Annotated in this window: 42 protein-coding genes and 2 pseudogenes (2 of these 44 running past the window's edge); 21 read left to right on the top strand and 23 right to left on the bottom strand. The window is 43.9% G+C overall.

The features are described from left to right. Positions 1-141 carry the end of a hypothetical protein gene (locus RAH45_RS06405; RefSeq protein WP_191689830.1) on the top strand. The gene continues 534 nt to the left of window position 1, outside the view, so 141 of the gene's 675 nt are visible here — the last part of the coding sequence; its start codon lies beyond the left edge, outside the window; the stop codon is at positions 139-141. A 288-nt stretch (positions 142-429) separates the two neighbouring features. Here RAH45_RS06405 and RAH45_RS06400 read toward each other — a convergent pair whose 3' ends face one another. The 9 genes from RAH45_RS06400 to yghU all read right to left on the bottom strand — a co-directional run bounded on the left by RAH45_RS06400 (position 430) and on the right by yghU (position 14,222). Next, positions 430-1,173: a M90 family metallopeptidase gene (locus tag RAH45_RS06400; RefSeq protein WP_191689832.1), complete on the bottom strand. Its 744-nt coding sequence runs from the start codon at positions 1,171-1,173 to the stop codon at positions 430-432. 96 nt (positions 1,174-1,269) lie between these two features. Next, the gene (gene rhuM / locus RAH45_RS06395) at positions 1,270-2,262 is read right to left on the bottom strand and encodes a virulence RhuM family protein/type II toxin-antitoxin system death-on-curing family toxin (protein ID WP_288726927.1); all 993 of its coding nucleotides are present in this window, start codon (positions 2,260-2,262) and stop codon (positions 1,270-1,272) included. Between the two features lie 109 nt (positions 2,263-2,371). Then, entirely contained in the window at positions 2,372-3,427 is a 1,056-nt protein-coding gene (locus RAH45_RS06390; protein WP_306495867.1) for a helix-turn-helix transcriptional regulator, read from the bottom strand. 174 nt (positions 3,428-3,601) lie between these two features. After that, the gene (locus tag RAH45_RS06385; RefSeq protein ID WP_306495866.1) at positions 3,602-5,683 is read right to left on the bottom strand and encodes a caprolactamase subunit alpha; all 2,082 of its coding nucleotides are present in this window, start codon (positions 5,681-5,683) and stop codon (positions 3,602-3,604) included. Between the two features lie 40 nt (positions 5,684-5,723). Next, positions 5,724-7,466, bottom strand: coding sequence for a caprolactamase subunit beta (locus RAH45_RS06380; RefSeq protein ID WP_306495864.1), 1,743 nt, complete (start codon positions 7,464-7,466; stop codon positions 5,724-5,726). Between the two features lie 598 nt (positions 7,467-8,064). Next, positions 8,065-9,309: a DUF819 family protein gene (locus tag RAH45_RS06375; RefSeq protein WP_289048851.1), complete on the bottom strand. Its 1,245-nt coding sequence runs from the start codon at positions 9,307-9,309 to the stop codon at positions 8,065-8,067. Between the two features lie 224 nt (positions 9,310-9,533). Further along, positions 9,534-11,198 carry a DEAD/DEAH box helicase CsdA gene (locus RAH45_RS06370; RefSeq protein WP_191689842.1) on the bottom strand — a complete coding sequence of 555 codons (1,665 nt, stop codon included), beginning with the start codon at positions 11,196-11,198 and terminating at the stop codon, positions 9,534-9,536. 618 nt (positions 11,199-11,816) lie between these two features. Continuing rightward, entirely contained in the window at positions 11,817-12,893 is a 1,077-nt protein-coding gene (locus RAH45_RS06365; RefSeq protein ID WP_306495862.1) for a DUF1176 domain-containing protein, read from the bottom strand. A gap of 447 nt (positions 12,894-13,340) precedes the next feature. Beyond that, complete coding sequence (gene yghU / locus RAH45_RS06360; protein ID WP_068405475.1) at positions 13,341-14,222, bottom strand: glutathione-dependent disulfide-bond oxidoreductase; 882 nt, start codon at positions 14,220-14,222, stop codon at positions 13,341-13,343. A gap of 332 nt (positions 14,223-14,554) precedes the next feature. On the opposite strand from yghU, the gene RAH45_RS06355 reads away from it, so the two are divergent. After that, the gene (locus RAH45_RS06355; protein WP_068405478.1) at positions 14,555-15,931 is read left to right on the top strand and encodes a DHA2 family efflux MFS transporter permease subunit; all 1,377 of its coding nucleotides are present in this window, start codon (positions 14,555-14,557) and stop codon (positions 15,929-15,931) included. A gap of 144 nt (positions 15,932-16,075) precedes the next feature. Here the strand turns inward: RAH45_RS06355 and bfr (RAH45_RS06350) are convergent, their stop codons facing one another. From bfr (RAH45_RS06350) to RAH45_RS06340, 3 genes are all read right to left on the bottom strand, one after another. Beyond that, positions 16,076-16,558 (bottom strand): bacterioferritin, encoded by a 483-nt coding sequence (gene bfr / locus RAH45_RS06350; RefSeq protein ID WP_306495861.1) that lies wholly within the window; start codon positions 16,556-16,558, stop codon positions 16,076-16,078. A 70-nt stretch (positions 16,559-16,628) separates the two neighbouring features. Further along, positions 16,629-17,117 (bottom strand): bacterioferritin, encoded by a 489-nt coding sequence (gene bfr / locus RAH45_RS06345; RefSeq protein ID WP_068405485.1) that lies wholly within the window; start codon positions 17,115-17,117, stop codon positions 16,629-16,631. Positions 17,118-17,587: 470 nt separating this feature from the next. Continuing rightward, positions 17,588-17,779, bottom strand: a complete 192-nt coding sequence (locus tag RAH45_RS06340; RefSeq protein ID WP_068405488.1) for a (2Fe-2S)-binding protein — start codon at positions 17,777-17,779, stop codon at positions 17,588-17,590. A gap of 286 nt (positions 17,780-18,065) precedes the next feature. Between RAH45_RS06340 and RAH45_RS06335 the strand changes: the two genes are divergently transcribed. Next, positions 18,066-18,389 carry an ArsR/SmtB family transcription factor gene (locus RAH45_RS06335; protein ID WP_144296175.1) on the top strand — a complete coding sequence of 108 codons (324 nt, stop codon included), beginning with the start codon at positions 18,066-18,068 and terminating at the stop codon, positions 18,387-18,389. A 138-nt stretch (positions 18,390-18,527) separates the two neighbouring features. Here RAH45_RS06335 and RAH45_RS06330 read toward each other — a convergent pair whose 3' ends face one another. The 5 genes and pseudogenes from RAH45_RS06330 to RAH45_RS06310 all read right to left on the bottom strand — a co-directional run bounded on the left by RAH45_RS06330 (position 18,528) and on the right by RAH45_RS06310 (position 23,945). Further along, complete coding sequence (locus tag RAH45_RS06330) at positions 18,528-19,250, bottom strand: sulfate/molybdate ABC transporter ATP-binding protein (RefSeq protein WP_306495859.1); 723 nt, start codon at positions 19,248-19,250, stop codon at positions 18,528-18,530. 69 nt (positions 19,251-19,319) lie between these two features. Next, entirely contained in the window at positions 19,320-20,330 is a 1,011-nt protein-coding gene (gene cysW / locus RAH45_RS06325; RefSeq protein WP_144296176.1) for a sulfate ABC transporter permease subunit CysW, read from the bottom strand. Continuing rightward, complete coding sequence (cysT, locus tag RAH45_RS06320) at positions 20,330-21,211, bottom strand: sulfate ABC transporter permease subunit CysT (protein WP_068405497.1); 882 nt, start codon at positions 21,209-21,211, stop codon at positions 20,330-20,332. The genes cysW and cysT overlap by 1 nt, the downstream gene beginning before the upstream one ends. Before the next feature lie 222 nt (positions 21,212-21,433). After that, positions 21,434-22,533, bottom strand: a pseudogene (locus RAH45_RS06315) (sulfate ABC transporter substrate-binding protein). Between the two features lie 236 nt (positions 22,534-22,769). Next, positions 22,770-23,945: a sulfate ABC transporter substrate-binding protein gene (locus RAH45_RS06310; RefSeq protein ID WP_306495857.1), complete on the bottom strand. Its 1,176-nt coding sequence runs from the start codon at positions 23,943-23,945 to the stop codon at positions 22,770-22,772. 383 nt (positions 23,946-24,328) lie between these two features. On the opposite strand from RAH45_RS06310, the gene RAH45_RS06305 reads away from it, so the two are divergent. Beyond that, the gene (locus RAH45_RS06305; protein ID WP_306495856.1) at positions 24,329-24,862 is read left to right on the top strand and encodes a hypothetical protein; all 534 of its coding nucleotides are present in this window, start codon (positions 24,329-24,331) and stop codon (positions 24,860-24,862) included. A 110-nt stretch (positions 24,863-24,972) separates the two neighbouring features. Here the strand turns inward: RAH45_RS06305 and sat are convergent, their stop codons facing one another. After that, positions 24,973-26,226 carry a sulfate adenylyltransferase gene (sat, locus tag RAH45_RS06300; protein WP_306495855.1) on the bottom strand — a complete coding sequence of 418 codons (1,254 nt, stop codon included), beginning with the start codon at positions 26,224-26,226 and terminating at the stop codon, positions 24,973-24,975. Between the two features lie 266 nt (positions 26,227-26,492). Here sat and RAH45_RS06295 point away from each other — a divergent pair, with 266 nt between their 5' ends. The 3 genes from RAH45_RS06295 (at position 26,493) to RAH45_RS06285 (ending at position 29,473) form a co-directional block, all read left to right on the top strand. Further along, positions 26,493-28,178: a nitrite/sulfite reductase gene (locus RAH45_RS06295; RefSeq protein ID WP_193030465.1), complete on the top strand. Its 1,686-nt coding sequence runs from the start codon at positions 26,493-26,495 to the stop codon at positions 28,176-28,178. After that, the gene (locus RAH45_RS06290; RefSeq protein WP_198327793.1) at positions 28,171-28,767 is read left to right on the top strand and encodes a DUF934 domain-containing protein; all 597 of its coding nucleotides are present in this window, start codon (positions 28,171-28,173) and stop codon (positions 28,765-28,767) included. Before RAH45_RS06295 ends, RAH45_RS06290 begins: the two co-directional genes overlap by 8 nt. A 67-nt stretch (positions 28,768-28,834) precedes the next feature. Further along, complete coding sequence (locus tag RAH45_RS06285) at positions 28,835-29,473, top strand: phosphoadenosine phosphosulfate reductase domain-containing protein (RefSeq protein WP_198327794.1); 639 nt, start codon at positions 28,835-28,837, stop codon at positions 29,471-29,473. A 96-nt stretch (positions 29,474-29,569) separates the two neighbouring features. On the opposite strand, the gene RAH45_RS06280 is transcribed toward RAH45_RS06285, so the two are convergent. Further along, entirely contained in the window at positions 29,570-30,313 is a 744-nt protein-coding gene (locus RAH45_RS06280) for an SDR family NAD(P)-dependent oxidoreductase (RefSeq protein ID WP_198327795.1), read from the bottom strand. Positions 30,314-30,817: 504 nt separating this feature from the next. Here RAH45_RS06280 and RAH45_RS13755 point away from each other — a divergent pair. The 4 genes from RAH45_RS13755 to cysG all read left to right on the top strand — a co-directional run bounded on the left by RAH45_RS13755 (position 30,818) and on the right by cysG (position 34,623). Beyond that, entirely contained in the window at positions 30,818-30,940 is a 123-nt protein-coding gene (locus RAH45_RS13755; RefSeq protein ID WP_373429188.1) for a transposase, read from the top strand. Between the two features lie 66 nt (positions 30,941-31,006). Continuing rightward, the gene (locus RAH45_RS06275) at positions 31,007-31,405 is read left to right on the top strand and encodes a hypothetical protein (RefSeq protein WP_306495853.1); all 399 of its coding nucleotides are present in this window, start codon (positions 31,007-31,009) and stop codon (positions 31,403-31,405) included. Positions 31,406-31,803: 398 nt separating this feature from the next. Next, entirely contained in the window at positions 31,804-32,754 is a 951-nt protein-coding gene (locus RAH45_RS06270) for a 1-acylglycerol-3-phosphate O-acyltransferase, YihG family (RefSeq protein WP_198327796.1), read from the top strand. 258 nt (positions 32,755-33,012) lie between these two features. Beyond that, positions 33,013-34,623 carry a siroheme synthase CysG gene (gene cysG, locus RAH45_RS06265; protein WP_306495852.1) on the top strand — a complete coding sequence of 537 codons (1,611 nt, stop codon included), beginning with the start codon at positions 33,013-33,015 and terminating at the stop codon, positions 34,621-34,623. A 331-nt stretch (positions 34,624-34,954) separates the two neighbouring features. On the opposite strand, the gene RAH45_RS06260 is transcribed toward cysG, so the two are convergent. After that, positions 34,955-35,320 (bottom strand): MerR family transcriptional regulator, encoded by a 366-nt coding sequence (locus tag RAH45_RS06260; RefSeq protein WP_306495850.1) that lies wholly within the window; start codon positions 35,318-35,320, stop codon positions 34,955-34,957. Between the two features lie 86 nt (positions 35,321-35,406). Here RAH45_RS06260 and RAH45_RS06255 point away from each other — a divergent pair, with 86 nt between their 5' ends. From RAH45_RS06255 to RAH45_RS06225, 7 genes and pseudogenes are all read left to right on the top strand, one after another. Next, the gene (locus RAH45_RS06255) at positions 35,407-36,285 is read left to right on the top strand and encodes an alpha/beta hydrolase family protein (RefSeq protein WP_306495848.1); all 879 of its coding nucleotides are present in this window, start codon (positions 35,407-35,409) and stop codon (positions 36,283-36,285) included. 61 nt (positions 36,286-36,346) lie between these two features. Continuing rightward, positions 36,347-36,655, top strand: coding sequence for a hypothetical protein (locus tag RAH45_RS06250; protein ID WP_306495846.1), 309 nt, complete (start codon positions 36,347-36,349; stop codon positions 36,653-36,655). Positions 36,656-36,729: 74 nt separating this feature from the next. Next, positions 36,730-37,254 carry a PaaI family thioesterase gene (locus RAH45_RS06245; protein ID WP_306495844.1) on the top strand — a complete coding sequence of 175 codons (525 nt, stop codon included), beginning with the start codon at positions 36,730-36,732 and terminating at the stop codon, positions 37,252-37,254. A gap of 1,043 nt (positions 37,255-38,297) precedes the next feature. Next, a pseudogene (locus RAH45_RS06240) lies at positions 38,298-39,055 on the top strand (IS5 family transposase). A 201-nt stretch (positions 39,056-39,256) separates the two neighbouring features. Then, a complete protein-coding gene (locus RAH45_RS06235; protein ID WP_198327798.1) occupies positions 39,257-40,060 on the top strand; it encodes an HAD-IIB family hydrolase in 804 nt (267 codons plus the stop codon). 440 nt (positions 40,061-40,500) lie between these two features. Beyond that, a complete protein-coding gene (locus RAH45_RS06230) occupies positions 40,501-41,712 on the top strand; it encodes a glycosyltransferase family protein (RefSeq protein WP_198327799.1) in 1,212 nt (403 codons plus the stop codon). Positions 41,713-42,081: 369 nt separating this feature from the next. Then, positions 42,082-42,285, top strand: a complete 204-nt coding sequence (locus tag RAH45_RS06225) for a CsbD family protein (protein WP_198327862.1) — start codon at positions 42,082-42,084, stop codon at positions 42,283-42,285. 144 nt (positions 42,286-42,429) lie between these two features. On the opposite strand, the gene RAH45_RS06220 is transcribed toward RAH45_RS06225, so the two are convergent. Further along, on the bottom strand, positions 42,430-43,434 hold the full coding sequence (locus tag RAH45_RS06220; protein ID WP_306495842.1) for a phosphatase PAP2 family protein: 1,005 nt from the start codon (positions 43,432-43,434) through the stop codon (positions 42,430-42,432). A 15-nt stretch (positions 43,435-43,449) separates the two neighbouring features. Then, the gene (locus RAH45_RS06215; protein ID WP_198327801.1) at positions 43,450-45,435 is read right to left on the bottom strand and encodes a protein-L-isoaspartate(D-aspartate) O-methyltransferase; all 1,986 of its coding nucleotides are present in this window, start codon (positions 45,433-45,435) and stop codon (positions 43,450-43,452) included. 682 nt (positions 45,436-46,117) lie between these two features. On the opposite strand from RAH45_RS06215, the gene RAH45_RS06210 reads away from it, so the two are divergent. The 3 genes from RAH45_RS06210 to RAH45_RS06200 all read left to right on the top strand — a co-directional run bounded on the left by RAH45_RS06210 (position 46,118) and on the right by RAH45_RS06200 (position 52,823). After that, positions 46,118-47,635, top strand: coding sequence for an exonuclease SbcCD subunit D C-terminal domain-containing protein (locus RAH45_RS06210; protein ID WP_198327802.1), 1,518 nt, complete (start codon positions 46,118-46,120; stop codon positions 47,633-47,635). Positions 47,636-47,714: 79 nt separating this feature from the next. Next, positions 47,715-51,725, top strand: coding sequence for an AAA family ATPase (locus RAH45_RS06205; RefSeq protein WP_306495840.1), 4,011 nt, complete (start codon positions 47,715-47,717; stop codon positions 51,723-51,725). 30 nt (positions 51,726-51,755) lie between these two features. Continuing rightward, entirely contained in the window at positions 51,756-52,823 is a 1,068-nt protein-coding gene (locus RAH45_RS06200; protein ID WP_306495838.1) for a WG repeat-containing protein, read from the top strand. A 126-nt stretch (positions 52,824-52,949) separates the two neighbouring features. On the opposite strand, the gene RAH45_RS06195 is transcribed toward RAH45_RS06200, so the two are convergent. Next, a protein-coding gene (locus RAH45_RS06195) for an NAD-glutamate dehydrogenase (RefSeq protein WP_306495836.1) crosses the window boundary here: on the bottom strand, positions 52,950-57,671 show its 3' portion. It continues 87 nt past the right edge of the window; only the last 4,722 of its 4,809 coding nucleotides appear in the window; its start codon lies beyond the right edge, outside the window — the gene reads right to left on this strand; the stop codon is at positions 52,950-52,952.

The following is a 57,671-nucleotide window of genomic DNA, read 5'->3' as shown; positions in this document are numbered from 1 at the left end:
AATTCTGAGTTTGTTGAGTTTTACCATAAAGGCTCAGAGCAATACTCTGGTATGGATTGGCGTATCCTACGCTTAGTGTTTGATGAGTACCAAGGCAAGCGCTATTTGGTCGCTATCGTCAATGAACAATGGACGGTTTAAGCAATTCTTATCTATAAAAACAATTGCTTACAGTCGTAAAAATCAATAACGGGCAGTGTGATTAAGTCAATACACTGCCCTTTTTATTTGCTTTTATTGCTATATATTCACTTTTGATTAGGGCGTGTCCTCAATTCAAGCGCTTGTATCTAAATGGGCTAAAAATGGCTAAATTTTATCAAACATCGTCAAATAGCTGACTAATATCTCGATATTATTTGCGCTATTTTCCTCGTTTGACGGCAATTTATCTCATTTTTATCACCATTTTTAAAATGAGGACACGCCCTAGAGCGGCGTTTGGCGAAAAAACTTCACCATTATGTCGTAAATATCAGGATAAGCCTCAATCAACTTTTGCGGCGTCTCAAAAAATACTTCACTGAGTACCGCGAAGAACTCCGCTGGATTGGTCGCGCCATAACGGTCGAGACCTGATTTATGATGGCTTTGAAAATCCTCAAAGTCTCGGCTCATAATCTTGGTCCAGTGCGCCGGATCCATATCAGGTTGCAGCGGCGGAAAGCCATTGGCACGACCATTTAGCATATCAAGCTTATGCACAAACTCATGAATGACCACGTTGTGACCATCGCGCTCGCCTGAGTGTTTGGCATCCTTCCATGACAGAATGACAGGCCCGCGCAGCCACGCTTCTCCGCTACGGTGCTGACTGCCCTCATGGACAATCCCCAACTCATCGACAGTGGTGATTTCGCTTTTATAAGAACCTGGATAAATAATAATGGCCGACCAGCCAGCGTACCACTCAAGGTTTAGGTTTAAAATAGGGAGGCAAGCTTGTAAGGCGATAGATTGCTTGACCGCGTCGGTAATCTCAAAACCCTGTGCGCCAGTAATCGACTTATCCGCCAAAAATAACGTCGCCAGCTCAAACAGACGTATTAGCTCATCCTCATCTAGCCTATCAAGTATCACAATACGCTTAGCCGCTTGCAGCCAGTCAGCATGGGTAAACTCGCTGTTGTCTAATATGCGCTGCTCACGCCAGTCTTTTATGATGCTAAACATAGTGAGTTTCCTTTAATTTTGGCGTTAGATTGTGCTTTTTATTATTGGTGTTATGCGTTTTAAGGGGTTAAATCGTGCTGACAATAAACCTGTTTATCAAGATTCTAACGACAACATATTCATAATCAATTTAATCAAGGTTTCTTTTTGGTTAGGGTCAGACTCGGCAACCAACAAGGTTAAAGCAGCAAGCCCGGTGTTATTGATGACCATGTCACCTTTATCATTGAGCAGTCGATTATTCCGATGCAGAAAATCTACAAACAGAAAAGCGCCGCTGCGTTTATTGCCATCGGTAAAAGGATGATTTTTGACCATAAAGTACAGCAGATGCGCCGCTTTACTCTCGATGGTCGGGTATGCAGGCGCGCCAAACACCGTCTGCTCTAAATTACCCAGCACACTGTCCAAGCCATCACCGCGAGGCTTGGCAAATAGCTCAGTCGCCTCACCTCTATCTATCAGCTGTGCTTTCAAATCCGTCAGCGCTGCCATTGCCTCAGTTGGACTGGGTAAGATACCGCCCTCTTGCCCTGCGGGATCGTCAAGCAAGCCTTCATCATAGCGCTGTAACCATAAGAATGTCTGTGTATAACGGCTGATAATCTCAACCAAGCCGCGACCTTCATCGGTTTTCAGCTCGGGACTTTGCGCGGTTTTTCGAATTAAATTTAACGCTTGTTGTAGCTCGCTTGAATTTTTATCAAAGCGCTCTTGATTGAGCGTGTAGCCTTGGACCAAGTATTCACGTAAGCGCTGCGTTGCCCAGCGTCTAAACTGCACACCTTGAGGGGACTTGATGCGATAGCCTACTGAGATAACCACATCTAAGTCATAAAACGTCACAGGGCGATCAGAATTTGCAATATGCATTTTTTGCATATTGCTTTTTTCAGCAATTTCTTCATCGTTTATGGCATTGGCAATATGACGCGAAATCACTGATTGATCACGACCAAACAGCTCAGACATTTGTGCTTGCGTAAGCCAGACAGTCTCTTGCTCAAAGCGAACGTCTACCTGTGCCTTTCCATCAGCGCTTTCATATATCTCTACTTTTGCCACGTCATCATTCATAACGTTAATCATCTCAGATCTCCCCCAATCCTAATCCCAATATAATAAATGCTTACGCTGTGCTTATTATTCTTAATAGGTAAATCATACAGCGACTGCATGATAGAGTACATAACAATGACTATTCTGTGCCTGTGCCGATGCTTGGAGTATCTCGTGGCGTATAACCGAAATGCTGCTTATAAATACGAGCAAAGTAACCTTGGTCGCTATAACCGACTCTATGCGCCACTTCATCGATGGTTACGTAGCTTTTGGTTTTTAAAATATGATTGGCTTGCTTTAAGCGCAGTTCTTTTACCCATTCCGAAAAACTATAGGGCAACTCAGCAAATAGCTTATGCAAGTATCTGACCGATATATGACAAGCAGCAGCGACCATCGCTGGGGTTAAAGTAGAGCTTTCTAGGTGCAGATGGACGTAATGCTCGATGCGCTTTAGGTGTACCGACTGTATGGATGAGCTGCTACTCATCACCACATCTTTCGGGGCGCTCAATGCCAATATAATAAGGTTAAGCAGCTGCTGCTCTAGGATTTTAATCTCTAAAGCCGCCAATCTATATTGTTGAATCAGCTCTAATATCTGTCTGATTTGAAAAACCAGCAACCTGCCAGCCCATTCATCAATAGACAGGCTACGGGCAAACTGCCGCTCTATGGTGCCCATTTGCGGGCTTAATAGCGCTAAAGGCACCTTAATCACATATAACGATACTTCTTGCAGGTGATAAAACTCATAAGGTAAGTTTGATAATTCAATAAAAAACTGACCCGGGTTTGAGGTTAATTGGCGGTTTTTTTGCGCAAAACGGACGCTACCGGTCACAGGAAAGGTGATTAAAATACTGTCGTCGCTACGGTTATTACTATTGCCGTGACTAGACTGATTGCTTGCTAAGCTGCGCTTATAATGGACGGTATTGGCATGATAATGCGATACCCCAATATCCAAAAGCTTGGCGTGTTGCAAGTAACCAGAAAACTGACTTGGCTGGCGAAAGCTGACATTGAGATCAAAATAGGTGTCATTGATGGTGCGCTTCCAATCAAACGCGTCTAATGTTTGTGCCGTGCTTATAGGAGGCGTTGAAGGTAACCATAAGGAAGGGTTAATTTTGCATTCATCCTTGAATACTCTGTGTGTAAAAATAGCTATCACAAAATTGATAGGCATTTAGGTATCATGCCAGCTAATAAAATGTCGTTCTCCTTTATATCATACCTGTATGACGACTGGATTTCTAAATATGATGCGTACTAAATACGATATCAAAAATAAAATCAGGCATTAAATGAGATTTAATGCCTGATGGGAAAACTAGAAAGCGATAACGATAAAAACAGCAAGCTAAGCGGCTTTGGTTAGCTTATAAGTGCCCGTCTCATGCAATTCTGCTTGCCAGCCTTTTTTAATCACAATCGTAGTGGTTGGCTCTTGAATAAGCGCCGGACCTGCAATCAATGCTCCTGCCCCAAACTCTTCACCATTATAAATAGGCGTATCAATCCATTCGTATTCTTGATCCATGATCATCTCACGGCTGCCAACTTGCGCTTGACTGATATCACCTTGTTGCTTAGCAAGCTCTGGTAGTTTGGGCTTACTGATTTTACCGATGACAGCGACTTCGATATTGACCAGCTCGACCTTATTGTCACGCTCATCATAAGTATAGAGCTCTTTATGACGGTGATGGAAGGCTTCCAAAATCGTTTGCACGCTATCGACATCAAGCTTGCCATTGGGTATCAGCACATTACACTCATGCACCTGCCCGACGTAGCGCATCTCCATGGTACGCTCGATGATGATATCATCTTCTGCAAAGCCATCTTCTAACAGCTTTTGTACGCCTAGGCTTTCTAGCTCGTGTAAGGTAGCATTAAGCGACTGTAGCTCTGAATCTGGCGCAATAATCATCATCTGCGTGGCCAGATAGTTATATTTAATATCAGAGATGATTTGACCAAAGGCGCAAAGACAAGAGGCAATCTTTGGTATCAAAATAGTACCAATTCCCATTTCTTCTGCTAAATCGACAATATGCATGCCACCTGCGCCGCCTGCACAAATAAGCGCAAAGTCGCGAGGGTCATAGCCTTTTTCAATGGTAATACGGCGAATACCATTTGCCATGTTTTGATTGACGATGGCACTGATACCAAAGGCGGCATGTGCCAAGTCAATTTTTAATGGATCGGCGATGTGTTTTTGCACCGCTTGCAGCGCTTTGTCTTTATCCAAAGTCACGCATCCGCCTAGCACGGCATCGGGCTCAAGGTAACCTAACACCAGATTAGCATCGGTCACCGTTGGTAACTCACCGCCTTTACCATAAGACGCAGGACCTGGGGTCGCGCCAGCACTTTGTGGACCGACCTCGAGCATCCCAAAGTTATTTACATGACCAATAGAGCCGCCGCCCGCGCCCAGCGTTTCAACATGAATCATCGGCACGCCAATACGATTGCGTAAAAAATCAATATCACGGTTTAGGCTCGTTCGACCAGATTTGGCCATCGTGATATCAAAAGACGTCCCGCCCATATCAACGGTGATAATGTTATCAATGCCAAAGGCGCTGGCAATATACAGTCCTACTTGCGGTGCTGATGCGGGTCCTGAATTGATGGCATTAACCGCGCGTTCACGCATGATGTTACCGACCGCAAGCCCGCCATTCGACTGAAAGTAACGGACCGGCTGCTCAGCGCCGAGTGCCTTAAAGTAATCATCAATCTTATGTACATAAGACGCCATAACCGGGCTTAAATAGGCGTTAACCAGTGTCGTTGAGGTACGCGTATATTCCTTAATCTGCGGATATACTTCACTACCGCAGCAGACAAACACCCCCGGCATATGCTGCTCAATCAACTCTTTGGCACGTTGTTCGTGCTCGGTATTACGGATAGACCACACAAAAGAGATGGCAACCGCTTGCACGTCTTGCTGTTTTAACACTTCAATCGCATCGAGGATATCTTGCTCATTTAACGGCTCGTGTTCGCTGCCGTCTGCCAAGATACGACCACGGATAGGAAAGCGGCGGTCACGCGTGGCAATCTGCGGCGCTGGCGGGTAACTGGCATCGTAGCGGTGCCCTTCTTCTTTGTGCCCTAAGCGTATCTCGATACTGTCTTCATGTCCTTTGGTACATAGCAAGCCTACTTTCACACCTGTCATCTGAATCAGCGCATTTAGGGCGACGGTCGTACCATTAATACACAAGTCACAGGTTTGAATGATGTCCTCGATAGGACGGTTAAATTTGTTGGCAATTTGCTGGAGACCATTGGCAATGGCTAGGGTGCCATCCTCTGGGGTTGATGGTGCTTTAAACAGATGAATATCACCGGTTTTTTCTGCCAAGACAAAATCTGTAAAAGTCCCGCCAGCATCAACGCCAATACGAAAATCGTTGTTCATAAGTCATCCTTAACTCAATCATGAAAGTTCAATGTGTGTTTTATGCGGTTATCTGGCGGCGTAAGTACTCAGTCTCAGCTTCATTGAGCGCCAGAGTTTCTGGGTCAAGTACCACGCCGTATTCAATCTTTGCCGCAGCAATTGAGATAATTCTTTCTTTTACATCCTTGATGACCGCTTGAATATCGCGATCAAATGAGCTGCCGTAGCCGCCGCCACCCGGATTGATATTGCGCGCGCGTTCACCCGGCGTGATTTCCGTAACAGTGTTTTTTCTATATAAGTCCGTTTGCCCGTCTTTATGTAGTATCTCTAGACGCCCAACTTTTAGCTCAGGTGAGATTTGTTCCGCGCCGCCAGCGCCCATAGTAGGATGCTGACGACCTTCGCCAAAGGCAATAACCGTCATCGTATGGTCTAATGGCTCAACTTCCCAAACCGTACCACAGCCGCCACTGTCTTCTGCCAAGCCATACTTATGAATTAAGATAGGATACTGGTACTCTAACAGCTCAATATCTCCCGAGCTTAACGCCCCAAAGCAGCTTAATGGTCCACAAGCATGCCAGCCATCCATTTGTTGTGTAGCACCTGCGCCTGAAATAATAGACGCCAAAATTATGGTGACGTATTGCTCGCCAGTTTTTGGGTCAATCCCAGCGATATTAATCCCTGAAGAATGCCCCCAAGAGGCGGTAACACGCTCAGGTGCCGCTGCTTCAAATGCCATACGTACCGCATCGGTTAAGGTTTCCATCGGCGTGGTCGTACAGTTGACGTGCGGCGCCGGTTCTTTGGCATTACATAAAGTGCCATGCTCACCCAAATCAACGGTCACACAGCGGTATAAGCCTTCGTTATACGGCGGCTCTACTTGGGCAAACATCATTAGCCCAAGCAATACTCCTGACATCGAGTTACCAGCATAAGAGTTGATAAAATAAGGGACTTGCGGCGGACTGGTGATTTTAATATGTACATCACTGTCTTTGATGACAATGTCGGCGCTGATGGTCATATCACCCAAGCCATGACCTGAGTCTTCTAATACCGCCTCGCCATGATAATCGCCATCTGGGATAGACGAGATTAACGAGCGCATATGATGGTCAGCCATGCTCTTTAGCTCTTCAATCGCTCCACGTACCGTCTCAATGCCATATTTGTCTAGCAGCGCAATCATATTACGCTCACCGACGGCACACGCGCCGTACTGGGCATTGAGATCGCCTTCTTGATTACGGCGTGAGCGCATATTGCTGTGCAGCAAATTAATGACATCATGGCGTTTGACGCCTTTTTCCCACAGCTTAATGGGCGGAATGCGTAAGCCTTCGGCATATATCTCTTTGGCATCAGGGTTATAGCCGGCTGGCACAGGGCCACCGATATCAGTGACATGACCTTTACAGACCGTCCAAAAGACCAGCTCACCTTTATAAAACACCGGCTTATACATACAGCAATCTAGGATATGGCTGCCCATCATCACAGGATCGTTATGATAAATCACATCGCCTTCATGAATGTCATCACCATAATATTCGGCGACGGCTTTCATGGCGGGCATCAGTGAGCCTAAATGAATGGGAATGTCTTGCCCTTGCAAAATCATCTCAGGCAGATGATCAAACAGCGCATTACTATAGTCATGAGCTAAGTTAAAGACACTCGAACGGGCGGTTTTTTCTAAGGTGGTTGTCATCTCACGCTGCGCCGTTTCTAGGGCGCCACGTACGACAGACAAGGTAATGGGATCTATAGAAGGGTGAGCGTTGCTCATGAAAGACTCCTTGTCGAGAAATTTGGGTCGGAAACAGCGCGTTTATATAGGCGAAATAAAAGAATATATCGGTCTATATGACCATTTATCCTTATCCTTCAGCGCGCGCTTTATCTGGCTTATCATCTATCCTAATGATCAAGCTTTTTCACTATAGCGAGGTTTTGGTCAAATAGATGGACTGTGTGTGCAGAGTTTTTGACTGTGAGTGTACAGATGTAACGATAAGCAGCCTGTTTTTACAGTTATCATAGTGCGATATAAAGCGTTTAGCATAAAAAAAGAGCAATGCCTCATATGTGCGGCACTGCTCTTTTTGTCTATTCTTACTAACTCCAATTGTATACGTTATTCAATACTAGGTACGAACCGCCTTTCTCCATAGTCCTATCTTTATATTAGCCAATACCAGCCCAGATAAGATAAGCACCATCGCTAGCATCTTCCACCATGTGACCACCTCTCCTGTAAACAACACTGAAGACGCCATCCCAAACACGGGCACCAGTTAAGGCAAATGGCATCACCTTAGAGGCGATATTTTGACTAAGCAGATGCGCCCACAATCCAAACTTCGCCACCATTTAGTTAAGTGCTATCACCCCACCACCAGCCGCATCATCTGGGTACTGATATAACCACCAAAAGTGCCCACGGCATAACCTAAAATACCCAAGAATACGCCAACTGGAGCCAGTGACGGATGAAATGCTGTAGCGACAATCGGTGCTGATGACGCGCCGCCGGTATTGGCATTCGAGCCAACTGCCAAAAAGAAGAATGGCGCACGAATCATTCTAGCAACCGCAAAAACAATCACAACGTGAATACTCATCCATAGTAGACCAATGAGTAGTAAGCGCCACTGCGAGACAATGCCCGCTAGATTGATTTGCATGCCGATAGCGGCGATTAAGACAAAGATAAACACCGTACCGATTTTGGAGGCGCCAACATGGTCAAGACGGCGGATTTTGGTAAAGGAAAACACCACCCCTATTAAGGTGATAATCACCACCATCCAAAAGAACGAGCTGGCAAAGCTATATTGTACTGCCCAACTATAAGGCGCAAAGAAGCCTGCTATCTGCCCGCCTGCGAAATGCGCCACCCCGACCATGGCAAAACACAAGCCAAACATCACCATCAAATCATTGATAGTAGCAGGACGCGCATGGTCTCGCTCATAGCTTTCCACCGCGGCAATCACTTTATCAATACTACTGCTATCCGCCCGTAAAAACTTATCTATCTTCGCGCTGTGCTTGGCCATAACCAAAATCGCCAATAGCCATAATGAAGCATTGGTGGTATCGACCAAAATCATCATGCCAAATAAATCATCACTGACGCCAAACAGCTCTTTCATCGCCGCTTGGTTTGCTGCCCCGCCAATCCAGCTACCCGCGACCGCTGAAAACCCGCGCCATAAGGTATCGTCGTTAAACATCTCAGGCGAAATCCATTTGGCAATACCTAAGCTAATCGGCCCACTAATAACAATGGCAATACTAGCCGCAAAAAACATCGCAATGGCTTTCCAGCCTAAACCTAATATTTTTGGCACATCCATCGACAAGGTCATCAATAGCAAACTGGCTGGCAACAGATAGGTGGCGGTAAAGCCATAAATCTGTGAACCAATACCATCAGCAAAGACACCCAAGCTATTTAGGGTTGCAGGAATAAAGCAGCACAATACAATACCCGGCAGTACGGCATAAAAGCGGCGCCAAAACTTACCAGGCAGCCCTTGGGTATAAAACACCAAACCAATAATGGCCATGATAATGCCAAAGGCTAACGGCAGATTACCAATGGCTAAATGAGAAATATCGGGCATCAGACAGCTCCGCAGCACACGATGATTAAAAGCCTGTCAGTATAGACAAGGCGAAAAAGACGCGCAAGCAACGATATAGCATTGTTGACTTTTTATTAGTGAAACATACAAGTATTTTGACGCACAAAAAAGCCAGATAACAAGTATCTGGCTTTTTAATATGACGCTATATGATTAATAATGACATTTATTTAAGCCATTATTAACCATTCATTATAACGTTATTACGAGTTTCTACCACGGTTGCCGCCTGTTGGACGACCTTGACCACGGCTGTCAGAGCGATTCGCTGGGCGACCTTGGCTGCCACTTGGACGACCGCGACCGGTTGCAGCGCGATCGCCGCGTGGTGCGCTGGTACCGTCACCACGGCTAGGCGCGCCTGTGCGTTTGCCTTGATAGGGTTTGCCACCTGAGCGCTCACTTGGCTTGCCTTGATAACCGCTGTCATTGCTGGCGCGTTGACCAGTCGGCGCGCTGTCGCTTGAGCGACCACGGCCTTGACCATTGCCGCCGCCGTTTGAACGACCTGCATAACCGCCTGCTGAACGACCACGACCTTGACCACCGCCGTTAGAGCGTCCGCGACCACGGCCACGACCATTACCTTTGTTTTCGCTCGGTACATAAGTCTTCTTAGGTTCCATACCTTCGATGACACAGACTTCCATTTTGCGATCTAAGTAACGATTGATAGCGTTTAGCTGTGGACGATCATCCATGCTACATAAGCTGATAGCAATACCAGTACGACCAGCACGGCCACAACGACCGATACGGTGGACGTAATCTTCGGTTTGACGTGGCAAGTCATAGTTAATAACGTGTGAGATCGCTGGTACATCAAGACCGCGAGCAGCAACGTCGGTCGCTACTAGGATTTTAACCTTGCCATTACGTAAGTCTTGTACGATACGGTTACGCTTGCTCTGCGGCAAATCGCCATGTAGGAAACTGGCTTTATGACCCGCTTCTTGCAGCTGTTTGGCCAATTTTTCTGTACTACGTTTGGTCGCTGCAAAGATAATGATTTGTTCCATATCTTTGTCACAAACAACTTTATCAAGCAAACGGTTTTTGTGATCAAAATCATCACAGTAGTATACTTTTTCTTCGATATGCGCCGATTCAACTTTGATTGAAACGCGCTCAGGATTTTTGGTGAAGCTCGCCGCAATCTTGCCAACAGGGCCATCCCAAGTCGCTGAACACATAATCGTTTGACGATTATCAGGTGCCGCTTTCAAGATATCGTTGATATCATCAGCAAAACCCATGTCTAGCATACGGTCAGCTTCGTCAAGTACCAACACTTCAAGGTTTGATAAATCAACGCGACCGGCTTTGATATGGTCAAGTAAACGACCAGGCGTCGCAACAATCACTTGAACGCCTTTTCTTAGCGCAGTAATCTGACCGTTGTACGGTGCGCCGCCGACTAATGGCACACAGAACAGACCGCGCATGTCTTTTGAATAGGTACGAACGCTGTCATGTACTTGCTGAGCAAGCTCACGCGTTGGCGTTAAGATAAGGGCTTTGGTTAATTTGTCAAAGCTAGTGGCACGGCTTAAACGGTCAAGTACTGGGATAACAAATGCCGCAGTTTTACCACTACCGGTTTGCGCTGACAATAATAAGTCGCGACCCGCTAGAGCAAAAGGAATGGCTTGTTCTTGAATAGGTGTTGGGTTGGTATAGCCAACGCGGTCAAGCGCGGTCAAAATTGGCTTGGCAATATCAAGGTCGCTAAAAGTGATTTTATTTTCTTCAGCAGCGTCAGTAGTAGCCGCTTGATTATTGGTATCAGCAGTTGCAGTGGTGTTTGGGGTATCAGTGCTGTCGATGATGCCGTTTTCAGCGGCGATAGCAGATAAGATGTCAGTCATAGTAATCCTTGGTAAGTATAAGCTGCTGTAAATTCAGCAAGCTTGATGCATACCACTGATAACCGTTCATCACGCCGCATTTATAAAATTATTGTCTCACCTTAAAAGGCTTAACAATCAAAAGCCAAGCCATAAAGCTTGTCAATATTATAAAGGCGTTCGTGCTGTCTGACGTATTTTGGTGGTAGTGCCGAGTGTCTTATCCTTGTTTGCTAAAAGCGCATTATCAATGCTTTGTCCAAAGCAGATAAAGGCTGGCAACAACCAATCTAACCGATATAGCGGTCAGTAGATAAGATATGAGTCAAAAATAACGGATTTTTCACTATTAATAGAAAAGGTTATTTAAGTACACAAAATCATCGGCAACAATTACTTATGGTCATCCTAGACCCAAAATCGCAGGCGATGTTATCAATCTCATAATTCACGCTAGTCTATGCTAACGTGGCGACGCAGTATAGCACAACATAAGCGCAAACAGTACCTATTTTTCTGTTTATGATAAAAATAGGTCAGATCTCAAACAATTTAGGCTTAAAAACCGCTGCGCCAGTCTTTAATACAGCCGCTTGAACGCTTTTATCTTTAATGTAATAATTTCTAACATACGCGCTATTAACGTGACATTTTCACTTCCGTTACATAGGTTGGCAATTGCCAAGCGCCGCCCGCCTCTATCAGCCGGCACATACCTGTGGTGCTTTCATGACTTTTCTCAAACGCTCTGCCTGTCCAGATCCACTCACTTTTAGTTAGGCAGTCCCCAAGCCCGCGGCCTTTTTGCACCGAGGTTATTTTACCATCGCTATAATCGGTCGCGCTTGTCGTCACCAAGCTCGGCTTATAAGGCTTAGTGTCATTGAATACCCAAACACCCGTACCCGTGTTATAAGCGCTCGTCCAACAATCATGCTGGGCGAGCAGCTGCTTACTGTTTAAACGGCTGACGCGCCACGCTGTCTTATCCGCTAAGTTTGGACATTCAGTGTTGACATCTTTCATGGTGGTTTTCATCATCTCTGCCAACTGCGACGAGCGCATGGCAAATTTTTTCTTACTACTAGAGATGGCTTTAGGATTAGGAGTGACCAGTCGTAGTGAAGGAGCGGCTTGCGGCGATAAGATGCCACTATTAGATTTACTGGTGTTATTGCTAATAAAAGCGCTTGAGGTCCCTACCCGGCCTTGAGCTTCGTCGGCTTTGAGCATCACTGCACTGGCGCCTTTATCCGATAACTGCCAGCGCGTATTGCGAATCACTAGCTCAATTTTGCTTGATTTGGTCAAGGCATCAAGCAGCGCGCTCACCTGCGCTGAGGTTAGCTCGGCATGACCTGCGGCTACTGAGTAAGGCTTGGTTTCTCCATAATCTCTATCATTAATAAACAGTGAGATACGATGGCGATTACCAAGCTGCATCAGCGCTTTAGCAGAGCTTTCTTTAGCGCCGCCAAGCTTTACTTTGCCATCGACGGTAGCGTTTGCTCCTGCGCGGCGTACCAATAGTAAAGACACAGGTAAATCGCTATTATTCTCCGCTTGGTAACCTGCCAGCCGGCAAGTACGCGTATTGTCGCAAGCGACTTCCCAATCTTGATTACTAAAGCTTACAGGCGTGGCAGCCTGCGTCACGGAACTCAATAAAGCGGCGCTAAGGGCAGCAAATAACGGTAATATCATTTTTTTTGTCATGAATAAAGGCAACTTTTTTATTTTTATCAAAATGTTTTTTCTATGCGGGTTGTTTTTGCTAGGAGCATTGTCTGTTAGCAGACTACATGCGCTTGGCGATTGACGAGTGAATGGTAAAGGTAGAAAAACCATCTCGTTGAATAAAGGTAGTAGTATAGGCTGAGTTTTATTATTCTTCATAGTCATTACTCATTAATAGAAGAAGTATCAACACCTGCCCAAGAAGGCGGTGGCTGCTATCTTAACGTACTAATGTTTCTATCTGTTATGCTAATGTACCATTATGTAAAGACGAAAGTATAGTCAAAGAGCGATATACCGATAAATATATTTGGAATAACGGATATTAAAAAAGCAAAAGGTTAACAAACAATGGCTTATTAACCTTTTTATGAAAACTTATGTTTTGCTACGACTATTTAAATATAAACTGATAAAGTTAAATCTTTAAACAATAGGCTTTAATTCTAAATCTACGGCGCGTTTTACCGCTGGACGGTCGGCGATTTTTTGTGCCCAACGTTTGATGTTTTTGTAATCATCTACTTGTAAAAATTCTGCCGCATCATAAAGCTTGCCAAGCACCAGCTGACCGTACCACGCCCAGATAATCATATCAGCGATATTATAGTCCGCCTCATCATTACCGCACATATACTCGTGGTCTTTGAGGTGCCTATCTAGCACATCAAGCTGGCGTTTGGTCTCCATCGTATAGCGATTGATAGGATACTCTAGCGGTTCGGGCGCATAGGCGTAGAAATGCCCAAAACCGCCACCTAAAAACGGCGCACTACCCATCTGCCACATCAGCCAAGACAGACAATCTGCGCGCGCTTTACCTTGCTGCATCGGGATAAATTTGCCAAACTTTTCCGCTAAATATAATAAAATAGCCCCCGACTCAAAAAGCGCAATAGGCTCGCCAGCATTTTTATCATTTAAAGCATCAGTATAATCAACCAGCGCCGGAATTTTAGAATTGGGGTTGATAGCGACAAACCCTGAGCCAAATTGATCGCCCGCAGAGATATCTATTTTGTAGGCGTCGTACTCAGCGCCTTTAACATTCAGCTCGGCAAGCTCCTCTAACAAGATATTTACCTTGACGCCATTCGGGGTATTTAGTGAATACAGCTGTAAAGGTGCATCGCCGACCGGTAATTTTTGCTCATGGCGCGCGCCAGCTGTTGGGCGATTGATACTGGCGAACTTACCACCATTTTCGCTGTCGTTTTTCCATACTTTAGGCGGCGTATAGGCTTTGGTATGGTTGTTTTGAGTGTCATTATTTTCGTCATTGTTTGATTGATGATTGTCACTACTCATAATAATTCCTATTTTTTTTGTTGTATAAAACAGAGCCAAAGCGAGACTGAGGCGGCAAAAGATTTATATTAGTCTCACGTCGTCCTATATGATAATTCTACTATAGCAAATCTTTAGTTAAAGCCCTGTCTTGTAACCCATTTTTAAAAGTAACGAGCACGAGTATCAAAGCGTTTGAGAACACACTTCTTATGAATGAGCTTACACCGTTACTTTGCTACTCTTTAACTCATAGGCGGTTATTTTTATACTAGCCCAACTTAACAGCTTTTTAGAGATAGGCTTAACAACAGAAGTCAAAAGATGAGGTCAAAAGACATGGTGATGACAATATGGTAACCCTAACCCCAACGCAAGATAAATACCTACCCTATGTCTTGGCGGTGGCGCTATTTATGCAGATTTTAGATGCTACCATCTTAAACACCTCTTTGCCGCAAATGGCGCAAGCCCTTGGCGAGTCACCATTAAAAATGCAGTGGGCGGTTATTAGCTATGCGCTAACCTTGGCGATTTTTATTCCTATAAGCGGCTTTTTGGCTGATAAATATGGCACGCGGCGGGTGTTTTTATATGCTGTAATCATCTTTTGTATCGGCTCACTATTGTGTGCCGCCTCCCCAACGTTGAATTTATTGATTGGTTCGCGCGTCATCCAAGGTATTGGCGGCGCGATGATGACCCCTGTGGCGCGTCTCATATTGGTCAAATCTTATCCGCGTAATAAGCTATTAACCGTGATGAACTTTGCGGTGATACCCGCGTTAATCGCGCCCCTAGTTGGACCAGTATTGGGCGGTTATATCGTGCAATATACCAGCTGGCATTGGATATTTCTCATCAATATCCCGATGGGTATATTTGGTTTTATCATGGGTAAAAAGCTGGTACCTGCTTTGTTTGAGGACACCAAGCGTTTAGACTGGACGGGTTTTGCTTTATTTGCTGCCGCCGCTTGCGGATTTACTTTGGCGGTCGAGTTTGGCTCACAGACTGGGCGTGGGTTTTACGGTTTGCTACTCGCACTCGGCGCTAGTATCTTGATAGGCGCGTATGTGTGGCATGCCAAACGCCGTGCAGCGCCATTATTTCCACTAAGTTTATTTAATATTCGCACTTTTCGTATCGGTATTACTGGCAACTTATTCACCCGTTTAGGCATCAGCGCCGTGCCTTTTTTATTGCCGCTATTACTACAGGTGGTGTTTGAATACTCACCGTCGCAAGCGGGTTGGCTGCTTGCACCTATTGCCGTTGGTGCAATCGGTATCAAGCCTTGGGTCAGTAAAATTATTCAGCGTTTTAGCTACCGCAAGGTGTTGGTGGCCAATACCTTTTTGATAGGCCTGCTTATTATTGTCTTAGCGCAGTTTAATGATGCGGCAAATTGGATTTGGTTTATCCCTATTTTGACCGTCATGGGTGCCTGTAATTCCATGCAGTTTAGTGCCATGAATACCATTACTATCGGTGATTTAGAGGGCGCGCAGACCAGTAGCGGTAACAGCTTAATGGCGGTCAATCAGCAATTGGCGATTAGCTTTGGCATCGCTTTTGGGGCGGCGGTCTTGAATCTACTGCGGGAACGCTTCGAGCTTGATACCTTGGTCGCCTTTCAGACCACCTATTGGATACTGGGTATTTTAACTATCCTTTCAGGTTTATACTTTTTACGCCTCAAACCTGAAGACGGTCGTGGCTTATATTAAGTTATTGGTATTGAAAGATACTTATCTCTAAAAGCAACAAACATTAAAAAAGCATTAAATATAAAAACGCCAGCGTAACCTAAAATCAGTTAATCTAAAACTTATCTTAGGATACGCTGGCAAGTAACGGCAATTCTTATAACTTTAAGGCGTGTGGTCATCATCCATTTGTGACTGAATATAATTTTCAATGCCAACGTCTTTAATCAAGTCCTCTTGGGTTTCAAGCCAGTCTTGATACTCTTCATTGCCATCTTTTAGGATAACCAATAAATGACGCGAGACATAGTCATGCTTGCTCTCGCACAAGGTAATTGCATCAGTTATGATAGAGAGCTTCTGCTTTTCTAAGCGCAAGTTGCAGTCAATCATTTCAGGCACATCTTCTGCGATGAACATTTTGCCGTAATCTTGCAGGTTTGGCAGACCGCCTAACAATAAAATACGCGCAATAAGGTCATCCGACCATTTCATCTCTGCAATAGATTGCTTATAGAAATTTTCGTTTAATGCCTCTAAACCCCAATGACGGGCAATACGGGCGTGCAAAAAATACTGATTGATGGCGATTAATGACTGACCGAGCACTTGATTGAGTGCGCGAATAACTTCTTTATCCCCTTTCATGCTGTTCTCCCTGTCCTGCTTATTCGTTTATCAATTTAATATTCGTGAAAACTGCTTAATATATAAAATACTAAACAATATCAGGAGACACTTCCGCCATCTGGCTTTGTAAATAATTGGGCAGACCAACCATATCAATCAGGCGCAGCTGCTGCTCTAACCAATGGGCATGATCTTCTTCGGTGTCTTTGAGCTGCTCAACCAACATCTCACGCGTCACATAATCGTGCTCTGCTTCACAAAGCGCAATACCGTCTTTTAGATGCTGCTGTACTTGATATTCTAAGTCCAGGTCCAATTGCAGCATTTCAGGTACCGTTGCGCCAATATTAATCTCATTGACGCGCATCTTCGGCGTACCGCTTAACATCAAGATACGGCGGATAATCGCCTGCGCGTGCTGCGTTTCATCTTGCATCTCATGGTGGATACGGTCGTATAATTTACCGTAATGCCATTCTGCATACATCTCAGAATGAATGAAGTACTGATCACGAGCCGCAAGCTCGCCACCTAATAAAAAATTTAAATAATCAATGACCTTTTGGCTGCCTATCATGACTCATACTCCTATGTTTTTATTTGGCTACTAATACATTCACAATAATAAATATAGTTAAAGTACCATTCGTAAACTAATCAGTAAAGATTAAAACCCATCAAACGTCTTACAAAGTTAGATAGATATAGTAGCATAGGCACGCCGTAGCGCTTGTAACGATATGAACTAAGAATAAGATGCTAATTGAGAATTATAATTAACTCGCTTACACCGATAGCGTTTAGCGAGTAATCTTAATAGGTGATTTATGAAGGCAAACAGAGATAAAGGATAGCCGCACTCGCCTTTTGAGTTACTTATCGTCTTTCATGGTGATGGCTTTTAACCATAAATAACCATAAAAAGATGATTTGAACGCGGATAAAGGCGAATTGGCGGCTAAAACACTACAGATAGAGGGAAAGCAGAAACGGGATTTGAACGGATTGGCAATAGAAGTGGATACAAGCAAATGCTTAAACTGTTTCTTAAACTGCGTAGGCCAACGCATCAAGCTTGGCATGATGTTCGTCAAGAAAGTCGTTGACCATAGGTTCGCAGCAGCCACAGCACGTCGCTACATCAAGGGTGTCTTTTAACCCCTCTAATGTGTCAATGCCTGAAGCAATGGCAGCTTTGATTTGTTTGTCTTTGACGTCGTTACAGATACATACGTACATGTGCGGCTCCTACTATGAATATCTAGCTAATTATGCTTTATAATAACGATAATTATTACCATTTACAATAGTATTTAGTATATTTATCCGTCATATTAGGTACAGCTAAAAGATATATTACCCTAACTTTATCCATGTAACTGAATACAGTCTTAGGTGTAACCACAAAGTACCAAAGGTAGTAAAATGGCGACGAACTGTAAATCTGCTCATTTTTTAATCGTTTTTACCGTTAACTGCTGTTATATTGACCCCCTATTAACTAAATCTATATTGGAATTGTTCTATGTCTAATAATAATTCTACGATACAGCCGCTTGAGTTATTTAAAGTCTTGTCTGACCCAACGCGCTTAAAAATTTTTCAAATCTTATTTAATAAAGAGTCGCGCTGTGTTGGTGAATTGGTAGAAATACTCGATCAGCCGCAGCCGACCATCTCGCGTCACTTAAATCATTTGAAAAAACTGGGCATTTTAAGCTGTGTTCGTGATGGGACGTGGATGTGGTACGAGGTGTCTGATGATTTGCCAAAATGGTGCCAAGATATTTTAGAAATCACCTATAAGCAAATATCAACTAAAGACATCAATATGCCAAAGCCTGCTTAATGTCAAAAAAAGCAGATTGAGAAAGTCTAATGACAAATAATTGAGCACATAAAAAAGACCTATCATTGATAGGTCTTTTTTGTTTTTAAGCGTTGTTTTAAAATACGCCCTTAATATAAATACGCCTTTAAGCCTAAATTAGACTAGGTCTAAAAAATCACTGACAAAGGCGTTTGTTGGCTGGTGAATCAGCTCCTCTGACGTCCCTACCTGCTCGACGCGGCCCTGATTCATCACCACAATCTCATCCGATACCGCCCGCGCCTCTTCTTGGTCGTGGGTTACCATAATGCTCGTAATACCCAGCTCGTGGTGGATATTTTTTAGCCAAGTGCGCAGCTCTTTACGGACTTTGGCATCTAGCGCGCCAAACGGCTCATCGAGTAATAATAGTTTTGGCTTTACTGCCAAGGCTCGTGCCAGCGCGATACGCTGACGCTGACCACCTGATAATTGATGCGGATAAGCATTGGCAACTTGCGGCAACTGTACTAGGTCTAGCAATTCAGCAACGCGCTTATTGATATCCGCTTTACTTGGGCGCTCATTCTTCGGTAGCAAGGTTAAGCCAAAGCCGACATTATCGGCGATGTTTTTGTGGCGAAATAACGCATAGTGCTGAAACATAAAACCAATATGGCGCTTTTGCACTGGTGTATTGGTGACATCGAGCTCATCAAATAATATCTGCCCAGAGTCCGCGTATTCTAAACCTGCAATGATACGCAGCAAAGTGGTTTTACCGCAGCCTGACGGACCAAGCAACGTCGTCAACTTGCCCGTTGGTACAGTGATATTGATATCATCTAAGGCGGTAAAGTTACCGAATTTTTTATTAACGTTGCGAATCTCGATACTCATAATGGGTTCTCTTATTATATTTTTGGCTTAGCAGATGCCTTTCTTGCTGATAGATTTATAAAATAGCGCTTATAAATTGCCTGTGCTTTTCGCTAAAGTGGCATCCGTATCTGACGCTTTCTTAGCACCTTTAGTGTTTGACGTATTGCTAGCATTGCCAGCGTTGTTAGCATTGTGAGCGTTGGCACTCACTGGCAATTCAGGCGCACTTGCTAGACGCTCAGACTTGGCGAATTTGCGCTCTTGCAGCTTGGTCATCACTTGTTGTATCAATAGCGTTACCAGCGCCAAGGCAGCCAGTAAGCTCGATAAGGCAAAGGCGGCGGTAAAGTTATAATCGTTATAAGCAATCTCAACCAATAGTGGCATGGTGTTGGTTTCGCCGCGGATATGGCCAGATACCACGCTTACCGCGCCAAACTCGCCCATCGCCCGCGCATTGGTCAAAATCAAACCATACAGCAGCGCCCACTTGATATTAGGCAGTGTCACATGCCAAAAGGTCTGCCAACCGCTAGCGCCCAAGGTTAATGCCGCTTGCTCTTCACTATCGCCTTGGGTCTGCATCAAGGGTATGAGCTCACGCGCCACAAACGGAAAGGTCACAAATAACGTCGCTAAAATAATCCCTGGTACGGCGTAAATCACCTGAAAGCCCATGCTCTCAAGCCAGCCACCGATGCTAGAGTTTAGACCAAATAGCAGCACAAACATCAAACCTGCCACCACCGGAGATACCGAAAATGGTAAATCAAGCAAGGTGGTTACCAGCTGTTTACCTTTAAATTGATAACGGGTCACAAGCCAAGCTATTGCAATACCCATCACCATATTAATCGGCAACACGATAGCGGCAGTAATTAAGGTTAGCTTAATTGCCTGCAAAGCTTCAGGGTCAACCAGGGAAGCTATATAAAGCTGCCAACCGTTTTTAAAGGCTTCATAGAACACTGCTAAAAGTGGCACCACCAACATCGCCACCATAAACAACACAGCAATAGCGATAAAAGTACGGCGTATCCACGGCGTGTCTTTGGTCGCTGGATTGCTTTGGTAGTCGTAGCTATTAGAAATTTGCATTAGCGGGCTCCTACGCGGCGCGACAGCTTCCACTGTACGATGTTAATGGTCAATAAAATCACAAACGAAATCAGTAGCATAAACAGTGCGACAGCGGATGCGCCTTGCACATCAAACTGCTCAAGCTTACTAATAATGATTAAAGGTAAAATCTCAGACTGCATCGGAATATTACCAGCAATAAAAATCACCGAGCCATACTCGCCAGTGGCACGGGCAAACATCATACCCGCGCCCATCAGTAAAGCCGGCAATAGCTCTGGCAAAATTACCTTACGAAAGGTCGTTAAACGATTGGCACCCAATACCGCCGCCGCTTCTTCGAATTCAACGGACAATTCTGCAAGCACTGGCTGCACCGCACGGACGATAAACGGAAAGCTGACGACCACTAAAGCGAGCCAAATACCGAGTGGCGTAAAGGCGACTTGGATGTCAAATTTGGCAAACCACTGGCCGATTAAACCATTGGGTGCATAAAGAGTCGCAAGCGAGATACCGGTAACCGCTGTCGGTAGTGCAAATGGCAAATCAACCAAGGCATTAATCAGCGACTTACCCCAAAATTCATAGCGCACCAGCACCCAAGCGACCAGCGTACCAAACACCATGTTGGTTAGCATCGCCAAAAACGACATCCATAAACTGAGTTTGATAGCAGCAGTGACTTGCGGCTGAGTAATGGTTTCCCAAAAACCCGTCCAGCCCATTTGTGTCGTGGTATAGGCCATCATGGCAAACGGTAGCACCACCAGTAACGATAAGCTAAAGACGGTGATGCCCATGCTTAGCCCAAACCCTGGTAGCACATTGCGTTGACGCAAGCGCGTCAGCCACCCTTTCTTGATGGGTTTGCTGGCAGGAGAAGTTGTTGCACTCATAGTGATGTCCTATTGCCTAACTGCTGGCGCTTATTTTCTGCTTGTAAGCACCACGTGCTATCAGATGTATTTAATGTATTTATTATGGGTCTGTGTAAGCGATAAAGGACATAGCGTGGGTAGCCATGTCCTTTAGGTGCTTGGACGTTATGGTAAAACTGACGGTTTAAATGCTATTTAAGAAAATTTCTAAATAGCACAATCAGTCAGCGTACTAGCGGCTTACTTTGGTGCATTAATGGCTAACTGATCGAACACGCCGCCATCGCTAAAGTAAGTGCTCATGATTTCATCCCACGTACCAAAGGCATCGTTTGGACGGAAAGTATCGATAGGTGGCAACTTATCGCTGTTTTTATCAAGCACACTCTTCACGCTTGGGCGAAGATATAAGTTAGCTGCCAATTGCTGTGCAGGCTCGCTCCATAAGTAATCAAGATAGGCTTTTGCCGCATCGGTGGTGCCCTTTTTGTCAGTCACGGTTTTCACAACAGCGACTGGGCTTTCAGACTTGATAGAGTATTTTGGATAAACAATATCGACTTGCCCTGCACCAAAATCTTTGGCAGCCAAGTTGGCCTCATTTTCAAAGGTGACCAAGACATCACCGATACCGCGCTGAACAAACGTCGTCGTCGCTGCACGTCCGCCATTCTCATAGACTTTGACGTTTTTCAGCATGTCTTTGACGTAGTTTTTGGCCTTAGTTTCATCTTTATTAAAGGCATGCAAACCATAACCATAAGCGCCTAAAAAGGCATAACGACCATTACCCGTGACTTTTGGGTTGGCCATGACAATCTCAACGCCTTCTTTGGTCAAGTCTTGCCAATCATTAATGCCTTTTGGATTGTCTTTACGCACCAAAAATACGATGGTACTGGTGAAAGGTACGGCGTTGTCTGGGAATTTGCTTTCCCAATCAGCCTCAACCAAGCCTTTTGCTCAAGTAATTCGATATCAGAGCCTTGGTTCATGGTCGCCACATCGGCTTGTAAACCATTAGCCACCGACAGGGCTTGCTTACTTGAGCCGCCGTGCGATTGCTTGATTAAGATATTGCTGTTAGGATTCTCGCTTTTATAGTGCTCAACGAATAATGGGTTGTAGTCTTTATAAAAATCACGTGCCACATCATAAGAGACGTTTAGCAGTTCGATGTTTTGTCCTTCTGCGGCAGCTGGCGTGCCTTCTGCATTAGCAGTCGTTTCTGTCTTTTCGTTATTGCTACAGCCCGCAAGACCCAAGGTCAATGCAACGCCTGCAATGCTCAAGACGTTAAGTGTTTTACTTCTTTGTTGATAGCCTGCTGCGTCTTTCATAAATCCCTCAAAGGTGTCTGTTAGATGATATTCATTAAATGATGCAAGTATGCTAACAGCGCCAGCTTATTATGTTTAATGATGAATATGCGTATGTTATTGCCAAAATGGAATAATGAAGTAATGATGATTAAAATATAGCCTTATCAAACACTTAAACGAGAAATTTCTTAAATTGCCTTTACGCTTTTATTATTCGCTAATGAATATTGCTTATAACTATGCAAAACCCAGCTCTACTTCACTCTCGCCAGCTGATCAAAACGCCCGCCATCGACAAAGAACGTCGCCATGATGCTTTCCCAATCACCAAATACCGCCACAGGCTCAAAGGTTGCAATTTCAGGTAAGGTCTTGCTGTGTGCGGCAAGCACCTTGGTATTACTAGGGCGCATATACATCTGTGCCATCAGCTCTTGTGCGGGCGTCGACCATAGGCCTGTTAAATAGTCATTTGCCGCGGCGGTGGTGCCTTTTTTATCGGTTACGGTTTTCACCACAGCCACAGGGTTGGCAATCACAATCGAGTAACTTGGATACACGATATCGACTTTTCCCTTCGCGAACTGCTTAGCAGCCAGATACGCTTCGTTTTCGGTGGTGATTAAAACATCACCAAGACCGCGCTGGGTAAAGGTCGTGGTGGCAGCGCGCGCGCCATTGTCATAGGTGACGACGTTTGCCAGTAGTTTTTTGATAAAAGTATCGGTTTTGGCGGGGCTTTGCACCTTTTCTTTAAAATGATGTAAGCCGTAGCCATAAGCGCCCAAAAAGGCATAACGCGCCGTGCCACTGGTCTTGGGATTTGGCAATACTACGGCAATATCGTTACGCGCCAAATCTGACCAGTCTTTGATGCCTTTTGGGTTGCCCGCACGAACTAAGAGCACCATGGTACTGGTATAAGGCACGGCATTGTTTGGCAATGCCTGTTGCCAATCGCTAGCAACCAAGCCTTTTTCAACCAGCAAATTCATATCGCTTTCTTGGTTTAAAGTAACGACGTCCGCCTGCAAGCCATTGGCGACCGCCAGCGCTTGTTTGCTCGAGCCGCCGTGCGATTGGTTGATATTCACCTTGATATTTGGGTGTTTTTGCTGATAATTTGCATTAAACAACGGGTTGTAGTCTTTATAAAAGTCGCGTGAGACATCATAAGACACATTTAATAAATCAATATTTTTTGCCTCGTTTGCGGCGTCATTTTGGTTGGCTTCGGTAGGGTTGCAGCCTGTGATCAGTACCGCCGCTGCAAGCACACTACCAAGACCAAAACTGCTGGTAAGATTGACGGTAAAACTAAAGCGATTGGTGAGCACTTTGCCGATGCTTTTAGGTTGAATGGCGAAAGAAGCACGCGCATTGATATGCTTGTGAGGTGTTTTTTGGCCGCTCTTTTTATTTGGCTGCATATTTGCTCTCGATAGGAACGTTGTTCTCTAATAATAGGGATAAAAACCTTGCATTTCGAAATTCGGTTCTATGGATAATGAGCAATATGCTAACAGCCTGTGAGACAATTGCTTAGTGACAAATACGCTTATCGAGTGATTAACTTGGCATAAGTAATTTTATTAGTTATTCTAAAGTGCTTGTCTTTCCTCGGTATTTTTGCAGTTTTGTGATAAGCAGACACTTTTGAGTAAGTTACGGTATTACTTAGGCTCTAGACGAGCCTCTATAGAGTCGATATTATCCCTTAGCTTGTTGTATATCAGGCGATGCACTGATAAAACTTAGCCCATCCGCTTTCACTTATTTCCTGTTTACTAACCCCTTTATTAAAGGTAATGCAATGATCAAGTCTCCACCTCGTCATGCCCGTCAGTCACGCTTTTTTGTAGGTATTTTAACGACCTCTATCGCTTTATTGGCCTTAAGTGGCTGTAATAACGTAACGCCAAGCGTTAATAACCAAACGATTCAGCAACCAAACGCTGCTGTCACACCAGCGGTGCAGACGGTCGTTGGCGATTACGCCTCTGACGGTTATGCCAAGCGTGCCCAAGGCTATGATTGGGTGGGTGTGATGATAAGAGCTGACGGCGCAGACAATGGCGAGCAAATTGATATTAAGGTACGAGCGCGTGGTGATGTGAAAAAACCAACTTGTCACTTCGATGGTAAAGCGACATTAATGGGACAAGACGAGGCGCACGGTGTCATTTTTCAAACTAAGGTCAATGACAGTACCGCCTTTTTCCAGTTTAAAGATGATGCGTTGACCATTGATAGCCAAGATAAGTACGCGCTGAATTATTTTTGTTCGGGTGGAGCCTCATTCGTTGGCGAGTATCAAAAGCTTAAGGGTGATTTAGCGCTCAATTAATAGCTTTAATTGCCCATTTTAGATAATAAAATGAGATAAGAAAAAAGGTGCCAGATATTTATTCTGACACCTTTTTTATTGCGCATTATCTTTTTTAAATATTAAGGTTCTTATACTGCAGAAGCACCGACCAATTTCACCTCAGCACGTTCCTCTTTTGCGATACCGGCGTAGTAGTCACGCAAAATCTGTAGCACTTCTGGACGGCTAAAGTTATCTGGGATTTCCTCGTCTTCTGATAGCGCTTTACGTAGCTTGGTGCCTGATACTTTGACATGCTCAGATGCTTCATGCGGGCAGGTTTTATCAGAAGCCATGGCATTACAAGCATTACACCAAAATGTCCAGCCAATTTTTAGCGGCTGGGTAATCAAGTCGTCTTTACCAACATATTCAAAGATGGTTTGCGCATCAAACGCGCCATAATAATCACCAACGCCCGCATGGTCACGACCAACAATCAGATGACTACAGCCGTAGTTTTGACGGAATACCGCATGTAGCAATGCCTCACGTGGTCCTGCATAACGCATGTCGAGCGGATAACCGGCTTGAATAACGGTGTCTGCTCTAAAGTAATTATCAATCAAGGTCTTGATTGCTTCTTGGCGCACTTCAGCTGGGATGTCGCCCGGTTTTAGCGCGCCGAGTAGTGAATGAATCAATACGCCGTCACAAATCTCGATAGCAATCTTGGCAAGGTATTCGTGCGAGCGGTGCATCGGATTACGCGTTTGAAAGGCAGCAACGGTTTTCCAGCCTTTGGCGTCTAAAATTTCGCGAGTTTCAGCAGGCGTCTTATAAATCTCTGGGTATAAGGTTGGGAACTCACCTTCGCTTAGTACTTCAACACTACCTGCGATGTTTACCTCACCCTGGTTAAGTACTTGCTGTACGCCCGGATGCTCGCTATCGGTAGTGGTAAAGACTTGCTGACACTCATGGGCTTTATCAATGGTATAAGTTTCTTCTACCGTCAAGATACCCATAACCTCACCATCTTGCGCCACTAACGCGACTTTATCACCTTGGTTTAAGTTATCGGCAGTCGCTTTAGGCGCTGATAAGGTAATGGGAATCGGCCAAAACAAGCCAACATTGTCGCCGCTTTGCAGGCGCATATTATCCACGACGCCTTGCCAATCTGCCTGATTCATAAAACCATTTAACGGGGTAAAGCCACCAATCCCAAGCATAATCAAATCGCCGCGCTCACGAGAGCTTAAGGTAATCGTCGGCAACGTGCTGGCAAGATTTAATGCTTGCTTGCGCGCCTCACCTTTTAATAGTAATGGTTTTAGCTCGCTACTGCCGTGCGGCGGAACAAGTTTTGATGAGGAAAGATTGGGATTGGTAGATGTCATTTTTAAAACCTTAATAATGAAATTGAGAGATAGTTGGTCAGGAGAATGAGCGCTTAAATTTGATAAATATAGGCTACCTAACTTTGGTTATGAAAATTTATGCTGTGTTTGGATATGGATATGTCTTAAAGGAATTTATGTTTATGGGTTTAAGCTTATATGATGTGACTCTGAATTGTTTACCTTGCGATTGGCAATACAAGCGATCACACGCAAATCATTTTCGTCGCGGCTTTTTAAGTTAAAAACAAAATTGAGATTACGTCATGTATCAATATAATTACGCTGACCAAACCTTGGTAGAGGAACGAGTCGCCCAGTTTCGCGACCAAACCGAGCGGTTTTTGGCAGGTGAACTGCCAGAAGAGCAGTTTTTACCGCTGCGTTTACAAAACGGGCTGTATATCCAGCGCTATGCACCGATGCTACGTATCGCCGTGCCATATGGCTTGCTGGCAACCTATCAATTACGCAAATTGGCTGAGATTACCCGTAAATATGATAAAGGTTACGGCCACTTTACCACCCGTACCAATATGCAGCTGAACTGGCCAAAACTTGAAGAAGTGCCAGATATTTTGGCCGAATTGGCATCGGTGCAAATGCATTCTATCCAAACCTCGGGCAACTGTATCCGTAATACCACCACCGACCCTTATGCGGGTATTCATAAAGAAGAGATCGCCGATCCGCGTCCTTATTGCGAGATTATTCGCCAGTGGTCAACCTTTCATCCGGAATTTGCTTTTTTACCGCGTAAATTTAAAATTGCCGTCATCGGTACGGCAAAAGACCGCGCGGCAACGCAGGTGCATGATATCGGACTGCATTTAAAGAAAAATGACGCAGGCGAGCTTGGCTTTGAAGTGATAGTTGGTGGCGGTCTTGGGCGTACGCCCGTGATTGGCAAAACCATTAATACATTTTTACCACGCCAGCATCTGCTCAGCTATTTAGATGCGATTTTGCGTGTCTATAATCTGCATGGTCGCCGCGACAATAAATTCAAAGCGCGTATCAAGATATTGGTCGATAGCATGGGCGGCCCTGCGTTTGCCAAATTGGTCGATGCCGAATGGGAAGCCAATATCAAAGATGGGCCGTTGACCTTGACCGATGCCAACTTTGACAAGGCCAGCAGCTATTTTACTGAGCCTGATTATCTCAGCTTTGATGCGCTACAGGTACAGTCGGACTTGCAGCAGCAACTAGAGGCTGATAAAGACTTTGCCAATTGGTATCAGCAAAATACCGTGGCGCATAAAATCGCAGGCTACCGCGCGGTGGTCATTTCGTTAAAAGCGGGCTTGGTCGACGGACGCTACGTACCGTCAGGTGATATTACTGAGTCGCAAATGGACGCCCTCGCCGACCTCGCTGACGAACATAGCTTTGGCGAGCTGCGCGGTACTTATCAGCAAAATCTGGTCTTTGCCGATGTACAAACCAATCGCTTGTACGAATTATGGCAGCAGCTGGCGGCGCTACATTTGGCCCGTCCAAATATCAATACCCTAACCGATATGATCGTCTGCCCAGGCTGGGATTTTTGCTCGCTTGCCAATGCCACAACCCACAATATCGCTGAGCAAATCGAAAAGCAGTTTGATGATCTCGACTACCTTTATGACTTAGGTGAGATTCGCCTCAATATGTCTGGCTGTATGAATGCCTGCGCCCATCACCATACCGGCGATATCGGTATCCTTGGGGTCGATAAAAAAGGTGAATACTGGTATCAAATCAGCCTCGGCGGCAACTCTAGCAACGACGCCAAACTCGGTAAGATATTGGGCAAGGCTGTACCAACCGATGCCGTAGCAACAACGATACAAAAGATAATCGACGTCTACCTTGAGCAGCGCGTCAGTAATGACAATGATGTCGAAGGCTTTGGTGATTTAGTTGACCGTATTGGTATTGCTCCTTTTAAGGAGAAGGTCTATGGCTAATCATCATGTGTTCAATAACGATGGCACCGATATCAGTGAGACTGACACTTGGCTTGCGCTTAGCACCAATGAGCTGCCTGATGGTATTACCCTGACCGATATATCACTGCTAGAGCTGCTGCAAAAACAAGAAAAACTTGAAATCGTTTTACCGCTTGCTGATTTATTAGATGCTAAAGGCAATATTGCAGGCGGACTATTACAACAAGTACGTGAATTGTTAGCCAAGCATATTAGCCGTACCGGTGTCTGGGTGACATCAGATAGCGATACCGAAGTGCTGACGCGTATTCCAGAGTTTTTATTACAGCAAGATTTGATTGTGATTCACGTCCCCGCTTTCACTGACGGACGCGGTTTTAGTTACGCCCAAACCTTACGCCAAATGGGCTATCAAGGCGAGATTCGTATGGCTGGCAAGTTTGGTCGCGATCAAATCGCCTATCTGCTACGCGCAGGCGCAGACAGTTTTGTGATAAGCGCGCATGACCTGCAGTCTATCTCTGATATCAGCCAAGCATTTAATGCACTTGCCAGTAGTTATGACGGTCGTAACGCCGCCGACTTACCGATGTTTGCTGGTGCTTAATATTCATATTTACCACCCTATTTATTATCAATCATTTATATATTTTTTTACCCTTAAGGAATCCATCATGAGCCAATTACACCCAAACTTAGATATCGATCAAGCCAACCAAAAATTAAAAGGTAAATCACCAGAAGAAATCGTCGCATGGGCACTGACCCAAGCGAAAAACCCAATTATTACCACCAATTTCCGCCCATATGAGTCAGCGATTTTGCATTTGGTTGCTAAACAGCGCCCTGACATCACGGTATTGTGGGTAGATTCTGGCTATAACACCGATGCGACCTATCAATTTGCCAATAAAGTTATCCGTGATTTGAACTTAAACGTCATCACTTATATTCCTAAACAAACCGCTGCCTATCGTGACGCAACCATGAACGGTATCCCAGGCATTGATAATCCGCAACATGATGAATTCACTGATCAAGTAAAACTTGAGCCATTTCGCCGTGCGTTAGATGAGCTAAAACCTGATGTCTGGTTTAACGCCATTCGTAAAGATCAAACTGAATTCCGCCAAGGTCTTGATGTGCTTAGCTTATCAAAAGATGGCGTGTTAAAAGTAGCGCCGTTATTTGAAAAAACTGATGCTGATTTAGACGTGTATCTTGAAGAGCATAATCTACCAAATGAGTTTGATTACTTTGATCCGACGAAGGTTGAAGAGAGCCGTGAGTGCGGTTTGCACACGCAGTTATAATATTCCTGACTTAAGAAATCACTATGTTTGAATGTAAAAAGCCCTTTTAAATGAAAGGGCTTTTTTAATTTCGATAGCTTATAGCTTTTTAGAACGTTATTTACGACCGAGAACCCAGCCACCATCCATAAAGACGTTCGAGCCATGCATATAGTTTGAGTCATCAGACGCCAAAAATACCGCGAGCGCTGCAATCTCTTCGGGCTTGCCAGCACGCTTAGCTGGTATACGATTTAAGCGCTCATCATCAATACCATCGGTCATAGGCGTTTCGATAAAGCCCGGTGATAGAATATTTACTTTGATCCCTTGACTGCCAAAATCAAATGCCAATTGTTTGGTAAATCCTAACACCGCATGCTTGGAAGTCACATAAGCGGAACCGCCGGGTCCTGCCATTTGCGTCGCTTGCGAGCCAACATTGATGATAACTCCACGTCCTTGCTTGATAAAGTGCGGAATCACCGCTTTTGAGGCGAGGTATGGCGCTTTGACATTAATTGCCATCAATTTATCGTATAAGTCTTCTTCTAACTCGACGGCATTATCATAAGCGTCGTGGATGCCCGCACCATTATATAAAATGTCAATTTGACCATAAGCTTCTAAGGCTTTATCGACCACCGCTTCAATCTCTGCTTTTTTGGTCACATCGGCATGCACAAAGAGAGCGTCTTGACCTTTATCGGTTATGTCTTTGACAATACGTTTGCCGTCTTCTTCATCGCGACCCGTGACGACAACCTTTGCCCCTTCGTCGGCATACGCTTTTGCAGTCGCTTCGCCTAGTCCTGAGGTACCGCCAAATATAATAGCCACCCTGTCTTGTAATTTCATCATGTTCATCCTTGTTTTTTATATTGTAAATCTCTGTACACGACACAAAAAATGACTAAGGACAAGGCATAATAGTAATTTTTCTTACTAACCACACTATGCCAAACCTTAATCAGCTCATAAATATATTATCGCAAAACCTAACCATGAACAAGGCAAGATTGACGTGTTTAGCCTTAATTACTCTAGCGATAATACAAGTACAAAGTAGTAACCTCAAACAAATAGCAAGAGGATTTGTCAAAGGTAGGACAAATAGTAATTACAGACGGCTACAACGCTTCTTTGCACAAGTTGACATAGACCAAGACCAGTTAGCCAAATTCATCTATCAACTCTTTGACTTAGACGAAGTCATCATCAGCATAGACAGAACCAACTGGAAATTAGAACAACATCTTTTGCTCAGCGTTGTTCATCAAGGAATCGCTATTCCCTTATACTGACCCTACTTGATAAAAAAGGTAACAGCAATAGTAATGAGAGATGTGAGCTCATACAAAGTTCATCAACACCTTTGACAAAATACAGTATGTATTAGCCGATAGAGAGTTTGTTGGCAAAGAGTGGTTTCAATGGCTAAATAAAGAGCAAATAAAGTTTTGCATTCGCATCAAACACAACACCTAGTAGCCAATCATCAGGGTAAATTGGTACAAATAAAGACATTGTCATCTATCCCCTCATGAAACGTTTATGTTAGCCAGAGTTGTTCCCGTATATGGCGTTAAAGTTCGTCTATTTAAGCGTGATGCTGACAACGATTATGTCATCATAGCGACCAACAATTTAGATCATACGGATGCTATGGCTCTTTATAGCAGACGCATTGAAACCTTGTTTTCTTGTTTTAAAGGACGAGGGTTTAATCTTGAAGATACGCATCTTACACAGTTGGATCGTAAGTTAGTGGCGGTTTGTGCGCTAGCATTTTGTTGGTCATATCGCATTGGGATTAAAACTGTACAGCAGCACCCTAAAAGACGAAAGCTTAAGAAACATGGTCGACCCCAGCAAAGTTTGTTTGCTATTGGTTTGGATGTTTTGATTGATGGTTTGCGTGAGTATTTCTTTGCTGGCAATCGACGTGTTTGAGGTCCTAATAAGTTATTTGTCTCCTGACCTTTGAGACTTTGAGCATTTTGTCGTGTACAGAAATTGTAAATGAAACTTTTCCTATCTGATAACATCTGGGTTAGATTAACATAGTCACCTAACTGTGAATGTTAGGCTATGTTAGACATTTTTAATCAGCCAATAACTGGCACTTATCTAGCCTTTTAGTTGCATAAATAACGTTTTCTTAACGTTTTATCGGCTAACATTAAGGTATTCTATAGCTTCAAAGCTGGCGCAACATCACATTAAACGTTAAGCCAACCTTTTAAAGCTAAACTATGGACGAAGCTGCCCGTCGTTGCGGCTACCTGTGCGCCTATTTATCATCAAGCTCGATCATGGCTTTGCCACCCTCAACAATATGGATAGTTGTTATGCCCTTTATAAAAAAAATTGATTCATTCTATGAAAAACTGCACGATAAGCTGCCAGTCGTAGGCAGAGCGGCTTCTTTTCTGACGGGTACTGGCGTCCTCACTGCCAATAGTGCGTTGGTTGGTCTACCGGTCTGGACTATGGGCGCGGCGAAAGTATTGACTGGGTCAAAACTGACCGATGATGCCTTAATTGCAATTACCAAATATTGGATTAATACTAATAATGCCGTTATCGACCACGCATTACCTCATAAAGACTGGCGCATCAACCTGCCCGATGATCTAAGCGAAGATAAGCAGTATCTCTTGGTCAGTAACCATCAGTCGTGGGTCGATACCAGTATCGTGCAATATATCAGCCAAGACACCCTGCCTCTAACAAGGTTTTTCACCAAGTTTAATTTGATTTATATTCCCGTTATCGGTCAAGCCTTTTATTTCTTAGACTTCCCAATGATGCGCCGCCACTCTAAAGAAGCGATTGCCAAAAATCCTGCCCTCAAAGGTAAGGATATCGAAGAAGCAAAGCGCGCCTGTCGTCAATTAAAAAACAAACCTTTTGCGCTATTAAACTATTTAGAAGGCACGCGCTTTACTAAAGAAAAACATGATAAGCAAGGCTCACCTTATGAGCATTTATTAAAACCACGCGCTGGCGGGTTGTCGTTAGCGCTTAATGCGTTAGGCGATGAATTGGATTCTATTTTAGACATGACTATCGTCTATCCCGACGGTGCGCCTGACTATGATGATTTATGGAAAGGTAATATCCGTCGCTTGGGCGTCGATGTGACGCGCTTAACCATACCGGACGAGTTATTTGCGGCCATTATGGATGGTGGCTATGACCGTGATGAAGCCACTAAAAAAATGATGTTTGATTGGCTCGAGGACATTTGGCAACAAAAAGATGCGCGTATTACTAAGATGCTAAGTGAGTTTGAGTAGACTTTGGCAGTACGTTAAACTCTATCCATGTAAATATAAGATTTAGAATCCACATCAGCCACAAGCTTAAAAGTGAGCTTGTGGTTTTTTTCTGCCACGTTTCTACGTTTTTATTCCCCAGCTATTCCACATCTTAGCAAAAACCATCAGCAACATGACAAAAACGAATATGTTAATGCCAATTCACTGCATGAGACGTAGCGCGTGATACCGCATAATGATGGCATATTTTATATTGACTGAATCATTGGTGATGCTATGAACACCTTTCCGCTATTTTTTAAATTAGAAGACCGCAAAGTACTGATCGTTGGTGGCGGTGATGTCGCGCTACGTAAAGCTGACTTACTCAGGCGCGCTGGTGCTGCGATCACGATTCTTGCACCAACTATCAGTGCTGAAATACAAGCTTTGCTCAGCCATACTAAGGACAAAGCCAAGCACGAACTGATTTATGAAAACTACAATAAAGCTTATATGACTGGCGCACGCGTTATTATCGCCGCAACGGATGATGAAGCGCTCAATCATCAAATTCATGCTGATGCCAGCGAGCTGAATATTCCCGTCAACGTCGTTGATACGCCGCATTTATGCGACTTTATTTTCCCAGCCATCGTCGATCGTAATCCAATTGTGATTGGCATTTCATCCAATGGCAAAGCGCCGGTGCTGGCACGTTTACTGCGCGCACGTTTAGAGACGTTAATCCCGCAAGGTTATGGCAAATTGGCCAAGCTGGCTGGTGACTTTCGGGATGAGGTAAAAACCAAAATCCCAACGCTGACAGGACGTCGTCAGTTCTGGGAGCGCGCTTTTGAAGGTGAAGTCAGTCAGCTGATGTTTGCTGGTAATGAAAATGCAGCAGCGGCGCGACTGCAAGCCGATTTAGATAACACTGCATCTGCTATCAATAAAAAAAATACAGCAGATGATATATCTGTAGAGTCTCAATCTGTAAAAAATACAATGGGCGAAGTTTATATCGTCGGTGCAGGCCCCGGTGATCCAGAGCTGCTGACCTTTAAAGCCCTACGCCTCATGCAGCAAGCCGATATCGTCTATTATGATGCGTTAGTATCACCGCAAGTATTGGATTTATGCCGCCGCGATGCTGACAAAGTATTTGTCGGTAAAAAACGTAGCAACCATGCCGTCGCTCAGTTTGGCATCAATGAGCTGCTTGTCAATAGTGCAAAAGAAGGTCGCCGTGTGGTGCGTTTAAAAGGCGGTGATCCCTTTATCTTTGGCCGCGGCGGTGAAGAGATTGAAAGCTTGCGTGCGCATGGCGTCCCTTATCAAGTTGTGCCTGGTATCACTGCTGCTAATGCTGCTGCAAGTTATGCAGGTATTCCTTTGACGCACCGTGATCACTCGCAGTCGGTACGTTTTGTCACGGGGTTTTTGAAGGCTGGCACGCCAAACAGCAACTTTAAAAGCTTTTTAAATACCGACGAGACGGTGGTGTTTTATATGGGGCTGCATTCACTACCACGCTTGACGACAGGTTTGATTGATGCTGGACGTAGTAGCGATACCCCTATCGCCATTGTCTCTAATGCCAGTATGCCCAATCAGCAAGTTTTGACTGGTACGCTTGCCAATATCGTTGAGTTGCAAGAACAAAACCAGCTACCCACGCCTGCTCTGCTGATTATGGGAGATGTGGTTGGACTGCATCATGATCTGGCTTGGTATCATGTAGACAATGAGCAAAACAACGAAAATGCTGCTGATACTGATAACAATTGGTTGCGCGGTGGCAAGACAGCGGCGGCAAAAGCCCCTACTAGCCAGCAAGCACATGCGCTATCAATGGTCGCTAATTTGGCGACCGCTGATGATGTGGAGCAACTAGTAATTGGTTAAGTGCGATTAAGGTCAAGCAACTATCGAGATTGTAGAGAGCATCAAAAACCTCTATGACGTTGACATAATAATAGTTTGTTAAAGGTATACCTACGAGGAACCAATTAGGTGCTTTAACTAATTCGGTACCCTAGTGAGGACTTGAATCTTTGGCTGTGAGCTAATGGTATTAAGGTTTCAACTTGCTGAGATAGCCACAGTGTACTTCATGATGTACTTACCATAGATATTCTATCTATGATCGGTGCGCTAGTGAGGACTTGAAGAGACCATCCCAGATTCTGTGTAACTGACGTTTAGATTAAATACTTACACAAAATTTAGGAAGGTCTCAAAGCGCCAACTTATCCTTATATTCACACATACCTTTTAATGCATTATCGATTAACGTTTTCATCTTAGACAGTTCTGAAATTTTAATTTCTAGCTGTTTGTTTTTTTCTAGAAGCTTTTCACCCATTTGTGATTGCGTCAGGTTGTTTGAATACAATAGCTCTGTTAGCTCTCTAATCTCTTTTAAGGTGAAACCTAACTCCTTCGCCATAATAATCATATTGAGCTGTTCCACAATCCTGTTATCGTAATCTCTATAACCATTAGATTTTCTAGATGGTGACGAAATTAATCCTTCCCTTTCGTAAAAACGGATCGTATCTCTGCTTAGTCCTACGGCTTCGGTCAATTCTTTTATATTCATTATCGAGCACCCTCAATTAACGCTTGACTGTGGAGTAATGTCCATAGTTTATAGTAGGCGTTAATTAACAACAAGTAGGTTCTTTTATGGATATAAATATTCTGACGGACGACAACGTCGAGCTGCGTGCAACCCTCTATAAAGCGAATAACCCTAAGGCCGTTGTTCTAATAAATCCAGGAACCGCTACTAAAACTTCTTATTATTTGCCGTTTGCTAAATACTTAAGAGAGCATGGTTTTCATGTCATTCTTTGGAACTATAGAGGTTTTTGCGATTCTAAAACAAGTCATCTAAAGGAGTGTCATTATCAGTATTCTGATATCGGACGGTACGACATTCCAGCTGCCATCGATACAGCCAAGCGCCTGTTCAATGACTTACCCTTGTATTGCGTAGGGCATAGCGCTGGAGGTCAACAAGTTGGCCTTGCTCATAATGCTGATCAATTGGATGCTTTAATCGCAGTGGCTGTCTCAGCAGGATATTTTAGCTATATGCCGCTTCGCTATCGTCTTAAAGCCAATTTCTTTTTTCGTTTTTTAGCACCGCTTAGTAATAAAGTCTTTAATTATGTGCCGGCTAAAAGCTTCAAACTCATGGAAGATTTGCCAGCTGGTTTTACAGAGGAATGGGGTGCTTGGTGCCGAGAAAAAGAGCTGTTTTTCTCAGATAAATTCTATGGGAAAACCATTCCCCTTGGTACTTACAAAAATTTTAATGTGCCAACTTTCGTCTTCACTGCCGATGATGATGAAATCTGTACTGAACGCAACCTGCATAACTTTTGGAAAAATGTGACCAGCGATCGACCTATCACTTTTAAACGCTATAGCATTCGCAAGGGCTCAGACCAATCAGTTGGACATTTTGGTTACTTTAGAAGTAAAAACACTCATATTTGGCAAGATATTTTAAAGACGATCAACAAGGTACACCATGATAAATCGCTACAAATACTATAAAACTTTAATTTTCATTGTATTACTTAATGTGTTTTCGAGCATTTTACACTATGTTCATAATGTGATTCACTTTGACCACTATCCTGAACCTGATTGGCTATCTCCCCAGCTCGTAGATGCTTTCTGGTTCGTCATGACACCAATTGGTATCTATGGCCTGATCGTGGCTGTCAAAAGCCAGATGGCCAAGGGACGTTGGTGGCTTTATTTGTATGCATTAATGGGGTTGTTGTCGTTACTGCACTACAACATAGAGACTGATAATATCATGACTGTTACCATGCACAGTCTTATCTGGTTTCAAGCAATTTGTGCCTTTTGGTTAATCGCCTATGTAACGATGTACTTTAAAAATAAAAGTGGGCATTAAGAGTACTAATTGGTGAAACTTTAGCCTTTATAAAAATAGCCTAACCTCTTATTTATCGTTTTAAGGAATTGAAAATGAATGTCGAAGAAACAATAGCAACATGGGAAGCAGAAGAAACACGTATTAGAGAAAAGCTAGGTGACGCTGATGTCATTCCATTATCAGACTTAACTACTCGCAGTGGTATGGATATTTTTAATGCTATGTTTGCAGGAGAGCTGCCTCATCCTCCTATTGGTCTGACACTTGACTACACTCCTATTCATATGGAAAAGGGTATTGCGGTTTTTCAAGGACGTCCAAAGCGTCATCATTACAACCCATTGGGTACAGTCCACGGTGGCTGGTTTTGCACGCTTTTAGATTCTGCTGTTGGTTGTGCTGTCCATACCCTCTTACCAGCAGGAAAAACCTATACAACGTTAGAGATAAAAGTAAATATGGTGCGAGCTTTGACAGTGGCAACACCTTTAGTACGGGCTGAAGGCAAAGTCATTCATGCTGGTCGGAGAACAGCGACTGCTGAAGGCAAAATTGTAGGGCCTGATGGCAAATTATATGCCCATGCCACCACAACCTGCATCATTCTTGATGTTTAGATAAAATTTTTGGGTGGTGTTCTAAAAAGTATGCTGGCGATAGAAGCCAATAAAAAATCTATGCTAAGTTCTCTGATTCTATAGGGCTTTCAAGGCTTCAAAAACTGTTCAAGTTTTAATCAGCATACTTTTTGACACACCACCAAAAAATCTTTGACTTGCTTTTCTCTGCACACGACAAAAAAAATCATCCCCAACCGATTTTCATGGGTTTAGGGGTTAAAAAACTAGCTAACTGTCTTAGATGGTCTTAAAGCTTAGAAGTGTAAAGCACAATAAACTTTCTTATATTTATCAGGATCATCTTTATTAGCTACAAACCCTTTGCTAACCAACTTTACCGTTAAATGTTTCACCTTCATCATTAGTTATCATAACAATCAAGTTTTGATCCCCAAAACTTTGGAGTTCTTTAATCAGCTCTTTAATTGTCTTAGTTCTATCTTCCTATTGCACTATAATCTATTGTAAGTATGCCTATGACAAACCAATTTCACTGGTTCGGTTCCCTAGTGAGGACTTGAACATTAGGCTGTATGCTATTGGTGTTAGTAGCCAAAATTATTTATAGCAGCTCAGTGTACATAGAAGTGTAATTTTGAACATAAAATGGTGATACCTTCAGTATAAAGACGTTTAGAATTATCTAAGCCCCAAAAGTAGATTTCTCTTGATAAACTAGTGTTCACTAAATTGATTGTATGTTTGCGATATTAAATAGTAAGTGCCTTCATCTATTTTTATAACTTAATGACAAACGATAAAAAGAAGTAAAGGCTAATAAAAGAAGGATTTTAAGGTTATAGTTATATGAAAGCATGAGGGGTAATCTATGAGAGATAAAAGGCTCATCATACGGGCAGTAGCAGTCTTTATTTTAATTATTGGACTAACAATTATCGTTATAATTCAATTCAAATTAATGTCACTCAGCATGTTTTATAGTCTTTTTTAATTAGGGACTGTATAGAATTCACTAATTGAAAAAAATAAGCAGCGCCTTACCCTCTTGTTTACCACAGCAAAGAAAAAAGGCGTCACTTATGGCTCGCCCTAAGCTCACTAATGAGTACTGGCACAAGCTGTCTAATATATTGCGACAAATCAACATATATACCAAGCCCAATCTAAGACTCACCGTTGAAGCGATGTTATATCGCATACGATTGAGCTGTCCATGGCGTGACTTACTGTCCTGTTTTGGCAATTGGTCTAGCGTTTATCACCAATACCGCTATTGACGTAAAACAGGTAAGTGGCAAAAACTTATGGCAATCGTAACAGTAGACTATGATAGCGAATGGTTATTTATAGGTGGCAGTATGGTCAAAGCCCATCAGCATAGTACAGGTGCAGCCAGTTGTCGTGATGAAGCTATAGTAGGAGCGTGGCCGATCATAGCAGCAAGCTGCACTTAGTGGTTGATGTTTGCGGTAACCCTATCTATGTTCAGCTGACAGGCGAACAGGTACATGACTCTAAGGTAGTCAATATATTAATTAAAAGCACGACTAAGAAACAGACTCAGACGGTAGTAGCAGGCAGAGGCTATGATAGTAGCGACATTAGAGCGTGTGACTTTAAGCAGTGTGCTGAGTCGGTCATACCGGTTAAGTCTAACTTTAAAAGCAATAACGATACCTTGGATTGATATTTATATCGCTGCCGCTATTTGGTAGAAAATGCTTTTGCTAGGTTGAAGCATTTTAGAGGCATCGCCACTTGTTATGATAAGCTTAAAGACAGTTACGGGGCTGCGATCATACTAGCTTGTGTTTTTATTTGGTTGCCTTTGATTTGAATTCTATACTGCCCCCAATCTAAGTTGTAATAAACCCAAGTTATTAGTCCATAAAGTAATTGCTCAAGGGGTTGTTCTAAAGTGCTGGATGTCATGAGAGATCTCATGGCATTTTCGACTGCGTTTATTTCAATAAAAACCGCTAAGAAATGGTCTGAAACAAGTCGACCATGACAAATAATTGTTTTGTATCCTACTGCTATGAAAAATAGATATCTTGTATTTACCGATTTAGATGGAACACTACTCAATCACCAGGATTATAGTTTCGCTCCTGCAAAAGAGGCCTTAGCACTTTTAAAATATCGCTCAATTCCTCTCATTATCGCTACGAGCAAAACCTTTAGTGAAGTAGTAGTGCTTCAAAAAGAGTTAGGCATGCGGCAGCCTTTTATTGTTGAAAATGGTGCTGGGATATTTGTGCCCTCAGAGTCTGTACTTGCAAAAGAGGTGGCGTTTAAAGAGGAGTGGATAAAATTCTCTAAAGCGCACTCCTACATAGAACTGAGACTTTTTTTCACACACATGAAACAGAGCTACTCTATAAAAGGTTTTGGAGATATGAGTGTTGATGAAGTAATGCAGCATACAGGTTTGCCAAGAGAAGAGAGCCTAAATGCCATGAAACGCGACTTTAGTGAGCCTTTTTTGATGCAAGACGAAAGAGGGTTTGAGGCTCTTAAAAAAGAGGCAAATGAAGAGGGCTTTGATATAGTAAAAGGGGGAAGATTTTATCACCTTGTCTCACTCCTACAAGACAAAGCAAATGCCATGCTTACACTTGCTCACATGTATGAAGAGTATTACAACCAAAAGTGTACCAAGATAGCCCTTGGTGATAGTGCAAATGACTTTACTATGATAAAAAAAGCAGATATTGGTGTTTTAGTTCCCCTCTATGATGGCTCTTTTAGTGCCATAGGAAACGCAGATATAAAAAGAGCAGCCTATCCAGGACCAAAAGGTTGGAATAGCTCTATACTGGAGATATTTGATGGACTCTAAAGCGCTTGCAAGAGAGATATTTGTCGATGCACTTGAGGCGTCTTTGCTAAAAAAATTCGTCACAAAATATGGCTAGCTTAAAGAAAAGATTTTAGGTGTAGGTAGCAAGAAATATGGTACCCCCCTAAACATAAGGCTGTAGTGGCACAAATATGATAGATGTAGCGATAATAATAAAAGGTAACCGTGCAGGTTAGAGTGCCACGCTTCGCTTGCAATGACACTTGCTGTCACTGCGAGGTTTTGAAAAATAATGGCAGTCTATAGTCGATGCACCTAAAAAGTGTTATATCGCTACTAGGATGAATTTTACGCAGCCTCTGTCTGCGTAGGCACAGCACGCAAGTAAAATTTGTGCTAGTAGCGCGTTTAAATTTATATAACCGTCTTATTTTCAACTGATCATAGTTATATGAGATAACATCAAAAGGGAGAATAAGATGTCAGATTTTTTCCAAAACGGCGTTATAACAACACTACAAAATGTGGGAAATCGCTCCTTAGAAAGCATAGAAGAAGAGTTGTTGCACTTTTCAAAACGCAGAAACATGGTGCTTTTGCTTCCCGCTCTCTACTCAGAGTTTGAAACGCCAGCGATGCAGACTATTATTGATGAGCTTAAAAACGTGAAGTATCTCTATAAAATTATACTTGGACTCGATGGTGCAACTGAGGAGCAGTTTTTAGAAGTAAAGAAACGTATGAGCATTTTGGAGTGTAGTGTTGAGGTACTTTGGAATGATGGTCCAAACGTAAAAAAGATATATAAAGAGCTTACAGATGAGGGTTTTCCTGGTTTAGACACTCCAGGAAAAGGTCGTAATGTCTGGACGATGATAGGTTATGGTCTCACAGATCAAGATAACTATGCTTTTGCCCTGCATGATTGTGACATAGTAAACTACTCACGAGCGCTTGTTGCACGGCTTTTTTACCCCATAGTACACCCCGGACTTGATTTTGAGTTTAACAAAGGCTATTACTCTCGCGTTACAAACAAGCTCCACGGTCGTGTGACCCGTCTTTTTTATACACCACTCATAAAAGCCCTCAAGATCACTTTTGGCTCAAACCAGTACTTGGAGTATATGCAGAGTTTTCGTTATGCCCTCTCTGGAGAGTTCGCATTTATCCGCTCTCTTGGTCGTGGTATTGCGATTTCTCCTACTTGGGGGCTTGAGGTTTCAACACTCTCAGAAGTTTATAACAACACCTCAAACCGTCGTATCTGTCAAACAGAAATCATGGAGAGTTATGAGCATAAACATCAAGACTTAGGCTCAAAAAGTGAAGGTGGTGGCATTTACAAGATGGCAAACGATATAGCTAAAACTCTTTTTAGAATTTTAGCTCAAGAGGGAGTGGTTTTTTCAGAAGCCTCTTTTAAAACACTCCTTGCTTCATACTACCAGCAGTCGCGTATTGAAATTTCAAAGTACAATACACTCAGTAAGATAAATGCCCTTGAGTACAACCGCCAAAATGAGATAAGGGCAGTCGAAGCTTTTGAAGAGGCTATCAAAGAAGCTGCAGCTGAATTTTGTGAGGATCCAATGGGTGTGACATCCCTCTCTCCATGGATTACAGTGCGTTCCGTTTTACCTGGCTTTTCCGATAGATTTAGAGCGATGGTAAAAGAGGAGTCAAAATGATGGTTATAATCCCAGTTCGGAATAAGTGATTCATTAAGCTGCTGATAGTAACGGTCTAATTAAAATCATAACTTATACCGTCATAACAAATCAGCGGACTTAACAATAGTTCAGCAACACTTTAAACATTCGTTATACAGACAGCCCAATTGAGTCTCTCTATATTAGATATGTCAGCTTGAAGTTTAATAATTGCTGATAGCTTATTTATAAATAAAAAAAATAAAAGATGGATGAGCTTAGTCTTGGTATAGATGCGTTGACTCAACCACTCATAAATGGAAAAGGAAAACCATAATGGACAATCAAAATGTGAACGAAAAAAGTATGGATGAACAGTACAAAAACAATCAAAAAATGGATAATGATATGAATAACCAGACACTAAAAGGCGAATGGAACCAGCTCAAAGGTTCAGTAAAACAAAAATGGGCAGATTTAACAGATGACGATCTCACCCATATCGAAGGTGACCGCGATAAATTAGTCGGTCGTGTCCAAGAGCGTTATGGTCAATCAAAAGAAGATGCTGAACGTGATGTAGACAACTGGCGTAACCAAAATAACTATTGATTATAGTGTCTTTAATAGTTATACCCTTAAAACGCAACAAGCCCGTGGCTATGGTCACGGGCTTTTTTAGTCAATCTAATTAGGACTTGATCCTTTATCAGTGTGCTATTTGTGTCGATACTTCATAGTAGCTTACTACAATGGTTAAGATAACATTGGAAGTTGATAGATTTTTGCGTAAATCAACGTACTAATAAATACGCCTAACCCGCTCAGCCAGATTATGTATACATGAGAAGTTGACCACTCGACTTTCCATACGATCTTATCTTTAGCGCTTAACCACTCCGTAATACTAATGCCAAGCGTCAACCAAAACGCACCTACAAGATAGCCGCCCAGTACATCGCTTAAATAATGCTGGTTCAGTACCACTCTGCTCAAGCCGATCAATAGGATAAAAAGTATGGCTATGGTCGTTATACGAATTTTTTGCGCAAAATTTTGGTTAAATCGAATTAGCAGGTAAGCGATAAAGCCATATAACGCCATAGCAGTCGTCGCATGACCACTTGGAAATGAAAAAGTTTGTACGGCAAGCAAGCTATTATCAGGACGCTCGCGCTCCAATACATGTTTTAGCAAATAAGTCACGGTAGTACTGCTTAAAGTAGCAATCAATAACCCTACTATGATATAGCGTTGCTGCCTTACCCAGCAGCTCAGCGCAGCAAGCAGAACCACCAAAACATAGATAGGAGTAGACGCAAAGCTGGTTATCAGCACAAAAAAACCGACACTATCAGAATCTGGTCGCAAACTTATTCGCGCTGATAAAAAACGATCTATCATTACGACAGCCCCAACAGGATTTGGTAAGGCCACAGCGTTGATTAGCGTTATAAATAACACTAATATGCAGGCCATCATCACGCATAACAGTGTCAAAGGTAGACGATAGAAATGCTGTACATCAAACTGCTGAGACAGTATTCTATAAGACTTGGGATACTTGTCTTTAAATTGTATGAAACGTTGGTTTTGTGCAAAATCTCGATGAGTCCGCGCCACATAACGAGTCACTTGTGTAAAAAGACTCTGGCCATAGCGGATAGCCACGTACTGCCATAACAACAAAACAATGATGACCAGAAAAATCAGACCAGTTAAGACGAATAATGGCTGGTTTTCTGGTATAAATGATGTCATTGTTCACCCTAGTGCTTATAATCCAAACGAGAAGATATCGAGCTCACCTTCTTCCCTCTCTTTACTTAACGCCTCAACCGCGCGCGATTCATCAAACCAGATATACTCATCAAACTGCGCCGGCAAAGAGGCATAAAAATAATGACTTTGTCGCTCAGTCTGGGGTCTATAAATGACGCCGATCGCGCGCTCAAGTCGCTCTGGAAGTAGCTTTTTACGCACCTCATCATCTAAAGGATATCGCAGCGGTAAAAGTAAGTTATCAGCGGGCGCATCGTGAAAGAGGCGCTCATAACTGTCTGGTCGCGCGTGCTGAACTTTTTTTATCTCCATCGCACCATCCCAGTCAGAAGCTGCAGCCACCGTACCATGATCGGTGCCAAAGCCGATGTTGTAGACTTTGTCGCCAAATTTTTGCCGTGCCAATTGACCTATATTTAGCTCGCCGCGAGCGCTCATTTGGGTGGCTCGAGCATCGCCGATGTGGGAATTGTGCGCCCAAACGACCGCCTTTGATTCAGACCCTTTAAAGTCAAGCACCGCCTGTAAGGTGTCCATCATGTGCTGATCGCGCTGATTCCATGAGCTGTCTGTCGCGTAATACATGGTTCGGTAATAGCGTTCGGCATCGACGATCAGCCTAGCGTTTTGTTTGGCATCAAAAAACTGCTCTTCATTGGCGGCAGCGTACTCTAAACGCTTCTTGAGTAAATCTTGCAGGTTTTTGAGTACCTCGGTCTCGCAGTCCCTATGTTGCTGAGTAATCACAGCACGGCCGTATAAAGAAGGCTCATCCGCCCAAGGCATCAAACAGCCATAACGCTCGCGGGCAATGTCTGCCGTCTTAGGATCCACGTCTTGTAAATAGCTCAAGACGCTTTCGATAGAGCCGTATAAGCTGTATAAATCCAAACCATAAAACCCTACTTTTTGCTCAGTAGATTTGCCTTTATTATAGTCATGAAGCCAATGGGTAAATGTGAGCATAGACTGATTGGCCCACATCCAAGTCGGGAATCTAGAAAACGGTTTATGTTGACGCCGCGCATCTTGCTCTTGCCCACGAATATAACGATTGATGTGCGCCGCATCCGGCCAGTCCGCTTCAGCGGTAACAATGGTAAAGCCCTTTTTCTCGATAAGCGCTTTGGTGATTTTTGCCCGCATATCATAAAATTCAGCAGTGCCATGTGACGCCTCGCCCAGCAGCACCACACGGCTATCGCCGATACGCTCTAAAAGATTGTCTAGATTGACCTCATCGATACTGGCAAAAGACTCACTTGCTTGACCAATCAATTCAGGCAAAGTTGACGCCTTTGACGTGTCCTCGCTTTTTTCTTTACTGCTTTTATCGTGCCAACCTGCCGCGCCAATTAAGGGGACAAAACGAACGCCGCCTAAATCCTCTGTTTGATAGTCCTCTTGACTGACGCGCCGAAAGCGAAGCAGCTTTTGTGATTTTAAGGAGGCACCGACAGGAATGACCAATCGCCCACCAATCGCTAACTGCTCTTTAAGCGTCTGCGGAACCTCAGGCGCTCCTGCGGCAACGATGATGGCATCAAAAGGTGCTTTGTCCGCCCAGCCAAGCGTCCCATCGCCGTGTTTGACTTGAATATTGGTATACCCCAGCGCGTTGAGTTTGGCCTTCGCTGTATCGGCCAATGCCTTGTGGCGCTCAATCGTATAGACAGTATCGCAAATCTCCCCAAGCACGGCGGCGGCATAGCCTGATCCTGTCCCAACCTCAAGCACGCGGTCACCTGATTGCAGCTCAAGCGCGGCTGTCATTAAGGCCACAATATAAGGCTGCGAGATGGTCTGACTCTCTTCAATAGGTAAAGGGGCATCCCTATAAGCAGAATCGATAAGATCGGCAGGTATAAATTTTTCACGCGGCACGCTACCTAGTGCATCCAGTACCGTTTGATCATGTAGACCCCGCGCTACGAGCTGGTCATCTATCATCTGCTGTCTGCGAGCTTTAAAGTTATCCATGATGATTTCCTTGATTTTCATTTTGGAGGTTTCAATAATCTAAAAGTTGCAAGATTCTAGATATCGTCAGTCCTAAACAAAGTAGATAAAAAAATATCTAACTGAAGAAAATTCAATTTTAGCTGGAGGTTTTTAAAAATAACATCAATAATTTTTAACTTGCTTGTAATCTTTTTAAAATTAATACCCTGTATTTATTCTATAAACCTACAATTCGTTTATTAAAAAACACGTAGTTTGCCAATAGAGTTTAACAATTATTAAGCCAAATATTATTTAGGCTACGGCTAATGATTATCTAATTCAATGTGATTGTATCTATTCTGTGTAGGGTTAACGTAATATATTTATTTTGAATTACATATGTTTAAGGTATACCCCAACGGAACCAGTAATTTCACCCTTAAAACCTATTAACAGACCACTTAAAACAGACTGGTATAATGGAACTACTAATAATAGACCGCTAGACTTTTTTAACTCTTACTCTTATGACATCACCGATACCCATTTTCTTGCATTTGATGAGCATTTTACTGACCAAAGTTCAATTTACTCATCAATGCTGAATAAGTCTTTCCGTCTTTTTCACAGTGAATCAATCACAAGTTTATAAGCAAAGCAAACCACAGCAATTCTTGCTAGAATAATCGCAGTCTTTTAACCATTATTAAGTTCACTTATGCCTGCATTTGCTATTAAACCGCTTACTATTCTTCATACCTCCGACTGGCATTTGGGACGCAGACTTTATGGGCGCATGCGTTATGAGGAATTTGAAGCCTTTTTAAGTTGGCTACAAGAGACCATTAGCGCGCAAAAAGTGGACGTACTTATCGTAGCCGGTGATATCTTTGACACCATGACCCCAAGTAACAGAGCCCAAGCGCTGTATTATGAGTTTTTAGGTAAAGTATCAAAATTGTGCTGCGAGCATATAGTCATCGTCGCGGGCAACCACGACTCCCCGACTTTTTTAGATGCCCCCAGTAAAGTCTTAAAGTTTCTAAATGTCCATGTCATCGGTACTGCTTGTGACGATTTAAATGATGAAGTGTTGGTTTTAGACGCGATTGATGGCACACCGCATTGTATTATCGCCGCTGTACCCTATCTGCGCGACCGCGATGTGCGTGGTAGCCATGCTGGCGAGTCAGCGGATAGCAAAGATACCAATGTTATCAAGGGTATTCGAGCGCATTATGATGAAGTGGCTAGCATTGCCAAAGCAAGACAGGAGCATTTAAGCGACGCTCATCAGCGCCATATTCCTATTATTGCGACGGGACATTTATTCGCCGCAGGTAGTAAAACTACAGAAGATGATGGCGTGCGCGATCTTTATGTTGGCTCGCTCGGTCAAATCTCCGCTGATATGTTTGATGAGTGCTTTGATTATGTGGCACTGGGGCATTTACATGTGCCGCAACGCGTCGGCGGCTGTGAGCATATCCGCTATTCAGGCTCGCCTATCGCCATGGGTTTTGGCGAAGCAAAGCAGCAAAAACAAGTGTTATTGGTAGAGTTTGGCGAAGTAGAAAAATCTTTATCTGATGAAAGTACTATTCTTCAGCCTGCCAATACTACAAGTAAGGTTAAAAAAGTCGCGAAAAAAGCAGCCATTCAAACGCCTGAATTTATGGATGATTTATTTGCTTTTGTTGAGCAAGAAGAAAGCGCCGCAATTAACGTCGATGAAAAACCCTTTACTCAGTCAAAGGCGATGCAGCTTGATTCTACTTTTACAACGTCTGATTTAACTTCCCAACGACTGCATCATGATGAGTCACGGCAAATGCAGGTAATCTCGCTGCCGATTCCTTGCTTTCAAAAACTGGCGCAGATAACGGGCGATTTGACCGCCATCGCTGCTACGATAAAATCATTAAAGCCCTCAGAGTCTATTTGGCTAGAAGTGATTTATGACGGTGATGAAATCGTCAATGAGCTGCGTGAAGAAGTGAATGCCATGATCGAGGGTTTCACTTGCGAAGTGTTAAAAATCAAAAATACGCGCACCTACAATAAAGTCCTCAATCAGCAGCAATCTTCTGTAACCTTACAAGATTTAAATGAGCTTGATGTGTTTGATAAATGCTTAGAAATCAATGGCATTGCCGATACCCAAAAAGCCTCATTACGCAGCGCCTATCAGCAGATACTCCATAATATCTACCATGATGACGTTCAAGCTGAATAAATGAGCAATGAGCGCGGCATCAAAACATAAGTTCCAAAGCCCAATCACAACCATCCATTCAAACGACAAAGACCGACACATGCGCCTAATCGAACTGCGACTCAAAAACTTAAACTCTTTAAAGGGCGAATGGCATATCGATTTCGCTGATTCCGCGTTTATCAATGAAGGCATATTTGCCATTACTGGACAGACCGGCGCTGGCAAGACCACGATTTTGGATGCGATTTGTCTGGCGCTATATGGTGAGACGCCGCGGATCAATAACATCAGTAAAAGTAGCAACGAGGTCATGACGCGGCAAACGGCAGAGTGTTTCGCGGAAGTGGTCATTGATTTAAATGGCACGCAATATCGCTGCCGCTGGGGGCAGCGCCGCGCTTATGGCAAGGCGGATGGTAACTTGCAAGATGCCACCCATGAGATTGCTTTGGTAACGCCCAAAACTGACGATGACAGTAATGCCGATAGCAAAGATGACAAGCTTAAAGGCGATGAAATACTAGAAAGCAAACTCTCACGCACCAAAGAAAAAATTGTTGAGCTGACACGAATGGATTTTCAGCAGTTCACGCGTTCAATCTTACTGGCGCAGGGCAGTTTTTCCGCGTTTTTAAAGGCTAAGGCCGATGAGCGCGCCGATATCTTAGAAAAAATCACGGGTACAGATATCTACGCGACGATATCGACCCATGTTTTTGAAAAAAAACGCGCGGAAGAAGAAATTTTAAATAAACTACAGTTTGGCTTAGAGGGTTTAACTTTGTTAGACGCCGATGAAGAAGCGCTGATTAAGGAAAAATTAACCTTGCATCAAACCGCGCAAACCCAGCAGCAACAACAGTATCAACGTCTGCAAGCGCAAATCAATTGGCTCGATACGGTGGCAGAATTAGAAAAAAACGTCGATAATCATCAAAACGAGGTTACGGTTGCCAAGCAAGCGCAGGCAGATTTCGCTCCTGACGCTAAGCGTCTTAACGCCGCCAATAAAGCCTTGGAGATTGACAGCCAATACAGTCAACTTGCCTATAATCGTAATGACGTTAAACGTTTGCAAAATGATCAGCAGGCACTAAATCATCAGCTGCCGCAGCAACAAGAGCGCCTTGCGCACGCGGTGAATGCGCTAAAAGCAGCTGACACTGATACGCAGAGCGCCTATGACGAGCTGCAAATCACGTTACCAAAAATTGCTCACGCTCGTAAGCTCGATGGGGCAATCGCCCAGCAAATGCAGGTGTTAGACGATCAGCAGCAAAGAAAACAACGCCTGGCGACCAATACGCAAGGCTTACGCCAAGAGATAGAAAATCATACCGTCCAATTCAATCAGGACAAGGCCCAGTTAGCAACGATAGAAAAATATTTGATTAACGCCGCCGCTTTGCACGATATAGATACCGATGCGGCAAATTTTGATAGTCATGGCAGCCGCTTAAAAGCGCTGCTGCAAGATAATGCCGCTTTGGCAAACGAAAAAATTGCTCATCATCAGCAATCAATCCAATATCAAACCAATCTTGATCAATGTCAGCAGCAGCAAGATGCGACCAACGCTTTGATTGCCAAAGCGCGTGAAGCGCTAGCCACTTTGCAAAAACAGCAGGCAGCATTAACCCAAACGCAGTCATTGGCTGCTATACGTGATGAGCAAGAGCAGATTGAGCACACGCACAGCCAGATAGAGCAAGTGAGCTCTAAGGCACAGCAAATTGAAGCGCTTGCTAGCCAAATCAATAAGATAAACACTGCCCTGCCGACCATTAATGATACCTTGACCAAACTGGCGGCGAGCATTACTGACAACGAAGCGCTTATGGCAGACGCCAAAGACCGACGTCAAGATAAGCAAAAGCTGCTCGATTCATGGCAACAGGTTGCCAGTTTAGAGCGTTATATTACCCAACTAAAAGAGGGCGATCCTTGCCCGCTTTGCGGTGCGCGCGAGCATCCTTATGGCGCCCATCATCCTGTATTGAACAAAGAGCCATCCGAAGTGGCTCAAACGCAGCAGCAAATAAGCGAGCTGGATACGACGATAAATACGCTAGAACAAACCATCTCCAAGCAGCGTATTGAATATGCCACCACACAAAATCAGATTAAGCAGTTGCACGAGCAAAAAACCCCACTCTATGAGCAGATAAAAAAACTGGGCGCGGACAGCAATGACTTAATACAGCCGCTTTTGGCTAAAACCTATTCTAACGCCATGACTGAAAGCATGACTCAGCTTGGCCAAATTGGCATAGATATGGATTTGTTGAGTGAACAAATAGCTGACGACTCAACAGATTGCACACTGATAAAAGAGCGCTTAATAAAAGATGGTTTGTTATTGCTAGAGACGATTAAAGACCAACTCAGTAAGCGCAAGCAGTCTTTAAAAGACACGCTTACACAACATGAAGCACTAAGCGATGAGCTTGCTAAAACGAATAAAACCATTGAGACGTTTGAAAAGCAGCAGTATCAGCTTGCCACTGATATTCATGAGATTAAGAGCAATAGTCAAATAAGCACGCTGGCTTTGGATGCTATCGAGAAAAAAATCTCGACGAATTTTGCCGAATTAACGCAGCTTAAAGACGCTATATTGGCGATATTAAATAAATATCTTGCGGGCAAGTATGAGCTAGATGCCGTTACCAAACCTGCTGCTTTACAGCCGCTGCTAGCGAGTATTGACCAGCAAGTTATGCTAAATAAAGCTGACTATGAGGTTCACCTTGATACGCTGCGTCAGCAGCGTAGTAGTTTGGTGCAATTAAAGCAGCAGTTTACTGCTTATAAAAATGCCCAACAAAACCTAATCACTGCGCTTAGCAGCATTACCGTGCAAATCGAAACCAAGCAAGCCCAGTTGGATAAACAAAAGGTTGAGCTTGATGATTTGCTGCAAGCAATTATTGCGAAAACCGAGACACTGGCACAATTAACCACTGAGCGGCGTGATATTTTTGCAGACAATATTTTTGCAGATAACGTGCCGAACATTGGTGTTGATAATAGCAACATGAATATCAATCCTGATGCAGAAGAAGCAAGGTTACGCACTGTCCTTGAACAGGCGCATAGCGAACAAGCAGTAGCGCAGCGGCAGTTAGATAGTGCTGAGCTCACTCTCAAACAATTACAACGACAGCAGCAGTTGCTTGCCGAGCAATTAACGACCGCTAGCACTGCTCTGACGACGCAAGAAGATATTTTTAAAACCGCGCTCGCCAGCTCTGACTTTAGCGATGAAGCAGAATTCATGCGCGCGCGCCTGCCAGCTGCCGAGCGTCATCACTTAACCGAGCAGCAGCAGCAAATCAACGATACGCTCAAGCAAGCGCAATCCCTATTGACTCAAACCTTGCAAGCACTGGCGGAGAAAAAAGCCAACCCTTTAACCACTGAAGATAGAGAGTCGCTGGCTGAGCAGCAGCAATTGGCACAAAATGAATTGCAGCGCTTGATTGAAGCAATCGGCGCCATGAGCCAACAGCTCAAAGACAATGAAGAGAAAAAAGGCAACCAGCAGGCTCAGCGCCAAGCCATTGCTCATCAAAAAGACACCTTGCAAGTCTGGCGACAGCTCAATGAACTGATAGGCTCAAGCAGTGGCAAAAAGTATCGTACCTTTGCCCAAGGTCTGACCTTTGATATCATGGTGACCCATGCCAATGCCCAACTGCATAAAATGAGCGATCGCTATTTGCTGGCGCGTGACGACAATAGTCCGCTCGAGCTCAATGTCATTGACAACTATCAAGGTGGCGAGAGACGCAGCACTAAAAATCTCTCTGGCGGTGAAGGCTTTATTATCAGCCTAGCATTAGCGCTCGGACTGTCGCAGATGGCCAGTCATAATATTCGCGTCGATTCGTTATTTTTGGACGAAGGCTTTGGCACCCTTGATGAGGAATCACTGGATATCGCCCTCGATACCTTGACCAGCTTACAGCAAGAAGGCAAATTGATTGGCGTCATCTCGCACGTGCAGGCGCTAAAAGAGCGTATTTTGACCCAAATTCAAGTCACTAAGCTCTCAGGTGGCTTTAGTAAAATCACTGGACAAGGCTGTTATCATATTGCCAGTTAATGGCTAAAGTAATTTTAAGGTGGCACATTTATGCATACTCTATTTAAAATTATTTATATTAATGCGCGTTTGCTTACTGCTTTTATATTTACCATTACTGCTTTTACTTTAAGTTTGACGTCTGCGCAGGCGACGATTAATTGCGCCGGAACTTTACCCAGTAGCTACTTTGAGCGTATTGAAAATAATACGCCGTTTGCTGGCAAGTTGATCGAACAAGCTGACGGGTCGCAGCAGCTGCAAGACCTAAGTGGTCATGTTGTCATGGATAATTTGTCCGATGCTTATATCGTGATGGACAGCTATGTGCTTGCTAAGCAGGATAGTAAATACGGCGTTATCAATGCTGCTGGCAAGATTATTGTCCCTTTTGAATATGACGCTATTCAAACCGAGCCGGATATCGCAACCAGCTTTATTGTCAGCGTCAAATCATCAGATGCGACAACCAGACAAGGTATTATCAATCGTCATGGTGATTGGATTTTTCCACTAACTACGGCACCTATCGAGCATGCGCACTACGATTCTGATCATGACCAAGATTATTTTAAAATAACTAGCAATCAAGGGCGCACAGGACTGCTTGATGATAAAGGCTACTGGGCAATCATGCCAAAGTATAAGGCGATTCATCCGTTAAATGCTTGTACAGGTCAGCTTTTATATTTGCAAGTGAGCTTAAACGACGAGACAGCACTCATTGACCAACATAACCAAGTCATCATTCCGTTTGCCGCCCATCAACATATCGAAGCGTTTAATACTTCTGCTAAGCCGCCGCTATTTTTGCGCAGTACGTTAGTCGATGGTAGCACCGCTACAGGCATGAGCGAAGATATCCAAGACGAGATTGTTAGCGCGCAGATTATCGATGCCAATGGTAAGTTAATCCTCGCATCAGACACCCCCATCAGAAAGCTGCTATACCATCAGCTTTATACTTATAAGCAAGCGGGCAAGTTTGGCATTATGAATGATAAAGGTGATGTGATACTAACACCTCAATTTGCTAGCTATCGTGACGATGGTGAGAAAGTCTGGGTTGAAAAAGACGGCAAAATGCGCCGTTTAAATACCTTTATAACCTTAAATTAGCCTTTTTAGTTTTCTTTTTATTATTGAAAAACAAAAAATCACCGTTAACTCATAACGGTGATTTTTTTCTATAAACATATAGTCTGGATTTTCTGTAATTTGCTATCTGGCTTATTTTTTAGCTTATTACTTACTTACCAGCCCACTAAGCTCACTCATCAATACCGATAACGTTGATAAACTAATATCACTTTCATCATTGCTATCAATTTTTTGCATCTCAGCGGTGATGGAATCAAGCTGACTTTCATGACGAGATTTCCAGTCATTAAAGGCTTGTTTGGCATCAGGCTGCTTTAATAAAGTATCCATCAGCATACGCAGACTGCGCGAAACTTCGTTGACAAGGGCATGACGCGCACGGCGATCCCAGTGGTCTTGCTGCGGTAAGGTGGCGATATTGTCCATCATCCAATCTAGCTGTAAAACGTGATAGGCCTCAAAGTATAAAGTGGCAATCTCATCGACTGGGCGTTCATACTGCTCAGCCAACAGCGCGGCATCTAGCGCATCGACATGGTACGGCAACATCGCGAACATCGCCGCGTCATCCGCAGACAGCTCGTCTTCCGTTAAGCTTGTGATGTCTTCTTGCAAATACTCTGAGAATTGCTGCTCGATAAAACCGCCTGCTTTGGTCAATTTTTCCACACTGTCTTCAAAGCGCTCGATCATATCGGCAACTTGTAAATCCTGACCAAAGGCATTGATAAACCACACTACGCCATTTTCAAGCGCATCACGCAAACGTAGCTCAAGCTCAAGTAGCAAGGTGGCATCGACTTGATTGTCTAGTGACTCAAGTTTTTCCCAAGCTTTTGATACATGGAAGACATCACGAGCAATCGCATAGCCGCGCGCAATCGTAGCAAGCGTTTGCCCCGTTTCCTCAAATAAACGGAATAAGGCTTCGATACCCAAACGGTTGACGATGCTATTGGTCAAATAAGTACTGATGATTTCACGGTGCAGGCGATGTTCTTTCATCTCATCAAAGAAGTTTGCTGCCAGCTCATCAGGGAAGTATTGGCGCAGCTCATTAACGAAATACGGCGCATCAGGCAAATCTGACGCCAACAAATTATCGTACACCCACATTTTGCCGTAAGCCATCACAACTGCCAGCTCTGGATTGGTGAGACCTGTGCCCGCTTTTTGACGCTTGGCAATCTCTTCATCCGATGGCAGATATTCAATGGCGCGATCAAGACGTCCTTCGCTTTCTAACATTTGAATAAAGCGTTGATGGTCACTTAAATTTGCCGCCGCGCGTAGATGGCTGAGCTCAAGCGCCTGTGGTTGTAGATAGTTTTGGCGCAGTACCAATTCAGCGACCGTATCGGTCATAGACTCTAACAGCTCATTACGCTGCTTGAGCGTCATGTCGCCTTGCTCAACCACTTTACCCAGTAAAATCTTAATATTGACTTCATGATCCGAGCAGTTGACGCCGCCTGAGTTGTCAATGGCATCGGTATAAATGCGCCCGCCCGTTTGTGCGTATTCGATACGCCCTTGCTGGGTAAAGCCTAAGTTACCGCCTTCGCCAACGACCGCCGCCCGCAGCTCACCACCGTTGACGCGCACGGCATCATTGGCGCGGTCACCAACATCGGCATGACTTTCATTGGCGCTTTTCACGTAAGTTCCGATACCGCCATTCCAAATCAAATCAACTGGCGATTTTAGCAGCGCGCTGATTAACTCGTTGGGTGCAAGGCTATCTTCACTGATATCAAATAATGCTTTCATCTCAGGGCTAATAACAATGGTTTTATCTTGACGTGAGAACACGCCACCACCTTGGCTGATGAGCGATTTTTCATAGTCGTCCCACGTTGAACGCGGCAGATTAAATAAACGCTCACGCTCGGTATAAGACGCGGCGGTATCTGGGTTTGGATCGATAAAGATATGTAGATGGTTAAAGGCTGCGACCAACTTAGTATGTGTGGATCTGAGCATGCCGTTACCAAAAACGTCGCCACTCATATCGCCAATACCAACAACGGTGAAATCATCACGGTTTTGAATGTCCATACCGCGCATACGGAAGTGGCGCTTGACCGACTCCCAACCACCGCGAGCGGTGATACCCATCGCTTTATGGTCATAACCGACCGAGCCGCCTGAAGCAAAGGCATCATCGAGCCAAAAGTTATACTCGCTTGATAAGGCATTGGCGATATCTGAGAAGGTAGCGGTACCTTTATCAGCAGCAACGACTAAGTACGGGTCATCTTCGTCGTGACGCACCGTATTGGCTGGCGGGACAATTTTGCCATCGACAATATTGTCGGTCACATCCAGCATACCGCGCAGGAACGCTTGATAACAGGCGATGCCCTCTGCTTGGAAAGCTTCACGGCCATCAGCCATGGTTTTGGTCTTGACGATAAAACCGCCTTTGGAGCCAACCGGGACAATGACCGCGTTTTTGACCATTTGCGCTTTGACTAGACCAAGTACTTCGGTACGGAAATCTTCCATACGGTCCGACCAGCGCAGCCCGCCGCGAGCGACTTTACCGCCGCGTAAATGCACCGCTTCAACGCGCGGTGAATAAACAAATATCTCAAACATAGGCTTAGGTTTGGGTAAGTTTGGAATATCTGCCGCCAAAAACTTAAACGATAAACGGTCTTTACGTTGACCATCTGCTTCTCTTTGATAGAAGTTGGTACGCACCATGGCATTAATCAAATCTAAATACCAACGCAGGATACGATCTTCATCTAAACTACTGACACCAGCCAAGGCGCTGTTGATTTGCTCTCGAGTTTGACTGGTTTTGCTGGCGCGCTCCTCTTCACTGTATTTAGGATTCATGCGCGCATCGAATAGCTCGCTTAAGGCAATGCTAATGGCACTATTTTTTACCACGGTTTGCTGAATATAAGCACTAGAGAACGGCGCTTTTGCTTGCATCATATAACGCGATAAGGCACGCAGTACCACCACATCGTACGTATCGAGTTTGGTGGTTAATACCAGCTCATTAAAGGAATCACTCTCAACGCGCCCTGCCCATATTTGCTTAAGGCTATCTTCAAACTGCGCGCGTACCACTTGCATATCGATGGTGTCAACATGTTCCAATACCAGCTCATACTCTTGCATCCAAATCGGCTGCTCTGGTAAATCGAACTCATAGGTTTGGGCAGAAATGACCGATACGCCAAAGTTTTCTAGTACCGGCAAGACTTTTGAGAGAATCACAGGGTTTTGGCGACCATATAGTTTTAGGTGCAGCTGATTGCTGGCGCCGCCCGTTGACTTATATAAATGCCAAATCATTGGCTGCTCGTCATTTAAACTCGCCAGACGTTTGGTATCTTCGACCGCCGTCCGCGCATCAAAGCGTTCTTGATAGGCTGCTGGAATATAGCTTAAGAAGCGGCGCATTAAGGCATTTGCTTGCTGCTCGCCGACATTATCGAGCAGCATTTTTTGATAATTATCGCGCCATGATTGCATGAGAGCCGACAGCTTATCCTGTAGCGCCGCCGTATCCACGTCATTCACTTGACCCGGTATCGTACGCACATGGACGTGGACGCGGGCGTGTTCTGATTCGTTAAATTCCGTGGTAAAGCCAGATGACGTACCGCCGTAAGCGTCTTTTAAGACGTTTTGTACTTTAATACGCAGCTCGGTATTGAATTTATCACGTGGAATATAGACCAAGCAGGATACAAAGCGCTGATAATGATCGACTCGGCTAAATAAGCGCAAGCTTTTTTTATCTTGCAATTGGCTAATACCAGAGACGATAGGATATAACTCTTCAACGCTGGCTTGAAACAAATCATCGCGCGGTAAAGAGTTAATCACATGCATCATTTTATGATACGCATGACCATCACGTGGTAAATCCGCCATCGCCATGATTTTATTGGCTTTTTCACGTAGCAGCGGAATCTGTTGTACGCTTAGCTGATAGGCTTGCGCGGTAAATAGACCGATAAAGCGATATTCGCCAATCAGCTTGCCATGGTCATCAAACTTATGAATGCCTAAAAAATCCATGTATACCGGGCGATGAACGGGTGACACACGGCTTGATTTAGACAACATCAATACGCGTGGCTCGGTTAATAACTTTTTTAGATTATGAGGCAACTCATCAAAGCTTTTTGAGAGCGTATCCTCACTTCCGCCGCGCAACAGGCCAAGCCCACTATTACCAATGGCAAATAAGTCTAAATTGTCATCATTTTCTAAGCGGTACTCGCGATAGCCTAAAAAGATAAAATGCTCGTCTAATACCCAATCCAAAAACGCTTGAATTTCTTGCGGCGAATAATACACTTCGGGTAGATTTTGACCAGCCAGCTCCGCTTTTATATCGGTCAGCTTGCCGCGTATCTGCTGCCAGTCATCAACGACGATATCAAGGGTATCGATTTTTGCCAGCAGCATCTGCTTTAATGCCGCCAACTCGTCATTGTTTTGATAAGCGATTTCGCAATGAATCAAAGACATTTTTGAGGTGTCGCTTTCATGCGCACTTTCGACATGAGTGATATCGCCATTTTCATCGCGCTCGACGCCAATAATAATATTATAAGTACGATGGACGTCGATACCTTCTGCTTCCAAGCTCATTAAAATGGTATCGACCAAAAATGGTCTGTCGTAAGCGACTATTTGTATAACCGTATGCGAGCTATGAAAATGCTGCTCTTCTGCGATGGGGTTTAAAATAGCAAGCTGCGGCTGACTGCCGTCATAAGCTTTGAGCAAGGTGAAATGATGCAGCGCCATACCAGCCAAATCCATATTACTGATATCTTTCGCCACTTCTTGATGCAACGTCTGATAATAGCTATGAATAAAATGGTCAAA

Source organism: Psychrobacter sp. van23A (assembly GCF_030845275.1).
In the GTDB taxonomy this organism is placed as follows: domain Bacteria; phylum Pseudomonadota; class Gammaproteobacteria; order Pseudomonadales; family Moraxellaceae; genus Psychrobacter; species Psychrobacter faecalis.
Note: the sequence above shows the minus strand (reverse complement) of the source record. Positions and strands in the feature narration are given on the sequence as shown.

Excerpts from the sequence above, each read along its gene's own strand:
- RAH45_RS06205 (WP_306495840.1), top strand. The coding sequence starts at position 47,715 with ATGCGCCTAATCGAACTGCGACTCAAAAACTTAAACTCTTTAAAGGGC.
- RAH45_RS06385 (WP_306495866.1), bottom strand. The coding sequence starts at position 5,683 with ATGAACAACGATTTTCGTATTGGCGTTGATGCTGGCGGGACTTTTACA.
- RAH45_RS06370 (WP_191689842.1), bottom strand. The coding sequence starts at position 11,198 with ATGACTGACATCTTATCTGCTATCGCCGCTGAAAACGGCATCATCGAC.
- rhuM (WP_288726927.1), bottom strand. The coding sequence starts at position 2,262 with ATGATTAACGTTATGAATGATGACGTGGCAAAAGTAGAGATATATGAA.
- RAH45_RS06335 (WP_144296175.1), top strand. The coding sequence starts at position 18,066 with ATGTCTAATAATAATTCTACGATACAGCCGCTTGAGTTATTTAAAGTC.
- RAH45_RS06380 (WP_306495864.1), bottom strand. The coding sequence starts at position 7,466 with ATGAGCAACGCTCACCCTTCTATAGATCCCATTACCTTGTCTGTCGTA.
- cysG (WP_306495852.1), top strand. The coding sequence starts at position 33,013 with ATGAACACCTTTCCGCTATTTTTTAAATTAGAAGACCGCAAAGTACTG.
- RAH45_RS06275 (WP_306495853.1), top strand. The coding sequence starts at position 31,007 with ATGTTAGCCAGAGTTGTTCCCGTATATGGCGTTAAAGTTCGTCTATTT.
- RAH45_RS06310 (WP_306495857.1), bottom strand. The coding sequence starts at position 23,945 with ATGCAGCCAAATAAAAAGAGCGGCCAAAAAACACCTCACAAGCATATC.
- RAH45_RS06280 (WP_198327795.1), bottom strand. The coding sequence starts at position 30,313 with ATGATGAAATTACAAGACAGGGTGGCTATTATATTTGGCGGTACCTCA.
- bfr (WP_306495861.1), bottom strand. The coding sequence starts at position 16,558 with ATGAAAGGGGATAAAGAAGTTATTCGCGCACTCAATCAAGTGCTCGGT.
- RAH45_RS06285 (WP_198327794.1), top strand. The coding sequence starts at position 28,835 with ATGAGCCAATTACACCCAAACTTAGATATCGATCAAGCCAACCAAAAA.
- RAH45_RS06290 (WP_198327793.1), top strand. The coding sequence starts at position 28,171 with ATGGCTAATCATCATGTGTTCAATAACGATGGCACCGATATCAGTGAG.
- RAH45_RS06225 (WP_198327862.1), top strand. The coding sequence starts at position 42,082 with ATGAATAACCAGACACTAAAAGGCGAATGGAACCAGCTCAAAGGTTCA.
- RAH45_RS06230 (WP_198327799.1), top strand. The coding sequence starts at position 40,501 with ATGTCAGATTTTTTCCAAAACGGCGTTATAACAACACTACAAAATGTG.
- RAH45_RS06255 (WP_306495848.1), top strand. The coding sequence starts at position 35,407 with ATGGATATAAATATTCTGACGGACGACAACGTCGAGCTGCGTGCAACC.
- RAH45_RS06400 (WP_191689832.1), bottom strand. The coding sequence starts at position 1,173 with ATGTTTAGCATCATAAAAGACTGGCGTGAGCAGCGCATATTAGACAAC.
- RAH45_RS06365 (WP_306495862.1), bottom strand. The coding sequence starts at position 12,893 with ATGACAAAAAAAATGATATTACCGTTATTTGCTGCCCTTAGCGCCGCT.
- RAH45_RS06245 (WP_306495844.1), top strand. The coding sequence starts at position 36,730 with ATGAATGTCGAAGAAACAATAGCAACATGGGAAGCAGAAGAAACACGT.
- RAH45_RS06340 (WP_068405488.1), bottom strand. The coding sequence starts at position 17,779 with ATGTACGTATGTATCTGTAACGACGTCAAAGACAAACAAATCAAAGCT.
- sat (WP_306495855.1), bottom strand. The coding sequence starts at position 26,226 with ATGACATCTACCAATCCCAATCTTTCCTCATCAAAACTTGTTCCGCCG.
- RAH45_RS06330 (WP_306495859.1), bottom strand. The coding sequence starts at position 19,250 with ATGAGTATCGAGATTCGCAACGTTAATAAAAAATTCGGTAACTTTACC.
- RAH45_RS06355 (WP_068405478.1), top strand. The coding sequence starts at position 14,555 with ATGGTAACCCTAACCCCAACGCAAGATAAATACCTACCCTATGTCTTG.
- RAH45_RS06390 (WP_306495867.1), bottom strand. The coding sequence starts at position 3,427 with ATGCCTATCAATTTTGTGATAGCTATTTTTACACACAGAGTATTCAAG.
- RAH45_RS06260 (WP_306495850.1), bottom strand. The coding sequence starts at position 35,320 with ATGAATATAAAAGAATTGACCGAAGCCGTAGGACTAAGCAGAGATACG.
- RAH45_RS06215 (WP_198327801.1), bottom strand. The coding sequence starts at position 45,435 with ATGGATAACTTTAAAGCTCGCAGACAGCAGATGATAGATGACCAGCTC.
- RAH45_RS06200 (WP_306495838.1), top strand. The coding sequence starts at position 51,756 with ATGCATACTCTATTTAAAATTATTTATATTAATGCGCGTTTGCTTACT.
- cysW (WP_144296176.1), bottom strand. The coding sequence starts at position 20,330 with ATGCAAATTTCTAATAGCTACGACTACCAAAGCAATCCAGCGACCAAA.
- RAH45_RS06220 (WP_306495842.1), bottom strand. The coding sequence starts at position 43,434 with ATGACATCATTTATACCAGAAAACCAGCCATTATTCGTCTTAACTGGT.
- RAH45_RS06295 (WP_193030465.1), top strand. The coding sequence starts at position 26,493 with ATGTATCAATATAATTACGCTGACCAAACCTTGGTAGAGGAACGAGTC.
- RAH45_RS06235 (WP_198327798.1), top strand. The coding sequence starts at position 39,257 with ATGAAAAATAGATATCTTGTATTTACCGATTTAGATGGAACACTACTC.
- RAH45_RS06305 (WP_306495856.1), top strand. The coding sequence starts at position 24,329 with ATGATCAAGTCTCCACCTCGTCATGCCCGTCAGTCACGCTTTTTTGTA.
- RAH45_RS06210 (WP_198327802.1), top strand. The coding sequence starts at position 46,118 with ATGCCTGCATTTGCTATTAAACCGCTTACTATTCTTCATACCTCCGAC.
- RAH45_RS06270 (WP_198327796.1), top strand. The coding sequence starts at position 31,804 with ATGCCCTTTATAAAAAAAATTGATTCATTCTATGAAAAACTGCACGAT.
- bfr (WP_068405485.1), bottom strand. The coding sequence starts at position 17,117 with ATGATAGGCAGCCAAAAGGTCATTGATTATTTAAATTTTTTATTAGGT.
- RAH45_RS06375 (WP_289048851.1), bottom strand. The coding sequence starts at position 9,309 with ATGCCCGATATTTCTCATTTAGCCATTGGTAATCTGCCGTTAGCCTTT.
- yghU (WP_068405475.1), bottom strand. The coding sequence starts at position 14,222 with ATGAGTAGTGACAATCATCAATCAAACAATGACGAAAATAATGACACT.
- cysT (WP_068405497.1), bottom strand. The coding sequence starts at position 21,211 with ATGAGTGCAACAACTTCTCCTGCCAGCAAACCCATCAAGAAAGGGTGG.